The 57,671-nt window shown below is 59.8% G+C and carries 43 protein-coding genes and 1 riboswitch (1 of these 44 running past the window's edge); of the genes, 13 read left to right on the top strand and 30 right to left on the bottom strand.

Translation table 11 applies throughout. The annotated features are described in order from the left end of the window. Positions 1-14: 14 nt before the first annotated feature. From parC to EQV90_RS01505, 8 genes are all read right to left on the bottom strand, one after another. Positions 15-2,279: a DNA topoisomerase IV subunit A gene (gene parC, locus EQV90_RS01540; protein WP_003438977.1), complete on the bottom strand. Its 2,265-nt coding sequence runs from the start codon at positions 2,277-2,279 to the stop codon at positions 15-17. Positions 2,280-2,290: 11 nt separating this feature from the next. Continuing rightward, positions 2,291-2,812 (bottom strand): TIGR02281 family clan AA aspartic protease, encoded by a 522-nt coding sequence (locus EQV90_RS01535; protein WP_160626291.1) that lies wholly within the window; start codon positions 2,810-2,812, stop codon positions 2,291-2,293. Further along, the gene (locus tag EQV90_RS01530; RefSeq protein WP_232286850.1) at positions 2,809-3,774 is read right to left on the bottom strand and encodes an esterase-like activity of phytase family protein; all 966 of its coding nucleotides are present in this window, start codon (positions 3,772-3,774) and stop codon (positions 2,809-2,811) included. The genes EQV90_RS01535 and EQV90_RS01530 overlap by 4 nt, the downstream gene beginning before the upstream one ends. A gap of 14 nt (positions 3,775-3,788) precedes the next feature. Further along, the gene (gene parE / locus EQV90_RS01525) at positions 3,789-5,693 is read right to left on the bottom strand and encodes a DNA topoisomerase IV subunit B (RefSeq protein ID WP_010656257.1); all 1,905 of its coding nucleotides are present in this window, start codon (positions 5,691-5,693) and stop codon (positions 3,789-3,791) included. A gap of 52 nt (positions 5,694-5,745) precedes the next feature. Further along, entirely contained in the window at positions 5,746-6,354 is a 609-nt protein-coding gene (locus EQV90_RS01520) for a YqiA/YcfP family alpha/beta fold hydrolase (RefSeq protein ID WP_160626293.1), read from the bottom strand. Positions 6,355-6,431: 77 nt separating this feature from the next. Beyond that, positions 6,432-7,247 (bottom strand): 3',5'-cyclic-AMP phosphodiesterase, encoded by an 816-nt coding sequence (cpdA, locus tag EQV90_RS01515; protein WP_240877665.1) that lies wholly within the window; start codon positions 7,245-7,247, stop codon positions 6,432-6,434. A gap of 104 nt (positions 7,248-7,351) precedes the next feature. Then, on the bottom strand, positions 7,352-7,804 hold the full coding sequence (locus EQV90_RS01510; RefSeq protein WP_003438969.1) for a DUF1249 domain-containing protein: 453 nt from the start codon (positions 7,802-7,804) through the stop codon (positions 7,352-7,354). After that, positions 7,795-8,412, bottom strand: coding sequence for an NUDIX domain-containing protein (locus tag EQV90_RS01505; RefSeq protein WP_003438967.1), 618 nt, complete (start codon positions 8,410-8,412; stop codon positions 7,795-7,797). Before EQV90_RS01505 ends, EQV90_RS01510 begins: the two co-directional genes overlap by 10 nt. Before the next feature lie 220 nt (positions 8,413-8,632). Here EQV90_RS01505 and EQV90_RS01500 point away from each other — a divergent pair, with 220 nt between their 5' ends. Beyond that, complete coding sequence (locus EQV90_RS01500; RefSeq protein ID WP_003438965.1) at positions 8,633-9,379, top strand: RsiV family protein; 747 nt, start codon at positions 8,633-8,635, stop codon at positions 9,377-9,379. A gap of 69 nt (positions 9,380-9,448) precedes the next feature. On the opposite strand, the gene cytX is transcribed toward EQV90_RS01500, so the two are convergent. Together cytX and thiC are read right to left on the bottom strand one after the other, a co-directional pair. Continuing rightward, a complete protein-coding gene (cytX, locus tag EQV90_RS01495) occupies positions 9,449-10,714 on the bottom strand; it encodes a putative hydroxymethylpyrimidine transporter CytX (protein WP_037001306.1) in 1,266 nt (421 codons plus the stop codon). A 116-nt stretch (positions 10,715-10,830) separates the two neighbouring features. Further along, positions 10,831-12,720: a phosphomethylpyrimidine synthase ThiC gene (gene thiC / locus EQV90_RS01490; protein WP_010656259.1), complete on the bottom strand. Its 1,890-nt coding sequence runs from the start codon at positions 12,718-12,720 to the stop codon at positions 10,831-10,833. A 154-nt stretch (positions 12,721-12,874) separates the two neighbouring features. Continuing rightward, a riboswitch (TPP riboswitch) is annotated at positions 12,875-12,980 on the bottom strand. 180 nt (positions 12,981-13,160) lie between these two features. Between thiC and EQV90_RS01485 the strand changes: the two genes are divergently transcribed. After that, entirely contained in the window at positions 13,161-14,597 is a 1,437-nt protein-coding gene (locus EQV90_RS01485; RefSeq protein ID WP_003438959.1) for a TolC family outer membrane protein, read from the top strand. A gap of 40 nt (positions 14,598-14,637) precedes the next feature. Here the strand turns inward: EQV90_RS01485 and waaA are convergent, their stop codons facing one another. After that, positions 14,638-15,915 (bottom strand): lipid IV(A) 3-deoxy-D-manno-octulosonic acid transferase, encoded by a 1,278-nt coding sequence (gene waaA / locus EQV90_RS01480; protein ID WP_240877664.1) that lies wholly within the window; start codon positions 15,913-15,915, stop codon positions 14,638-14,640. Between the two features lie 164 nt (positions 15,916-16,079). Here waaA and EQV90_RS01475 point away from each other — a divergent pair, with 164 nt between their 5' ends. The 4 genes from EQV90_RS01475 to EQV90_RS01460 all read left to right on the top strand — a co-directional run bounded on the left by EQV90_RS01475 (position 16,080) and on the right by EQV90_RS01460 (position 19,527). Beyond that, positions 16,080-16,412: an SMR family transporter gene (locus EQV90_RS01475; RefSeq protein ID WP_003438955.1), complete on the top strand. Its 333-nt coding sequence runs from the start codon at positions 16,080-16,082 to the stop codon at positions 16,410-16,412. Positions 16,413-16,541: 129 nt separating this feature from the next. Then, positions 16,542-17,717: an FAD-dependent oxidoreductase gene (locus EQV90_RS01470; protein WP_003438952.1), complete on the top strand. Its 1,176-nt coding sequence runs from the start codon at positions 16,542-16,544 to the stop codon at positions 17,715-17,717. Then, complete coding sequence (locus EQV90_RS01465; RefSeq protein WP_003438950.1) at positions 17,714-18,526, top strand: aldo/keto reductase; 813 nt, start codon at positions 17,714-17,716, stop codon at positions 18,524-18,526. Before EQV90_RS01470 ends, EQV90_RS01465 begins: the two co-directional genes overlap by 4 nt. Before the next feature lie 41 nt (positions 18,527-18,567). Continuing rightward, positions 18,568-19,527, top strand: a complete 960-nt coding sequence (locus EQV90_RS01460) for a hypothetical protein (protein WP_003438949.1) — start codon at positions 18,568-18,570, stop codon at positions 19,525-19,527. Between the two features lie 69 nt (positions 19,528-19,596). On the opposite strand, the gene hldE is transcribed toward EQV90_RS01460, so the two are convergent. Both hldE and msbA read right to left on the bottom strand, forming a co-directional pair. Next, a complete protein-coding gene (gene hldE, locus EQV90_RS01455; protein ID WP_003438946.1) occupies positions 19,597-21,018 on the bottom strand; it encodes a bifunctional D-glycero-beta-D-manno-heptose-7-phosphate kinase/D-glycero-beta-D-manno-heptose 1-phosphate adenylyltransferase HldE in 1,422 nt (473 codons plus the stop codon). Between the two features lie 171 nt (positions 21,019-21,189). Then, the gene (gene msbA, locus EQV90_RS01450) at positions 21,190-22,998 is read right to left on the bottom strand and encodes a lipid A export permease/ATP-binding protein MsbA (RefSeq protein WP_240877663.1); all 1,809 of its coding nucleotides are present in this window, start codon (positions 22,996-22,998) and stop codon (positions 21,190-21,192) included. A 157-nt stretch (positions 22,999-23,155) separates the two neighbouring features. Here msbA and EQV90_RS01445 point away from each other — a divergent pair, with 157 nt between their 5' ends. Further along, complete coding sequence (locus EQV90_RS01445; protein WP_178105528.1) at positions 23,156-25,018, top strand: bifunctional O-antigen ligase/aminoglycoside phosphotransferase family protein; 1,863 nt, start codon at positions 23,156-23,158, stop codon at positions 25,016-25,018. Beyond that, complete coding sequence (locus EQV90_RS01440; RefSeq protein ID WP_202211086.1) at positions 25,015-26,220, top strand: acyltransferase; 1,206 nt, start codon at positions 25,015-25,017, stop codon at positions 26,218-26,220. Before EQV90_RS01445 ends, EQV90_RS01440 begins: the two co-directional genes overlap by 4 nt. Positions 26,221-26,291: 71 nt before the next feature. On the opposite strand, the gene EQV90_RS01435 is transcribed toward EQV90_RS01440, so the two are convergent. The 7 genes from EQV90_RS01435 to EQV90_RS01405 all read right to left on the bottom strand — a co-directional run bounded on the left by EQV90_RS01435 (position 26,292) and on the right by EQV90_RS01405 (position 34,546). Further along, on the bottom strand, positions 26,292-27,176 hold the full coding sequence (locus EQV90_RS01435) for a glycosyltransferase (protein WP_003438942.1): 885 nt from the start codon (positions 27,174-27,176) through the stop codon (positions 26,292-26,294). Next, positions 27,173-28,324, bottom strand: coding sequence for a glycosyltransferase (locus tag EQV90_RS01430; protein WP_127195727.1), 1,152 nt, complete (start codon positions 28,322-28,324; stop codon positions 27,173-27,175). The genes EQV90_RS01435 and EQV90_RS01430 overlap by 4 nt, the downstream gene beginning before the upstream one ends. Continuing rightward, positions 28,321-29,205, bottom strand: a complete 885-nt coding sequence (locus EQV90_RS01425; RefSeq protein WP_029612535.1) for a DUF6625 family protein — start codon at positions 29,203-29,205, stop codon at positions 28,321-28,323. Before EQV90_RS01425 ends, EQV90_RS01430 begins: the two co-directional genes overlap by 4 nt. 63 nt (positions 29,206-29,268) lie before the next feature. After that, positions 29,269-30,675: a PIG-L family deacetylase gene (locus EQV90_RS01420; protein ID WP_161719307.1), complete on the bottom strand. Its 1,407-nt coding sequence runs from the start codon at positions 30,673-30,675 to the stop codon at positions 29,269-29,271. A gap of 103 nt (positions 30,676-30,778) precedes the next feature. After that, positions 30,779-31,675 carry an antimicrobial resistance protein Mig-14 gene (locus tag EQV90_RS01415; protein WP_003438932.1) on the bottom strand — a complete coding sequence of 299 codons (897 nt, stop codon included), beginning with the start codon at positions 31,673-31,675 and terminating at the stop codon, positions 30,779-30,781. Continuing rightward, on the bottom strand, positions 31,675-32,805 hold the full coding sequence (locus tag EQV90_RS01410; protein ID WP_003438931.1) for a glycosyltransferase: 1,131 nt from the start codon (positions 32,803-32,805) through the stop codon (positions 31,675-31,677). The genes EQV90_RS01415 and EQV90_RS01410 overlap by 1 nt, the downstream gene beginning before the upstream one ends. After that, positions 32,789-34,546: a carbamoyltransferase gene (locus tag EQV90_RS01405; RefSeq protein ID WP_003438928.1), complete on the bottom strand. Its 1,758-nt coding sequence runs from the start codon at positions 34,544-34,546 to the stop codon at positions 32,789-32,791. The genes EQV90_RS01410 and EQV90_RS01405 overlap by 17 nt, the downstream gene beginning before the upstream one ends. A 282-nt stretch (positions 34,547-34,828) precedes the next feature. Here EQV90_RS01405 and EQV90_RS01400 point away from each other — a divergent pair, with 282 nt between their 5' ends. Beyond that, positions 34,829-36,931, top strand: coding sequence for a TonB-dependent receptor (locus tag EQV90_RS01400; RefSeq protein ID WP_240877662.1), 2,103 nt, complete (start codon positions 34,829-34,831; stop codon positions 36,929-36,931). Positions 36,932-37,300: 369 nt separating this feature from the next. Here the strand turns inward: EQV90_RS01400 and EQV90_RS01395 are convergent, their stop codons facing one another. The 9 genes from EQV90_RS01395 to glnE form a co-directional block, all read right to left on the bottom strand. After that, a complete protein-coding gene (locus tag EQV90_RS01395) occupies positions 37,301-38,740 on the bottom strand; it encodes a lipopolysaccharide kinase InaA family protein (RefSeq protein WP_240877661.1) in 1,440 nt (479 codons plus the stop codon). Further along, a complete protein-coding gene (locus tag EQV90_RS01390; protein WP_003438921.1) occupies positions 38,740-39,492 on the bottom strand; it encodes a lipopolysaccharide kinase InaA family protein in 753 nt (250 codons plus the stop codon). The genes EQV90_RS01395 and EQV90_RS01390 overlap by 1 nt, the downstream gene beginning before the upstream one ends. Continuing rightward, positions 39,489-40,223, bottom strand: coding sequence for a lipopolysaccharide kinase InaA family protein (locus EQV90_RS01385; RefSeq protein WP_003438919.1), 735 nt, complete (start codon positions 40,221-40,223; stop codon positions 39,489-39,491). The genes EQV90_RS01390 and EQV90_RS01385 overlap by 4 nt, the downstream gene beginning before the upstream one ends. Continuing rightward, positions 40,223-41,029: a lipopolysaccharide core heptose(I) kinase RfaP gene (gene rfaP, locus EQV90_RS01380; RefSeq protein ID WP_010656268.1), complete on the bottom strand. Its 807-nt coding sequence runs from the start codon at positions 41,027-41,029 to the stop codon at positions 40,223-40,225. Before rfaP ends, EQV90_RS01385 begins: the two co-directional genes overlap by 1 nt. Then, on the bottom strand, positions 41,026-42,150 hold the full coding sequence (locus tag EQV90_RS01375) for a glycosyltransferase family 4 protein (protein ID WP_003438913.1): 1,125 nt from the start codon (positions 42,148-42,150) through the stop codon (positions 41,026-41,028). The genes rfaP and EQV90_RS01375 overlap by 4 nt, the downstream gene beginning before the upstream one ends. Further along, positions 42,150-43,211, bottom strand: coding sequence for a lipopolysaccharide heptosyltransferase I (gene waaC / locus EQV90_RS01370; protein ID WP_003438909.1), 1,062 nt, complete (start codon positions 43,209-43,211; stop codon positions 42,150-42,152). The genes EQV90_RS01375 and waaC overlap by 1 nt, the downstream gene beginning before the upstream one ends. Beyond that, positions 43,212-44,246 (bottom strand): lipopolysaccharide heptosyltransferase II, encoded by a 1,035-nt coding sequence (gene waaF, locus EQV90_RS01365; RefSeq protein ID WP_003438906.1) that lies wholly within the window; start codon positions 44,244-44,246, stop codon positions 43,212-43,214. A 235-nt stretch (positions 44,247-44,481) separates the two neighbouring features. Next, a complete protein-coding gene (locus EQV90_RS01360; protein ID WP_003438904.1) occupies positions 44,482-45,405 on the bottom strand; it encodes a branched-chain amino acid transaminase in 924 nt (307 codons plus the stop codon). Positions 45,406-45,490: 85 nt separating this feature from the next. Continuing rightward, positions 45,491-48,433 carry a bifunctional [glutamate--ammonia ligase]-adenylyl-L-tyrosine phosphorylase/[glutamate--ammonia-ligase] adenylyltransferase gene (gene glnE, locus EQV90_RS01355; protein WP_160626309.1) on the bottom strand — a complete coding sequence of 981 codons (2,943 nt, stop codon included), beginning with the start codon at positions 48,431-48,433 and terminating at the stop codon, positions 45,491-45,493. 384 nt (positions 48,434-48,817) lie between these two features. Here glnE and aceE point away from each other — a divergent pair, with 384 nt between their 5' ends. The 4 genes from aceE to msrA all read left to right on the top strand — a co-directional run bounded on the left by aceE (position 48,818) and on the right by msrA (position 56,901). Beyond that, entirely contained in the window at positions 48,818-51,463 is a 2,646-nt protein-coding gene (aceE, locus tag EQV90_RS01350) for a pyruvate dehydrogenase (acetyl-transferring), homodimeric type (RefSeq protein ID WP_003438900.1), read from the top strand. Between the two features lie 11 nt (positions 51,464-51,474). Then, positions 51,475-53,109 carry a dihydrolipoyllysine-residue acetyltransferase gene (aceF, locus tag EQV90_RS01345; protein WP_240877660.1) on the top strand — a complete coding sequence of 545 codons (1,635 nt, stop codon included), beginning with the start codon at positions 51,475-51,477 and terminating at the stop codon, positions 53,107-53,109. A gap of 377 nt (positions 53,110-53,486) precedes the next feature. Further along, entirely contained in the window at positions 53,487-56,183 is a 2,697-nt protein-coding gene (locus EQV90_RS01340) for a GGDEF and EAL domain-containing protein (RefSeq protein ID WP_003438895.1), read from the top strand. A 67-nt stretch (positions 56,184-56,250) separates the two neighbouring features. Beyond that, a complete protein-coding gene (gene msrA, locus EQV90_RS01335) occupies positions 56,251-56,901 on the top strand; it encodes a peptide-methionine (S)-S-oxide reductase MsrA (protein ID WP_003438892.1) in 651 nt (216 codons plus the stop codon). Positions 56,902-56,998: 97 nt separating this feature from the next. Here the strand turns inward: msrA and rlmJ are convergent, their stop codons facing one another. Then, positions 56,999-57,671, bottom strand: partial view of a 23S rRNA (adenine(2030)-N(6))-methyltransferase RlmJ gene (gene rlmJ, locus EQV90_RS01330; RefSeq protein WP_240877659.1) — the 3' portion only. Its footprint extends 164 nt past the window's final position; only the last 673 of its 837 coding nucleotides appear in the window; the start codon falls outside the window, past its right edge; it ends in the stop codon at positions 56,999-57,001.

Genomic DNA, 57,671 nt, shown 5'->3' with positions numbered 1-57,671 from the left:
CGCACTAAACGGGCTTAATTGGGCACTTCTACCAGCAAAGCATCCACACGCTGGAAGCCTCGCGGCAATTTGTTCCCGCGCCGACCCCGTTCGCCTTTGTAATGTTCCAGGTCATCGGCCTTGAGTGACAGGGTGCGTTTGCCGGCCTGCAGCACCAATGTGGCGTTGTCCGGCAGCACAGCGATGTCCGTCACGTACTCTTCGCGATTGGCCACGCGATCACCGGGAATGCCGATAATCTTGTTGCCCTTGCCTTTACCCAGTTGCGGCAGGTCGCTGACTTTGAATATCAGCAGCCGGCCTTCGGTGGTAACGGCCGCCAGCCAATTGTGCTCGCGATCCGCCACAGGTCGCGGCAGCATCACTTGCGCGCCTTTGGGCAGGCTGAGCAACGCCTTGCCGGCCTTGTTCTTGGCCTGCAGGTCTTCACCCTTGACCACAAACCCGTAACCGGCATCGGAGGCAATCACGTACAGCGAGTCGTCTTCGGGCAACAACACGCACTCGAAAGTCGCACCCGGTGGCGGCGTGAGGCGGCCGGTCAACGGCTCGCCCTGGCCACGTGCCGACGGCAACGTGTGGGCGGGCACCGAGTAACTGCGCCCGGTGGAGTCAATAAATACCGCGAACTGGTTGGAGCGTCCGGCAGCAGCGGTTTTATAGCCGTCCCCTGCTTTATAGGACAGCCCGGTCGCATCCAGGTCGTGACCTTTACCGCAACGTACCCAGCCTTTTTCGGACAGAACCACCGTGACCGCTTCAGTGGGCACCAGTTCGTTTTCCGACAAGGCTTTGGCTTCAGCGCGGGACACAATCGGCGAGCGACGGTCATCGCCATAGGTTTCGGCGTCAGCCAGCAATTCGCTGCGTACCAGTTTTTTCAGCTTGGCTTCGCTGCCGAGCAAGGTTTGCAGCTTGGCCTGCTCTTTGCGCAACGCATCTTGCTCGGTGCGCAGCTTCATCTCTTCGAGGCGGGCCAATTGGCGCAGGCGCGTGTCGAGGATGTAGTCGGCCTGGGTTTCGCTCAGGGCAAAGCGCGCAATCAGCTCGGCCTTGGGATGTTCCTCGGTACGAATGATATGAATCACTTCGTCGAGGTTCAGATAAGCAGTGAGCAAACCGTCCAACAGGTGCAGACGGCGCTCGACTTTATCAAGGCGGAACTGCAAGCGGCGGCGCACCGTGTGAACCCGGAACTCCAGCCACTCCACCAGCAGGGCCCGCAGATTTTTCAGCTGCGGCTTGCCGTCCAGGCCGATGATGTTGATGTTGACGCGAAAAGTGGACTCAAGATCGGTCACAGCAAACAGATGCTGCATCAATTCGTCGAGATCGACCTTGTTGTTGCGCGGAATGATCACGATGCGGCACGGGTTTTCGTGGTCCGATTCGTCGCGCAAGTCAGTAACCATCGCCAGCTTGGTCGGCTTGGCCTGCATCAGCGCAGCGATCTGCTCCAGCACCTTGGCGCCCGATACCTGGTGCGGCAATGCCGTGACCACGATGTCGCCATCTTCGATGTGGTACACCGCCCGCATGCGCACCGAACCACGACCGGTCTGGTAGATCTTCAGCAGATCGGCACGGGGGGTGATGATTTCGGCTTCGGTCGGGTAGTCCGGGCCCTGAATGTGTTCGCACAGTTGCTCTATCGTGGCCTTGGGCTCGTCGAGCAGCCGCACACAGGCGGTCGCGACTTCACGCAGGTTGTGCGGCGGCACGTCAGTGGCCATGCCCACGGCAATGCCGGTGGTGCCATTGAGCAGGATGTTCGGCAAACGGGCCGGTAACACCGCAGGTTCGTCGAGGGTGCCGTCAAAGTTCGGGACCCAGTCCGCCGTGCCCTGGCCCAGTTCGCTGAGCAGCACTTCGGAGTAACGCGACAGGCGGGCTTCGGTGTAACGCATGGCGGCGAATGACTTGGGATCATCCGGCGCACCCCAGTTACCTTGCCCGTCGACCAGGGTGTAGCGATAGCTGAATGGCTGCGCCATCAGCACCATGGCTTCGTAGCACGCCGAATCACCGTGGGGGTGAAACTTGCCGAGTACGTCACCGACGGTACGCGCCGATTTCTTGTGCTTGGAATCTGCGTCCAGCCCCAACTCGCTCATGGCGTAGATAATGCGCCGCTGTACAGGCTTGAGGCCGTCGCCGATATGCGGCAGGGCCCGGTCCATGATTACGTACATGGAGTAGTTGAGGTAGGCCTGTTCGGTGAAGTCGGCCAGTGACCGGCGTTCTACGCCGTCCAGGCTGAGATCAAGGGAATCGCTCATGCGGACCTCATTCAGTTCGTTGTCTGGCGCAGCAGCATGGTGCCGCCGCGCTGGGTAAATTCAAGTTTTTTCAGCGCACTCATGCCCAATAGCACTTGTTCGCCTTCAAGCCCGGGAGCCGCCACCGCGCGTACGTCGCGCAGCACAATGGCGCCCAGTTGCAGGCGGTCGATGCGGGTCTGATAGCCCTGGGTACGGCCATTGGCGGTATTCAGGGTCACGGCCATGCCCCTGGGCAATGCCAACTGCCTGGCCAGCTCCAGCGGGACCGCGACATCGGTGGCCCCGGTATCCAGTAAAAATTCCACCGGCACGTTGTTGATACGGCCGCTGGCGACGAAGTGGCCCTGGGAATTGGCGAGCAGTTTGACTTCGATGTAGCCCGCGCCCTGCAGCGAGGCGACCTCAGTATTGGGGTTTTCCTGACGCTGTTCCCAGCGCCCGAAAAATTGCGTCGCCAGATACAGCCCCGCGCACCAGGCCACAATCATGAAGACCCGGCCCACACCCTTGCCCGGCGGTTGCTGGCTCATGATGCGGCACTCCAGCCACCTTGCGGTGCCGCGAAGCGCCAGACCACGGGACGCTTCTCGCCATCGGCGCGCACGTGATTGCCGTTGTCCACACCGATCCAGGCGCCTTCGGCATCCACACTCAGGGCCTCGGCATTGCCATAGGCGCTGTTGTAACGCCGGGGAGCGATCAACCCATCATCGGCAAATGACCAGCAGCGCTCAACGTCGCCCGTGCCCGGGGTGCGACGACAAATGCGATAGGCCATGCGTTCGAGGGTGAACAGCTTGCCCTCGAACAGCGCCAGGTCGGCGAAGTCCTTTTGTTGTGCCTTGACCTTGAGTTGAGGTGGGGCCGACTCGAGGCCACCCTCACTCATCAACACGCAACCGCCTTCGCAGTCCCACACGCTCTGTTTTTTGCCGATGGTCAGCAAACCGCGGCGCTCGCGCTCGGCCGCCAGCCAGATCTGGTTGCCCTGCGGGTTGACGGCGATACCTTCAAACAGCGCATTGAAATGCAGCAGCATGCCGCTGGCGCGCGCCTGACGGACCAGTGACGGATCGATTTTCAACCATGCCGGCGCGCCCGTCTGCGGAATTTGCAGCACCGCGGCGTGGGTCTCGCTGACCACGAAGCGGTTGCCCGCCTCGTCGCAACTGATGCCTTCGAAATCCAGTTCACCACCACGCAACGGGCTGACAGCCTTGCTCATCATGCGCACGCCCCACGGCAAGCCGCTTTCAGGGGGCGGGGGGACATCAATATGCAGTGCCTCGGCGTGCCATTCGGGAGAGTGCTGATCCAGGCGGTAAATCTGATCATCATCGCGATCAGACACCGCCCACAGCTCACCCAGACACAGCGCCAGCCCGGACAGGTTGGCGCCGCGCATGCCTTCTACGGGATGCTCGGACTGCAGCACCAGCTCCGGCCAGGTATCGGCCATTACCGGTGCTGCAGTCACACAAAGCAACGCCATCAAGGCACTGCGCATCAGGCCAGCACCTGCGCCAGGTTGCCTTTGGATTCGAGCCAGGACTTGCGGTCACCGGCGCGTTTTTTCGCCAGCAGCATGTCCATCATTTCCGACGTGGCGGCGTAATCTTCAAGCGTCAGCTGCACCAGACGCCGGGTGTTCGGGTCCATGGTGGTTTCACGCAGCTGCGGCGGGTTCATTTCACCCAGACCTTTGAATCGCGTGACCTGCGGTTTGCCACGCTTCTTCTCGGCCACCAGACGGTCGATGATGCCATCACGCTCGGCTTCGTCCAGGGCGTAGAAAATCTCTTTGCCCAGGTCGATCCGGTACAGCGGCGGCATGGCCACATACACGTGACCGGCATCCACCAGCGGGCGGAAGTGCTGCACGAACAATGCACAGAGCAAGGTGGCAATGTGCAGACCGTCCGAGTCGGCGTCGGCGAGGATGCAGATCTTGCCGTAGCGCAGCTGGCTGATGTCGGCCGCGCCCGGATCAACCCCGATGGCTACCGCGATGTTGTGCACTTCCTGGCTGGCCAGCACTTCGCTGCCGTCGACTTCCCAGGTGTTAAGGATCTTGCCGCGCAACGGCAGGATGGCCTGGAACTCTTTGTCCCGGGCCTGCTTGGCTGAACCGCCGGCGGAGTCACCCTCCACCAGAAACAGCTCGGAGCGCATCGGGTCCTGCCCGGCACAGTCCGCAAGCTTGCCCGGCAGGGCCGGCCCCTGGGTGATGCGTTTGCGCTCGACCTTTTTACTGGCCTTGAGCCTGCGCCCGGCGTTGTTGATTGCCAGTTCTGCCAGCTGCATGCCCAACTCGGGGTTGGCATTGAGCCACAGACTGAAGGAGTCCTTGATCACACCCGAGACGAAAGCGGCCGCCTCACGGGACGACAGACGCTCTTTGGTCTGGCCCGAGAATTGCGGTTCCTGCATTTTCATCGACAGCACGAACGCAATGCGTTCCCACACATCTTCGGGGGCCAGCTTGACGCCACGGGGCAGCAGGCTGCGGAATTCACAGAACTCGCGCATGGCATCGAGCAAGCCCTGGCGCAGTCCGTTGACGTGGGTCCCGCCCTGGGCCGTCGGGATCAGGTTGACGTAGCTTTCCTGAACACTGTCGCCGCCTTCGGGCAGCCACAACAGCGCCCAGTCGATGGCTTCTTTATTGCCCGCCAGGCTGCCACAGAACGGCTCGTCAGGCAGGCGCTCGAATTCGCTGACCGCATCCACCAGATAGGAGCGCAGGCCGTCTTCGTAGTGCCACTCGATCTTTTCGCCGGTGCCCTTGTCCTCGAAACTGACCAGCAGCCCCGGGCACAATACGGCCTTGGCCTTGAGCACGTGCTTGAGACGGCTGACCGAAAACTTGGGTGAATCGAAGTATTTAGGGTCCGGCGCAAAGAACACGCTGGTACCGGTATTGCGCTTGCCGACAGTGCCGACAACTTCCAGGTCGGTGGCTTTGTAGCCATCGGCAAAGGTCATCTGGTACTCGTTGCCGTCACGCTTGACCTTGACCCGCACCAGGGTCGACAGCGCGTTGACCACCGAAATCCCCACGCCGTGCAGGCCGCCGGAGAACTGGTAGTTCTTGTTGGAAAACTTGCCGCCGGCATGGAGCTTGGTGAGGATCAGCTCGACCCCTGACACCCCTTCTTCGGGGTGAATGTCCACCGGCATGCCGCGCCCGTCATCACTGACTTCAAGCGAGTGATCGGCGTGCAGAATGACCTGCACCGATTTGGCGTGACCGGCCAGGGCTTCGTCGACACTGTTATCGATGACTTCCTGGGCCAGGTGGTTGGGCCGGCTGGTATCGGTGTACATGCCGGGACGTTTGCGCACCGGGTCGAGGCCCGAGAGGACTTCGATGGCGTCGGCGTTATAAGAGCTAGCGCTGGGAGTGGCCATAGGGTCTCGTCGTTAGTCGTAAATGAAAAATAAGGGCCATTCGACGGGCGCCTTAAAGGGCCGCAAAATCGATGGTTTGATACTGTTGGGCGCCAATCCCGGCAAAATTCAGCAGCGCGGGCAGTTGCTGCGCGAACCCCTGGTAACTGTGATCGCCACCGGCCTCAATCCGCAAGACACACGCCTTGTAGTACTTTTCAGCATTACGGTAGTCCAGGGTTTCATCGCCTGTTTGCAGCCACACCTGATACCGCTGCGGGTCCTGGGGTGCCGCCACTTCAAGCTCGGCCAGGGCCTGCACATGATCCAGGGTCAGCTCCCAGGTTTCGCCACTGTAAAGATTGGTTTGGGTGCCCAGATAACCGTCGAACATCCGATGCGGGCTGACGGCCGGGTTGACCAGTAGTGCCTTGAGGCCATGCTGTTCGGCCAACCAGGTCGCATAGTAGCCGCCGAGTGAGCTGCCGACCAGCAACGGACGGTCCATCTCGCTGATTGCCGCGGTCAACTGCGCCATCGCTTCACGGGGGTGATGATGCAAGGCCGGCACCCGGAGCTGATCGCCAAGGCCCATGCCTTGCATTACCGAGATCAACTGCGTGGCCTTTTTGGACTCAGGGGCACTGTTGAAGCCATGGATATACAAGATGGAACCGGACATGCAATCACTCCCGAGTACAGATAAGGCTGAACACAACATCAATAAAGACGCGCAGTTTAGCCTGACTCAGGGGCAACTCAGTAATTGTTGGCGCTGTAATCGGGTTCAAAGACGAAGTCAGTGACGCGTGACACCCCGGTTTGCAAAGTGCCATCAGGCTGCAGGCGCAACCAGCGATAACCCGGCGCCTCACTGCTGACCTTGAAATCCGCGCTGCCGGGGGCGAACTGGATGCAGGTCGAGGGTGAGGCCAGCAACCTGACGCCGTTGCGCTGCTGATCGAACGCCTGATGCACGTGCCCCCAAAGTACGCCACGGACCTGTGGATAACGATCGACGACCTTCCAGAACTCACCGGCGTTGCACAGCCCGATCGGTTCAATCCATTCACAGCCCACCGGCACCGGATGGTGGTGCAGGCAGATCAGATGATGACGGTCCGGCGCTTCGCTCAAGGATTGCGCCAGCAACTGCAGCTGACTGTCTTGCAGATAACCCTGGCTCTTTTGCTCCACGTTCGAATGCAGCAATGTGATGCGCCAATTGCCCAGATCAACCACCGGGTCCAGCAAACGGCTTTGCACGGCCGCTTCGCGCATATGGGGCAGATTGTCATGATTGCCGGGAATCCAGCACGCTTTGGCGCACAGCGACCCGGTCAATTGCCGAAAACGCTGGTAAGCCGCAATGCTGCCGTCCTGGGCCAGATCACCGGTGCCCAACAGTAAATCGACCTGCGGCTGTTCGCCGCGAACCAGATCGATGACCTGCTGCAGGCTGTCTGCGGTCCTGAGCCCCAGCAGTGAACCCTCGGCATCGGCAAACAAATGGCTGTCGGTCAACTGCACCAGCAGCACCGGGTCTTCGGTGGTCAGCGTGGATACACTCGGCAAGGTGAATCTCCCGGGAGAAAGGGTTGTGTGGCAGGAGCGCGCTTGCTCGCCAGCTGTCGTAGGGCAAAGATCGCGAGCCAGCCCGCTTCTACAAATTAGTACGTCTAACGGACTTCCGCGTATTCATGCCCGCATGCCAGACAATGGCTCAGCCACTCACCCAAAAATATATTGAGCTGGGCTTTCTCGTCGGGCTGGTGCATGGCCACGTTGGGGTACGGGTAAATACTGCGAAAACGCCGCGCATGCTCGGCCGCAATCACCTCAGCCATGCGCGCATCGTGGTACACCTGAACCTGCAGTTCGGGTACCGGCAGCCACGGCAGGCTGTGTTCCTGCCGTACCCGCAACGTGCTGGTGTAGGGGCAGTCCTGAATCACCTCAAGGGTCAGCACCCCGAGCATCTGGTCACCCTGGGTCACGGCGATCCGCCGTGCAACCGGTTGCTCACGCATATCGGGCAGCAACCGCATCAAACGTGCGTAGTTGGCTTCGCAGGCAGCCTGCAAGCCAATCAGGTCGACCCGGTATCGTTCACGACGCGCAATTACAACCATAACCCCCTCACTTCAGCGCGGTTAAGCGCCAGCCATTGCAGGGCAATAATGCTCGCTGCATTGGAAATACGGCCATCGCGTACGGCTTGCAAGGCATCTTCATAGGCCCAGACCGTTACTCGAATATCTTCAGCTTCTTCTTCCAGCCCGTGCAATCCGCCAACCCCTTCGGAGCTGCAACGGCCCAGATACAAATGCACAAACTCGGTACTGCCGCCCGGGGACGGAAAGTAACGGGTGATCGGCCACAAAGACGAGAACTTCAGCCCCGCTTCTTCTTCACCTTCGCGATGGGCGACTTCTTCAGGCACTTCGGCCTTGTCGATGAGCCCGGCGACCAGTTCTATCAGCCAGGGAGTCTCGGCCTTGCCCATGGCCCCGACCCGGAACTGCTCGATCAGCACCACTTCATCGCGCTGCGGATCATAGGGCAGCACACACACGGCATCGTGCCGGACAAATACTTCGCGACTGATCTCAGGGCTCATGCCGCCAGCAAACAATTCATGGCGCAGGTGTACGCGGTCAAGCTGGTAGAAACCCTTAAAACACTCTTCGCGTTTTATGATCTCTGTGGCGCTTGGCGTAGCCTTGGTGATATCAGTCATGGAAAACCTCTGCTGGCGAATTTCTCCGGGGTTGCCCCACGGCATCGGGCATCCTAACGCGCCTGCGGTCAAGGATGCAGCCCCTTTTATGACGCGGGGATAGACGGATCGCCTGCAAACCCTCTCTAATTGACACTGTTGAGCTTAGTGGCGAACCGACTCCCTTGTTGGCAGTCGAACCACCATAATTCCACCTTTCTTTCGTTGATGAAGGACGACCATGTCGCTTTTGAAATTTGCCTCCATGACTTGTATCGCCCTGACCCTGGGTGCCTGCCAGAGCGTATTCCAGCCGTCCGCGCCAAAACCGCTGGCCTTTACTGTGGACGCTTCCGAGCAAGTCAAGGCCGGATGCAGCGGCGATGAGTGCCCACTGGTAAACATCGAGACCGCGCACTTTGCAGACGCCCCGAAACTCGATGCCCTGATCGAAAACCGCTTGTTGAAAATGACTGTGGATTCGCCCGATGCAAAACTGGCGCCTTCGCTCAATGCCTACCGCGAGCAGTTCTTGCGCACCGCGGACAGCCGCAACAGCACCTACTTGCAGGCAAAAGTACGCGAGCAGCATGACGGTCTGGTGATAGTTGAACTGTCCAGTTATCTGGACACCGGCGGCGCCCATGGCATGCCGGGACGCGGCTTTATCAACTACTCCACCAAACAGCAGAAGGAAGTCACCCTGCAGGACATGCTGCTGCCGGGACAGGAGCAAGCCTTTTGGGGCGCCGCCAAAGTGGCGCACAACAACTGGCTGATCAGCAGCCATTTCGGCAACGACCCGGAATACGTGAAGAACTGGCCGTTCCAGACAACGCCGAACGTGGCACTGCTCAAGGACAACGTCGTCCTCAAGTACGACGTGTACAGCATTGCGCCGTACTCCGAAGGGCATGTCGAGTTGAAGATCCCCTACTCGCGCCTGAACGGCATTCTGAAGCCTGAGTGGTTCCCGGCTCGCGGCTAAACCCCGTCCACTGCAGGAGCTAGCTAGCTTGCTCGCAAGCTGCAAGCTTATGGCTTGCAGCTTGCTGCTTCAGACTCTGTTACGTCCCAGCACCCACTGCAGCAGCCCGGCCAGCAACAAGGCCGGTAAGGTCGCCCCCACATCCGCAAACAGATTCGCCAGCAGATGATAGGTCAGCACCCCGCCGCCCCAGGCCAGCAATGTCGACCAGCGGAATAATGAGACCGAAACCCGGGCACTGCGTTTGCGCAAAATGAAGTGATCCACCAGCACCACGCCAAACAGCGGCGCGAACACCGAGCCGATCAGCAGCAAGAAGTTCTGGTACTGCGCCAACGGCGCGAAACAGGCGATCAGGGTGCAGATCACACCAATGGTCAGCGCCAGATGCTCAACTTTGACCTGCGACAAAATCCCGCCGGAGACTGCCGCCGAATGAATGTCGGCAAAGGCGTTTTCGGACTCGTCGAGCAAGATCAGCAACAACGGAATCCCCAGCCCCGCACCCGCCAGCGCCAATAGCAACGCATTGACTTCGCCACTCGGGGCGAACGCCAGCGTGTAGGCCACCCCCAGACTCATCAACCAGAAGTTGCCAATAAAAAAGCCCAGCGCGGTGCCGCCGAACACATTTCTGGCGCGCTTGCCAAAGCGCGAATAGTCGGCGATCAACGGCAGCCACGACAGCGGCATGGCGATGGCAATGTCAAAGCCCAGTGCGAACGGCAGCGACCCGTCACCCTTTTGCGCCCACAGGGCAGGCAGATCAGCTTTGGCGAACAGGTTCCAGGTCAGCCACAGACACGCCGCCAGCAGCAGCCAGATGCCCCACTTACGCAGCACCTTGCGCACAAAGGTCAGCGGTCCGCTAACCGCGAGCAAGGTGGCCAGGGCACCAAATAACAGGGTCCACAGCATCGGGCTGGTCAACAGGCTGCCTTCGCCGAAAGCGCGGGCGCCCAGCAAGCTTGCGGCATCGCGCATCACGATGATTTCAAACGAGCCCCAGCCGATCAGTTGCAACACGTTGAGCATGGCCGGGAGCATGGCACCCCGGGTGCCGAGGCTGAGTTTGAGGGCAGCCATGGAGGACAGTCCGGTATCGCTGCCGATCACACCTACCGAAGCCAGCAGGGCCACGCCCACCAGGGTGCCGAGGAAAATCGCCAGCAATGACCCTGAAAGACCCAGGCCCGGCGCCAGTAACGCGCCGGTCTGCAACACCATCAGGCCAATGCCGAGGGAGAACCACAGGGAGAACAGATCACGGGCGCCGAACACGCGCTTGTCACCGGGTACCGCAATGTCAGGGGAATAGGTGCTGGGTGTGTTCAAGGAATGAATCTCGAAGGGACGTTGGTTTTTTACGCTCGCAATCGCCGGCAAACCGGCTCGCACAATATCGGCGCAATCATTGTGGGAGCCGGCTTGCCGGCGACTCGGGGTTTAGATCAGACTTTTTTGTACAGCTGGCTGCCTTCCTGCTTGAAGCGCTCGGCCTGCTCCGCCAGGCCCTGGGCGACTTCTGCATCCACCGTTTCAATGCGCTGATTGGCGGCGTAGATGCGCACTTCCTGGGTGATTTTCATCGAGCAGAATTTTGGCCCGCACATGGAACAGAAATGCGCGACCTTGGCCGAATCCTTGGGCAGGGTTTCGTCGTGGTAAGAACGGGCCGTGTCCGGGTCCAGACCAAGGTTGAACTGGTCCTCCCAACGGAATTCAAAGCGCGCCTTGCTCAAGGCGTTGTCGCGGATTTGCGCCCCCGGATGACCCTTGGCCAGGTCGGCAGCGTGGGCCGCGATCTTATAAGTGATGATCCCGGTCTTCACGTCATCCTTGTTCGGCAACCCCAGGTGTTCCTTGGGTGTGACGTAACAAAGCATGGCGCAACCGAACCAGCCGATCATGGCTGCGCCGATGCCCGAAGTGATGTGGTCGTAACCCGGCGCAATATCGGTGGTCAGCGGGCCCAGAGTGTAGAACGGCGCCTCGTCACAGCACTCCAGCTGCTTGTCCATGTTCTCCTTGATCAGTTGCATCGGCACGTGGCCCGGCCCTTCGATCATGCACTGCACGTCGTGTTTCCAGGCGATTTTGGTCAGTTCACCGAGGGTTTCCAGCTCACCGAACTGTGCTGCATCGTTGGCGTCGGCGATCGAGCCCGGACGCAGGCCATCGCCCAGCGAGAAGCTGACGTCGTAGGCCTTCATGATTTCGCAGATTTCGTCGAAGTGGGTATAGAGGAAGTTTTCTTTGTGGTGCGCCAGGCACCACTTAGCCATGATCGAACCACCGCGCGAGACAATCCCGGTCACGCGCTTGGCGGTCAACGGCACATAGCGCAACAACACGCCGGCGTGAATGGTGAAGTAGTCGACGCCCTGCTCGGCCTGTTCGATCAGGGTGTCGCGGAACAACTCCCAGGTCAGGTCTTCGGCCGCGCCGTTGACCTTCTCCAGCGCCTGATAAATCGGCACGGTACCGATCGGCACCGGCGAGTTGCGGATGATCCACTCGCGGGTTTCGTGAATATGTTTGCCGGTGGACAGGTCCATGACCGTGTCCGAACCCCAGCGAATGCCCCAGGTCAGCTTGGCTACTTCTTCTTCAATGGAGGAGCCCAGCGCACTGTTGCCGATGTTGCCGTTGATTTTCACCAGGAAATTACGCCCGATAATCATCGGTTCCAGCTCAACGTGGTTAATGTTGGCCGGGATGATGGCGCGCCCGCGGGCGATCTCTTCGCGCACGAATTCGGCAGTGATTTCTTTCGGGATGCTGGCGCCAAAACTGTGGCCCGGGTGCTGCTGATCCAGCAGACCGGCAGCCCGGGCTTCTTGCAACTTCATGTTTTCGCGGATGGCGACGTATTCCATCTCGGCGGTAATGATGCCCCGACGCGCATAGTGCATCTGGCTGACGTTGGCCCCGGCCCTGGCCCGACGCGGATTTTTCACGTGGGCAAAACGCAGCTTGGTCAGTTCTGCATCGTCGAGACGCATCTGCCCGAAATTGGAGCTCAGGCCCGCCAGGCGTTCAGTGTCGCCACGGTCATCGATCCACGCCGAGCGCACGTCGCCCAGGCCTTTGCGCACGTCGATCTGCACAGACGGATCGGTATACGGGCCCGAGGTGTCGTAGATCAATACCGGCGCGTTGATTTCGCCGCCAAAATCAGTGGGCGTGACATCCAGGCTGACTTCACGCATCGGCACCAGAATGTCCGGGCGCGAGCCCTGTACGTAGACTTTTTGTGATCGGGTAAACGGCTTGACCGATTGTTCATCGACCTTGGCCGAATCACTGAGATTGATCGCGTTTTTTGGTTTTGTACTCATCACGGCTCTCCAGACTGCATCCAGGCGGATTGTCGGAGGTAGAACCTGAAAAAAGCACGGATGCACCCAAGGACTGGATGCTGAGTGGCGACCTCGAACGATTGATCATTTATTGAACAATCGATCCCGGACGGCACTCAAGAGGACTCGCCGGGAGACGAGAAATCTTGTTCCCTACGCAGGCGTTAACCTGATCAGGTTCAACGGGATCCGAAATTATTCGATCTCAGCCTCATAGCAAGGCACCCCGACAAGAACCCGGCCAGTCTATTGAAGAGTGACGCAGAACGCCAACCCGATATGAACCTCGTGATGAAAGGCGCTATAACGGCATTGTTGCAAGATGCCACCACCACTACACTCGCTACGTCTTGAAACCACGAGCGTCGGAACACGGCCTCGGGCCTTTATTTTTCGCATTATTGAACTAGGGATCGCTCATGCTGCGCAAACTTTCACTGGCTATCGCCGTGTCCTGGGCGACCAACGCAATGGCGCTGGATACACAAGCCCCGCTATCCAGTCAGAACGGGCTGGTCAGCGTCTACCACGAAGCGGTCGACAACAACGCCGATCTGGCAGCTGCCCGCGCCGATTACGATGCCCGCAAGGAAGTCGTACCCCAGGCCCGTGCCGGCTTGCTGCCCAACCTGTCGGGGGGGGCCGAGTCGAGCAACGTGCGCACTTCCATTGACCAGCCATCGCTGACCACCACCCGCAGTGCCGTGGTGTATCAGGCCACACTGGCGCAGCCGATTTTTCGCGCTGACCGCTGGTTCCAGTTAAAAGCCGCCGAATCGGTCAACGAACAGGCTGCCCTGCAACTGTCGGCCACCGAGCAGAACCTGATCCTGCAAACCGCCGAGTCGTACTTCTCGGTACTGCGCGCCCAGGACACGCTGGCCTCGACCAAGGCTGAAGAAGCCGCGTTCAAGCGCCAGCTGGATCAATCGCGCGAGCGCTTTGACGTGGGCCTGTCGGACAAGACCGACGTGCTGCAATCCCAGGCCAGCTATGACACGGCACGGGCCAACCGGCTCCTGGCACAGCGCCAGGTGGCGGATGCGTTTGAAGCCTTGATCACCCTGACCAACCGCCAGTACAACTCGATTGAAGGCATGCGCCACACCCTGCCGATCCTGCCGCCGACGCCAAATGACGCCAAGGCCTGGGTCGATACCGCAGCCCAGCAAAACCTCAATCTGCTGGCCAGCAACTTCGCGGTGGCAGCTGCCGAAGAAACCCTCAAGCAGCGCAAGGCCGGTCACGCGCCGACCCTGGATGCGGTAGCGCAATACAAAACCGGCGACAACGACGGTTTTGGCCTGAGCAACCCGAATGCGCTGCAGCAGCGCTACAGCGGGGATGTGTCGCAACGCAGCATCGGCTTGCAGCTCAACATCCCGATCTACAGCGGCGGCCTGACCAGCTCGCAAGTGCGCGAATCCTATTCGCGCTTGAACCAGACCGAACAGCAGCGTGAATCGATGCGCCGCCAGGTGGTCGAAAACACCCGCAACCTGCACCGCGCGGTCAATACCGATGTCGAGCAGGTACAAGCGCGCAAACAGTCGATCATCTCCAACCAGAGTGCGCTGGAAGCCACAGAAATCGGTTATCAGGTAGGCACGCGCAACATCGTCGACGTGCTCGATGCCCAGCGCCAGCTCTATACCTCGGTGCGCGATTACAACAATTCGCGCTATGACTACATCCTCGACAACCTGCGGCTCAAGCAGGCTGCGGGCACCTTGAACCCGGGGGATCTCGAAGCACTGTCGCGCTATCTGAAGCCTGACTACAACCCGGACAAGGACTTCCTGCCACCGGACCTGGCCCAGGCCGCCGAAGCCAATATGCGCTCACCGGGCAATTGAACAACCGCCTGCAACCGCAAGGTTGCAGGCCAGCCCCGGATCAAATCTTGAGAAGTCGTCCCAGGCCATCCAGCAGGCGCTGCAGCGCGCCCTGATTGGCCTGCATCACCTTCAATCCGGCTTCGCCCATGCGCTGCGCGTCCTGGGGCAGTTCAAACAGGCGCTGTAACGCAACCGCCAGTCCTTGCGCGTCATCCACCTCTTCCAGTGCCCCGGCCTCGCGCAACAGCACGGCGATTTCGAGGAAGTTGAACAGATGCGGACCGCTCAATACCGGTTTGGCCAGGGCCGCCGGCTCCAGCAGGTTGTGCCCGCCATTGGCGACCAGACTGCCGCCGACGAACGCACTGTCGGCCAGCGCATACAAAAACAGCAACTCGCCCATGGTGTCGCCCAACAGCACCTGCACCCCGGCACCGACCTGCTCGCCACTTGAGCGGCGCACGGTGGCGAAACCCTCGCGCCGGCATAGTTCAAACACCGAGTTGAAGCGCTCCGGGTGACGCGGTACCAGAATCAGCAGGGCATCGGGATGGCTGGACAGCAATTGACGATGGGCCGCGAGCACAATCGCGTCTTCGCCTTCATGGGTGCTGGCAGCAATCCATACCGGGCGGCTTTGTGCTTGCCAGTGTTCACGCAGTTCGCCGGCATTGATCAGCAATTGCGGATCGATGCTCAGGTCAAACTTGATTGAACCTGTCACTTCCACACATTCAGGGCGGGCGCCCAATGCACGGAAACGCTCGGCTTCGGTCGCAGTCTGGACCGCGATCAGGCTCATTTCCTCGAGCATTGGCCGGGTCAGTTTGGCAAACCGTGCATAGCCCTTGGCCGAACGGGCTGAGAGCCGGGCATTGGCCAGCGCCACCGGAATGCCGCGCCGGGCGCACTGGTGTATGTGGTTGGGCCACAGTTCGGTTTCCATGATCACCGCCAGTACCGGCTGTACCCGATCCAGAAAGCGCGCCGCCGCCCAGGGCAAATCGTAAGGCAGGTAGCAATGCTGGATCCGCGGTTCGTCGGCGAACAAGGCTTTGATCCGCTCAGACCCGGTGGGGGTCATGCACGTCACGGTAATGGGCAACTGTGGATAACGCTTGAGCAACGCCCGGATCATCGGTGCGGCAGCGATACTCTCGCCCACAGACACGGCGTGCACCCAAATCCCGCCCGGCTGCAGCAGCGGAAAGTTCAGCGCGAAGCGCTCGCCCACACGCTTGGCATAGGCCGGCGCCTTGCGCGCCCGCAGCCACAAGCGAATCGCCACCAGAGGCAGCCCCAGATGAAACAGCAAGGTGTAGAGAGTTCTATTCATGGGCACAGAGTTTACTTGAAAAAGTATTACCCATGATGGCACCCGCCGACCCGGTCATGTCGAGATGTCTGGCGGATCTGTCGTAATCAAAACGAAATACACTTTTACACTCTCTAGAATGGCTTACTGTTAAATTGCCCCGCATTACTCCTCAGGACTCCACCATGAACGCCTACTACTACCTGGCCATCGCCATCTGCGCCGAAGTGATCGCCACCGTTTCCATGAAGGCGATCAAAGGTTTCAGCACGCCGTTGCCACTGATTCTGGTGATTGCCGGTTACGCCACCGCATTCTGGATGCTGACCCTGGTGGTGCGTACTATCCCGGTGGGTGTGGCCTATGCCGTATGGGCAGGCCTGGGAATCGTGCTGGTGAGCATCGCCGCGCTGTTTATCTATGGCCAGAAACTCGACGTGCCGGCCATGCTCGGCATGGGTCTGATCGTGCTCGGGGTGGTGGTGATCCAGCTGTTTTCGAAAACAGCGGGGCACTAATCCGCCCGTTACCCTGTAGTCGCTCGACAAGTCAGACCCAAGCCCCATAAATCCTCAACGCCCACTAAAAGTCAGAGTGCGGATCAGCCTGTATACTCCCGGCCTTGTCTTTGAACGCTGAGGTCGACCATGCCATCCGTTATTTCCACCGACGTACTGATTGTCGGCGCTGGTGTTGCTGGCCTCTGGCTCAATGCGCGCCTGCGCCGCCAGGGCTTTTCTACGGTACTGGTCGAGAGCCGGACCCTGGGCGGCGCACAGACCGTAAAGTCCCAGGGCATCATCCACGGCGGTGCCAAGTACGCGTTACATGGCGCGCTGACCGGCGCCTCTGAAGCCATTGCCGATATGCCCCGCCGCTGGCGCGAAGCCCTTGCCGGTAACGGCGAGCTGGATTTGACCGGAGTACGCTTGCTCTCCGAAGCCCACTACCTGTGGTCACCCGGCACCCTGGCCGGCAATCTCACCAGCTTCTTTGCCAGCAAAGCCGTGCGCGGCCGTGTTGATCAAGTCAAAGGCGATCAACTGCCGCCGGCCCTGCAAGACCCGCGATTCAAGGGCAAGGTTTACCGGTTGGCCGAACTGGTGGTCGATGTCCCCAGCCTGATTGAACGCCTGGCCGAACTGGCCGGCGACGGTTTGCTGTCTGGCCAGAATATTGAGCCTGTGTTTGCCAACGAAGAACTGATCGGACTACGGATCGACGGGCGCGAGATCCATGCCCAACGCATCGTTTTCAGTGCCGGAGCCGGCAATGCCGAACTGCTGGCCAGTGCCGGGATCAGCGTACCCGCGCAACAATTGCGGCCGCTGCACATGGTGCTGGTCAAGGGCCCGAGCCTCAAACCGCTGTACGCCCACTGCCTGGGCGGCGGTCCCAAGCCACGGATTACCGTGACCACCCATCCGGCAGCCAATGGCGAGTGGGTCTGGTACCTGGGCGGTGACATTGCCGAGGCCGACGGGGTGGCCCGCACACCGGACGAGCAAATCGCCGTGGCGCAAAAAGAACTGGGCAATTTGCTGCCGTGGGTCGATCTGAGCCAGGCGCAATGGGCCACGCTGCGGGTCAACCGGGCAGAGCCTGCACAGTCCGGACTGGTACGTCCGGACAACGCCTTCCTCGCCGACCAGGGTCGCTTGCTGGTTGGCTGGCCGACCAAGCTGGCACTGGCACCCGACTTCTCGGACCGGGTCATCACCGCACTGCACAACGACGGTATCCAGCCAGGCAATGCCCCTGTACTTCCCGAATTTGTGCGCCCGCCATTGGCTCAAACCCCATGGGAGCAACTGTTGCCATGAGCCAGCCAACCCTGCACCCGTTCCACCGCCCGCTGGGCAGTACCGGCCTGATGGTTTCACCGCTGGGGCTCGGCACTGTCAAACTGGGACGTGACCAAGGGGTGAAATACCCCAGCGGTTTCAAGATCCCGGATGATGGCGAAGCGAAAATGCTGCTCAAGCTGAGTCAGGACCTGGGTATCAACCTGATCGACACCGCCCCCGCCTATGGCCGCAGTGAAGAGCGTCTGGGCCCGTTGTTGCGGGGTCAGCGTCAAGACTGGGTGATTGTCAGCAAGGTCGGCGAAGAGTTCGATAACGGCGTATCACATCACGACTTCAGTGCCGCACATACCCGGCGCTCGGTTGAACGCAGCCTGCAACGTCTGGAAACGGATTTTATCGATCTGGTCCTCGTGCATTCGGATGGCAATGACCTTGCTATCCTCAACGAAGCCCAGGTCTACGAGACCCTGGCCGAGTTGAAGCGCGAAGGTAAGATCCGCGGTTTCGGCCTGTCGGGAAAAACCGTCGAGGGCGGGCTCAAAGCCCTGGAAACCGGCGACTGCGCGATGGTCACCTACAACCTCAACGAACAGGCCGAACGCCCGGTCATCGATTACGCGGCAGCCCACGGCAAAGCGATTCTGGTTAAAAAAGCCCTGGCCAGCGGTCATGTTTGCCTCAGTCCCGGGGTTGATCCGGTACGCGCCAGCTTCGAACTGGTATTTGGCCATCCCGGGGTTGCCAGTGCTATTGTCGGCACCATCAATCCGCTGCACTTGGCCCATAACGTGGCAACCGTTGCCCAGGTTCTGCGTAACCTCTAAAGCCGCCGACGCGGCCGACCCCGACGCAAGAAGGAGCCGACATGCCGCGTTCGCTGATTCGCAAAAACCCCAGCGACTTTAAGACCCTGCCGTTGTTTGTCGAAGCCACGCCCGAAGGCTTGAGCTACCAGACCATCGGCAGACCCCTGAACTTTGCGCAAACCTTGCAAAAACGCCGCCCGGTGAACGTCGCCGACAATCAGCGATTTTCCCTGGAACTGGCCAACCTCGGGGTCTCCGTCCGCCTGACGCTGAACTGGCAAGGCCGCGATTACTGGGTGCTGGTGCGCCAGCGGCGCCAGGATCGTGGCGACGTAGTGCTCAAACTGATCTCGGGCTACGTGCCTGCCCACGAGGTCAGCCTGCCCCTGCACACAGCCATCCAGGAGATTGCCGAAGAGTGCTTGCTGGAAACCCCGGAAGGCTGGCTCAGCGGGCGCTTCAACGAAACATGGTTGCCCGCGCCTTACGCCAGCGCCCTGCATTACCGAGAGGCCCTGCCCTTTCGTCTCACTCCCTTGTCCGGCGCGGCTCGGCCGGTTCGCTGTGGCAGCCAGCCATTGATCGAGCGTCCCAGGGCCTACGTGCACTTGCCGACGGCATCGCTGCAGCTGATTTACGACCTGCGCCTGGAAGTGCCCAAGGAAGCCAAGTCACTGAGCCTGTTCCACGTCGACGAACGGCTGGAGGGCGACCAGTTAGTGGCGCGACTCGACCGCAAACGTGCAGACCTGTACCTGATGCCGCTGACTGACGGCCAGCCCTGTGCCGAGCTCTACACCCTGCACAAGGATCGTCTGCACAGCGCCAGCACCCGCGGCCTGTATCTGGCCGAGAGTTTTGCCCGTCAAGAAGGCTGGGTGGTGAGTGATGAGCGCATTCGCTGGAAGGACTGGCTCGTGCAGCAAGGTTTGAGCGTGCCGGGCAAAGAGTCGAGACTAAAAAGCCTGACCGGCAAGGCACGGCAGATATTCAGAAAGGTGGTGAAGAGCAAGGCATGACACTGCAGGAGCAAGCTTTTTCAAGATCAAAAGATCGCGAACAAGCTCACTCCAACAGAGACGGGATCATTACTGACCGCGGATTTTATCGACAATCGCCGTGGTCGAACTGTTTTCAACCAGCCCCAGCACTTTCACGGTGCCGCCATAAGACGTCACGATATCGGCACCCACGACCTGGTCGATCCCGTAGTCACCGCCTTTTACCAGCACGTCCGGCTTGACCTGAGCCAGCAGGTTTTCAGGGGTCGCTTCAGGAAAGCTGATCACCCAGTCCACCGCGCCCAGACCGGCCAGTACCGCCATGCGCCGGTCAACGCTGTTGATCGGACGCCCCGGGCCTTTCAGGCGGCTCACCGAAGCATCGTCGTTGACTGCAACGATCAGACGATCGCCCTGCGCCCGCGCCTGCTCCAGATAAGTCACGTGGCCGGCATGCAAAATGTCGAAGCAGCCGTTGGTGAACACTATTTTCTCGTTGTGGGCCCGGGCATCGTCGATGGCCAGCAGCAGCTGATCGAGTTTCAGCACACCGCGCTCGGAACCCTCTTCGCGCTGGATCGCGCGCCGCAACTCCGGAGCACTGATGGCAGCCGTCCCCAGCTTGCCAACCACAATCCCGGCAGCCAGATTGGCCAGCGCCACAGCGTGGGGCAGTTCTTCACCCGCGGCAATGGCCGCCGCCAGGGTAGAGATAACCGTGTCACCGGCTCCCGTCACGTCGAACACTTCGCGGGCGCGGGCCGGCAGGTGCATGGCCGCAAAGCCCGGACGCAACAGGGTCATGCCGTGTTCGCCGCGGGTTACCAGCAAGGCGCCGAGGTCCAGGTCAGCCATCAATTTGGCGCCTTTGGCAACCAGATCGGCCTCATCGGCGCAACCGCCAACGATGGTTTCAAACTCGCTGAGGTTGGGCGTGATCAGGCTCGCACCCCGGTAGATCGAGAAGTCCTTGCCCTTGGGATCGGCCAGCACCGGGATGCCCCGGGCACGCGCGGCCTGGATCAATACCTGGTGGTTTTTCAATGCGCCTTTGCCGTAGTCGGACAGCACCAGCACCTTGATGCCTTCAAGGAGATTTTCCACCTCGGCCCCCAACGCCTGCGCGTCGGTGGCGAACGGTTCTTCGAAGTCGATACGCAGCAGTTGCTGGTGGCGGCTCATGACCCGCAGCTTGACGATGGTCGGCTGGTGCGCGATGCGCTGGAACAGTGCGCGTACGCCTGCGCCCTTGAGGCTATTGGCCAGGCTGTCGGCAGCTTCGTCATCGCCGGTCACACCGACCAGAGATGCCGGCGCGCCCAGAGCGGCAATGTTCAAGGCAACGTTGGCAGCACCGCCCGGACGGTCTTCGATTTGCTCAACCTTGACCACCGGCACTGGCGCCTCAGGGGAAATCCGCGAGGTTCCGCCATGCCAATAACGGTCGAGCATGACATCGCCTACCACCAAGACAGGGGCTTGATCGAATCGCGGCATGGACAACTTCATGGAGAACCCACATACAAAATGAACAGAGGCGCGATATTAACACAGGGTGAACCCAGGTCAGTTCACGGTATTAATGCAGCGAATGAGAATCAGGCGAGGGCTACAAACCCTGATCGCCCTTAGGCATATTTATGGGCGCCGGCTGGCCGGCGCCCATAAATCAGGATGACCCTAGGCGATATCGCCGGAGGTCTGCGGGGCATCGAGCCCCATCGAGTGCAGTCGGGCGTAGTAACCGTTTTGCGCCAGCAACTGTGTATGGGTACCACGTTCGACGATTTCGCCCTGATCCATGACCAGGATCATGTCGGCTTTTTCAATCGTTGACAGACGATGGGCAATCACCAGCGTGGTGCGGCCCTTCATGACGTGATCCAGTGCCGCCTGAATATGGCGCTCGGACTCGGTATCGAGGGCCGAGGTCGCTTCATCGAGAATCAGCACCGGGGCGTTTTTGAGCAGTGCCCGGGCAATTGCCAGACGCTGACGCTGACCGCCGGAAAGCAGCACGCCGTTTTCACCGACCTGGGTGTCCAGGCCTTGCGGCAGCTGCTCGATGAAGTCCATCGCGTAAGCATCGCGCGCGGCCTTTTCGATATCGGCCCGGGGTGCACCGGCCAGGTCGCCATAGGCAATATTGTTGGCAACGGTGTCGCTGAACAGGGTGACGTGCTGGGTTACCTGGGCGATATGGCGGCGCAGGTTAAGCAAGCGATATTGTTCAATCTCTACCCCGTCGAGCAGAATTTCGCCCGAAGAGTGGTGATAGAAGCGCGGAATCAGGTTCGCCAGTGTCGACTTACCGCTACCGGAACGCCCGACCAGAGCCACCATCTGCCCGGGTTCGGCGATGAACGATACATTCTTGAGCACTTGGCGGTCAGTGTCCGGGTAAGTGAAGTTGAGGTTACGCACCTCTACACGCCCCGTAATCTGGTCACGCTCAACGGTTCCGGTGTCCACTTCCGGTTTTTCATCCAGCTGCTCGAAAATGCTTTCAGCCCCGGCCACGCCTTTCTGGATGGTGGAGCTGACTTCCGACAACTGACGAATCGGCTTGGGCAACAAGCCGGCCAGGGTGATGTAGGCAATCATGTCGCCCGCGGAGGAATCGCCACGCAGGTAGAGCACCAGGAACATCAGGATGCCCATGGCGATATAAATGACCAGTTGCAGCATCGGCGTGTAAATCGCGCCGGTGCGGGTCATGCGCAGTTGCTTGTCCGTGTTGCTCTGGCTGGCTTGCAGAAAGCGCTTCTGCTCGTAGGTCTCGCCGCCGAAGCTGCGTACGACGCGATAACCCTGGATGGTCTCGGACGCTACGTGGGTTACATCACCCATTGCCACCTGGATTTTCTTGCTCTGTTTACGGAATTTTTTACTGGCGGTACTCACCATCACCGCAATCAGCGGCAAAATTGCGATCATCACCAGGGTCAGGCGCCAGTTCATCCACAGCAACGAGGCGAACAGGAACACCACCGTCATGCCTTCGCGGATAACCACCTTGATTGCATCAGTGGCGGCCCCGGTCACCATCGTCACGTTGAAGGTAATGCGCGAGATCAGATGGCCGGAGTTGTGCTTGTCGAAATAGCGGTTGGGCAGTACCAGCAGGTTGTTGAACAGCTGGACCCGCAAGTCATGCACCAGGCCGAGGGACACCTTGGCCAGAAAGTAGTTACCCAGAAACGAGCCCAGGCCTTGCCATGCTGCAATCAACACAATCAGTATCGGCACGGCCTGCAGCAGACGTAAATCACGCAGGTAAGGGACGCTGGGAAACAACACCGCATCCGGGTTCGACAGGCCGTCAACGAAATACTTGAGGATGTAACCAAGCATGGGTTGAGTCGAAGCGAAAATAAGGAACCCGACAATACTCAGCAGGAAAAGGCCGATGTAGGGTCGGACATAGCCTAAAAGACGCAGATAGATTCTTACGCTCGATTGGCTTTCGCTGGGGCTGGATTCAGTCATATCACGCGGCGGTTAGTAAAAAAGGATGCTGACTTTATCACAGCTTCTCTGGTGTACTGCGTGCCGGTTGGGGTGATGCCCCAAGGGGTAGCAAAAACGACATTAAATGGCCACTACGCTAGTATGGCTGTCCAAAATCTGGAATGAATTTTACCGCATGCAATTCAGCTACTTAAGTTATTCAAAACAACGGTTATTTGACTTTATTTGCCTATGGCTCCTGCCCATCGGCTTGTTATTGCTGTTATCCGACCTTTATTTTTTGCCTGGACGCAGCCTTCATCACAAACTTTATTACGCTTTTTTCAGTATCCCTACCCTGATCGCGATCGTTTTACGCCCCCGGGAACTGAAAGAAATCCTGCGCGAGCCCATCATTCTCGGTTTCATTGTGTTTTCAGCATGGGCACTGGTCAGCCTGATCTGGAGTGACACCAGCGACAGCTTCCTCGACGAGCTCAGGCCCCCCTTGCATCTGCTGATGCTGTTTCTGGGCTGCTCACTGCTGATCAAATACCGCAGTGAAAGCCTGCAGCCGGTGTTCTTCGGCGCCGCGCTGATTGCCTTGATCGCCACTGTTTATAACCTGTACATGTTTGCCCAGGCTTACGTCCCGCAAGCCCGGATGGTCGGCGCTGGTGCATTCGACAATCCACTGCTCAGCTCCCATGCCTTCGGGTTCTTTTGTATTTACTGGCTCTCGCTGGCCATGACCTGCAAACGCCCGCATGTCCTGTTAATCGCAATACCTGCCTTTGCCATCATGTTCGTGTCCCTGCTCGCTACGGGCTCAAGAACGCCTCTGGCAGCCATAGTCCTGGGCATGATCTGGCTGAGCTTCATTTGCTGGAACCGTCGCTCGCTGGCGCTGATCAGCATGCTGGCCGCGGGCGGCATTGTGGTTATGACACTGTTCTCCGAAATGATGCTAAGCCGCGGCAGCTCGTTTCGCTTTGATCTGTGGCAATTGACCCTGGAGCAAATCAAGTTGAAGCCCTGGACCGGCCATGGCTTTGACGCCTCCCTGGCCCTGCAACTGCCAGACATCGGCTACGCCTTTAGCGAGCCGCACAACTTCGCTCTGGGGGTGATTTACTACGTGGGCATTCTGGGCTTCGTGCCCTGGCTGCTCATCCAGGCATGGGCGCTGTACAGCAGCTGGCGTCATCGCGTGCAACCGCTGTTCATCCTGGCTTCCGCCTGGCTGGTGTACGGCATTGGTGCCGGCCTGACCGAGGGCGGCGGCATTCTTTCAAGACCTAAAGAGCACTGGTATCTGCTGTGGATCCCTCTGGCCCTGATCGCTGCCCTGAGTATCAATCGGCGCCTGAAAACCCTGCGTGACCGGCCTGTCCACCGGCTACCTGACGCAGCTTTCAACACCTTGAAAGCCCATGCACAGGTCATTGAGGAAGACGGTCTGGGGCCTAAAGTTCTGCGCCTGGACAACGGCAACTTCCTCAAGCTGTTCCGCGAGCGTCGCTGCTACACCTCTGGCAGCTTCAATCCGTACTCGGAACGCTTTGCCGTAAACAGCGAGCGTTTGCAGGCTATGGGCATTCCGGCGCCAACAATTCTCGACCTGTACCAACTCAACGACGGCAGCACAGCCGTGCTGTATCAGCCTTTGCCAGGCCAAACACTGCGCCAGGTCATGCAGTCCATGGGCTCACCCGCCGTGCGGCAAGCGCTGGTCGAACGTTTTGGCAAATTCCTGGCCCTGTTGCATGACAAGGGGGTGTACTTCCGGTCCTTGCACCTGGGCAATGTGTTGCTGATGGACGATGGCGAGTTCGCGCTGATCGATATCGCAGACATGCGTATTTTCCCCTCCCCCCTGAGAAATGCCTTGCGCCAAAGAAATCTGCGCCACATGCAACGTTACCCTGAAGACCGCCGCTGGCTGTTCGAAGAGCAACTCCCTGAGCTGCTGCAAGGCTACGCCACACTGGCATCCCCGAGCGCTGTGGAAGGTTTGCGCGTACAGGTTGCCGCGCTTTCCCGGGCGGTCAAAACTTGAGCCTGGCGAACGACAGCGTTCTCTGGGCGCTGATGGCGTATGCCCTGGCGATAGCCACCTCCGGGCTACTGCTGCGGTATTTCCCGGCACTCCAGCGCCTCCTCAGCCATCCAGGCCAAAGCCGCTATGCCAGCGTCGATGGCTTGCGCGGTTATCTGGCGTTCGGGGTGTTCGTTCACCACATGGCGATCATCTGGGTATTTCTGCATACCGGGGTGTTCGATGTGCCCAAGAGCAAGTTCTACGCCCAGATCGGACTGGCAAGTGTGGCCTTGTTCTTTATGATCACCGGCTTTCTGTTCTGGGGGCGCCTCATGGAAAAGAGGCGCGACTTCGACTGGCTGGCCTTCGCCGTGTCGCGGGTGTTTCGTCTCTACCCGCTGTACTTGCCATTGCTGGTGCTGGTGATTTTCAGCGTGTTTTATATCCAGGACTGGACGTTCAAGGACGCCCCGCTGCAAGTGGCCGGCCAGATCATGAGCTGGCTGATCTTCGACCGGCCCGACATCAACCAGTACCCGCAGACCGGCATTCTGATTTCGAACGTGACCTGGACCCTGAACTACGAAGTGTTCTTCTATATGTCACTGCCGCTGTTCGGGATGGTGTTTCTGTACCGCCGTAACTGGAGGCAGACCGTTTTATGCCTGCTGGGTATCTACGCCCTGTATCAGCTGGTCGGCTGGGAACACTCGCTGAAGAAGCACTTCCTCATGAGTTTCCTGGGAGGTGTGGCAGCAGCCTATTGGGTACGTCAGCCCAGGCTGGCGGCCTGGAGCAAGACGCCTCTTGCGGGGGGCATTGCGCTGATTGTGCTGCTGCTGGTGATTACCCAGTTTCAGAAAAGCTTCGCCTTCCTGCCTCTGGTGCTGCTGACACTGGTGTTCTCGATTATCGCCTCGGGCCACACGCTGTTCGGCGCACTGACCCTGCGCAGCATTCGCTGGATGGGCGAAATCAGCTACAGCACCTATCTGCTGCACGGTTTCCTGATTTGGCTGATGATCCAGCGTACGCCACTGATATTGCCGTTCGATACCACAGAACCACTGACCTTCGTGATGCTGGGGGCGCTGTGTTGTTGCCTGCTGATCATCGTCAGCAGCCTGACCTTCCTGTACATCGAGAAGCCCGGCATGAATGCCGGCAAAAAGGTCGTGGACTGGTTACGCCAGCGCGCGCAGGTCAGGGCCAAGGCCTGACCTGCTGAGCGAGCTTGTTCGCAAGATCCGGTCGTTGAGCTCGCGAGCCAGCTCATTCCTGCAGGCAGGTCCTAGTCTTTTTCCAGCGGCGAAAAATACAGCCGCCCCAGGCCCCGCCAGGTCTTGCCCGTCCATTGCCGGAACGGGATTTGAGCCAGCAGTTCCCGGGCCAGGGCCCGGTTGCGATTGGCGGTTTTCAGGAACATGGAATTGAGAAACTTGTACCGCACCTGGTCATACAGCGGGTGATCGCTGAATAACGCGTAGGTTTTCAGAATGCTGTCGATCATGAACCGGTGGTTTTTGTACGAGTTGGTGGCGTGCTTGCGATAGCGCGCCATCACCACGTTCAAGCCATCAATGAAGTACCCGGCATGGGTGACCTTCAGCTCGATATACAGGTCTTCCAGGCGGATCTGCGGATCGAACCCCCCCACTTTGTCCAGCGCCTCACGACGAATCATCAGGGTCGGGGCCGGCGGATAAGGCTTGCGCTCAAGAAACATGTCTTCGAAATCGAGACGGCGAAACGGTACGTCACGGCGCTGGCGCTTCTCCGGGAACAGATTGCCCTCGGCATCAATCAGCTCGATGTTACCCGCGCAAATACCGACCTCGGGCTTGCCGTCCATGTAGGCGACCTGAACTGCAATGCGGTCCGGCATCATGATGTCATCCGAACCGAACGGCACAATCAGGCTGCCTTTGGCGCGGGCAATCGCGCCGTTGAGGGTGTTGGTCAGGCCCTGATTCTGCTGTACCCGAAAGTCGAAACCATGGGCTTGCTGCAGGCGCTGAATGCGCTCCACGCTGTCATCCGGCGAACCATCATCGATAACCAGCAACTCGATATTGGGATAGGTCTGATCCAGAACGCTCTGGATGCTTTGCTCGATATACGGAGCATGGTTGTAGGAAGCGATGATCACCGTTACCAGTGGCTGCGAGTCTGTCATGGGTGATCCTTACGTGCCTGGCTCAAGCCAGAGTCAATCAAGTCCAGATACTCCTGACGGAACACCTCAATGTCATGGTGCTCCTGCAGGTAACGATACGCCTGCTCGCCCTTGGCCTGCAGTGCTGCATCCGGCAATGCCAGATACTCATCCAGCGCAGCGGTCAGTGTCACCACGTCACTGGGTTTGACTGCCAGACCGCCTGCCCCCTCAATCAACGGCAGCATGGCCGGGACATTGGTAGCGATGACCGGCAAATGCCCGCTCATGCCTTCCAGCAGCGCCAGCCCCAGGCCTTCAGCGAGCGAAGGCATGGTCCAGATATCGAAGGCGCGAACGTACTGCAGTGCGTTCTCCTGAAAGCCCAGCAGGTGTGCCCGCCCCTCAAGCCCCAACTGCCCGATCTGCTCGCGCAAACGCGCCTCTTCGCGGCCAGCACCAATAATTGCCAGTTGCGCCTGGGGGTATTTGTCTTTCAGGGCGGCGAAAGCCTGCAGCAAAAAACGATGGCCCTTGATCGGCACCAGGCGACCCAGCGCGCCAATCATCCGCGCATCCTGATCCAGGCCGAGCTTTTCGCGCGCCTGCTGGCGTGGCAGCTGCAAAGCCTCGGCCTGCTCGATGTCGATGGCATTGGTAATGGCGTAGGTATTCTGCTCAGTGAAACCGCATTGGCAGTCGAGCAAGTACTGTTTGACCGCAGGCGATACGCCGACAAAACGCCAGGCTTTATCGATCAGGCGTTTGGCCTGACTGCGCCGGTAAAAGCGGTCGTACTCGCCAAAACCGTGGGAAATCCCCACACACAGCGGGATTTTCAGCCAGCGGTTGAGTTGCAGCATCATGTTCACCGGCTTGAAGCGGTTGCAAATCACTACATCGAACTGTTCTTTACGACAGAACTTGTATAACGCCCACATGGCACGGATACGCATGCCCTTGAGCGACTTGTCGCTGAACTCGAAATACACCGAATGATCGGCCTTGCTCACTGGTTCGCCCGGCCCCGGACGACCACGCAAAAATGCCGCCGTGATTTCATAGCGCTCGCTGGGCAGCGCGCGCACGATCTGCTCGGCAAGGTCGGCAAAGTCATGGGATTTGACGTTGTAATCGGGCTGCAACTGCAAAACCTTTGAACGCTTCATAACTCTCCCCGGTGGAATCCGGTGGCATCAATAACCCAGGAGGGCTCTGCAGCCAGACACTGGATTGAAGCTGGATCGGGCGTTGGCAACTTTGCCCACTCATTACGCTTCCAGCACACGAAGTGAAAGTACGGAAAGGTATGATCGCCGTCACGATCATTCTTCAATATGCCATTCTTCCAGAACCACTTGGCCGGGAAGTTTTCAGTGCCGTCATGCCACTTTATGCAGCCACCCGGCGTGCTGAAGGCCTCGGTAAAGTCACTGGTACGACGAAGCGGATTGAACTTGCCCACCAGTTCAAATAGTGGTTTGGGGAAATTCTTGCGCCACAGGAAGATACGACTGAAAGCCCCTTCGTCCAGCGCATGATGCTGATCGTCGGTAAACCGCTGCTGCCAGCCCTCTATTTTCTTGAACAGTTCGAGCTTGCAGCGTGTATTGCGCATCAAGCACAGATGCCCCGCCACTCGTCGCTCGTGGGTCGAAAACAGATCAAACCTGGCCAGACGCTCCGCCGTGAAATAACTGCGCAAATCGCCGTAGATCAGATCGATATCGCCAAAAGCCCAGAAGTCATAGCCTTCCAGGCAGTCTTCATGGATATAGCCCAGAGCGGGCTTGATATCGCACAATTTGTAGGCGTTTTTGGGCGCGAAATTGATCTCCAGGCGCTGCGAGACCTTGCGGCAATAATCAGCAAAACTGATGGTCTGGACTGTCACGTTGGCAGGCAGGTTTTCAGGTACCCCACAGTCACTGAAAAACTGCCAGTCAATATCAGGGTTGTGCCGACAACTTTGCAAAAAAAACGGCATCCAGAACGGCCATTGGCCGAAGTACGGGATGATAAATAAAATACGTGGCGTTGGTTTTATCACTGGGAACTCAATGTAAAGGTCGAGATTAGAGCCAATGCTATGGCCCTGCTTACTGTGCTTTTATTATTGGAGCAGCCAGAAAAGCTCATGACGCCTGACTGCTTTGCGGAAAAACTCATTCTCACCATAAGGTGATGGCTTTCTGCCTGCAAGGAGCTGTTGTATAGAGCGGCGCACCCGCCGCTTGAGCGCGGCACGGGGTTGCAGGTCGTGCATCATGCCCAGTGCCATGGCCTTGTCGTGCTGCTGCGCAAGGGTCAGCGACAAACTGCAAGGCTGCAACACCAGGGCCGGGTTGAATACAGGTGGCAATGCAATGCCATCACCGCTATCGCCCATTGGCCAGCGATCGTTATCGTGCAAATGGTTGGCATACCCCAGAATCGTCGTCGGTTGCCACTCCAGCCCTTGCAGCGCCTCAAGAACAGCGGCGTGGGCACAGATGTGGTCCGGGTGCGGGTCGATTGCAGGATGCGGCAGCACCATGACTTCGGGGCGCGCCCGCAGGATCAAGGCGCGCAAGTCCGCCAGCAGGTTGTTCCAGGTCGGGGCGCCATCCAGATCACCGGGCAGCGCAAACGGATTGAGCTGACGAAACAGGCGGATATCGCTCAGGTCAGCTTCGCGAGAGGCAACGGGCTGATCGGGGGCCGCCTGCATCGCAGGGAGCTGCAGGCAAAAATACCCCAGCTGCGCGCAATGGGCTTCGGGTACGCCCGCCCAACGCGGTACCACCAGGCTGTCCCAGGCCCGCAGACGGCCCTTGAGTCGCGCCGCTTCGGCGCGTCCAAGGCCCATCTGCTGATAATGCCCGGCTTCAATTTCGCCAGCGGTCAGGGTCACGATCCAGGCCTCTGCGGCCTGACTGTACAACCCGAAAGCGGCCAGCTCGGCATCGTCGGCATGGGGAGCGATCACCATGACCCGCTGATCCCGGTAGTCGGGCTGGCGGAACACCCACAGTTCGGGCTCGCCCGCCACTCGGCAAAAACGTCCTTGCAGGCGCAACGTGCCGCTGGCCAGCGATGACGCAAAGCCGCTCAGATTCAGATAGCGCAGGCCGTTGACCCCGCGCTCGAAGGTCTGTTTATCCGTCGTCTGGGCGGCGAACAGTTGCACGAACGGATCGACAAAACGTCCGAGTATCCCGGCCTTGATCCTGACCGCCAGAATCAGGGTTTCGTCGCCGGTCAGGCTCGGAGGCTGATCGACTACCAGCCTTTCGCCCTCAAGACGTACCGCCACACGCTCGGTGTCCGGCGCAAAGCTGTACTGATAATCATCTTTTGGTGAATAGAACAGGTGGTCGGCAAACCAGGCTTCATGGGCCACCCAGCCCAGAACCGCCAACACCGGCGGCAGCCACCAGGCCAGCAGCACACCGCTGGCAATCAACAGCAGCAGGCCAATCAGCAGACCCACGCGTTTGTTGCGCCGATGGCGCTTGAGGAGTTGTTGTTTGCGGCTCATGGCTTTTGCTCTAAGGCTTTTATTTCCTGTAGGAGCGAGCTTGCTCGCGATCTTTTCACGCAATAACGGAAAGCTCGCGAGCAAGCTCGCGCCTACAAGACCTTTACACTTTGAAGACCGGCACCGGGTTGCACCACCGCTCTTTGTACTCGCGGTCGGCGCGACCGAACGAAAAACGCAAAGGTTTGTTCAGGCTACGGGCCTGCTCCCAGGCCGACTGGGTGTTGAGGAAGCTCAACACACTGCCAGGACTGAAGGCCCGGGTTTCGGGATCGACACCGCCATTGACATACTCAACGCTGATCCACTGCGGCGATTCAACGCGATACACCAACTGAATAGCAATCGGCAAATTGTTAAGGAAAATCACCGAGCCGATCAACAGCTCGCGCAACAGCTCGATCACCTCTGCCATGCGCTCGGCACCGGTGGCGACAAAACCCCAGCGGCGCAAAAACAGATCGCAGTAAATCGAGGCCAGTTCAACACTGGAAAACTCCGCCACCGGACGTACCACACCGCCCGCCTCTTCCAGCAAGCGCAGTTCGCGGCGCTGGTTATAGCGGAACTTCTTCGAGAGTTCTTCAGGGGTACGGGCCATGGCCAACTGCTCGGGCTGCAGCACCAGGTTGCTGAAACGACCTTCGTTGAGCTGCGACAGATAACGTGCGCGATGGCGCAACGGCGCATTGGCGTCGGCGGCCGCGGGCAGGATCAACTCGGCATTGCCCAGATCAAACAGACCTTTTTTGCCGTGCCGCTTGAGCACGTCCTTGGACAGGGCCACATCACGGCCCCAGGCAGGAATCGCCGCTTTGAGCTCGCCATTTTGCTCCCACGCCAGATAGCGCACCGGGATCCCGGCCAGTGCGGCCAGGCGCTCGACCACCAGCGGATGGGTCGCGACACTGCCGCCAAAACGCTGCCAGGCCTCAGCATAAGCGGGAGCATCGACAACGCTCCAGCCACGCTCGCGCCAGCCTTGAAATCGATTGAGCATCAGGACTCCGCAGTCAGGTCGGTAACTTGCGGCAAATGCCAGAAAGTGTCGCGCACGGCCTGATCACTAAAGCGCTCCTGCAAGCGCGCCAGCATCAGCTCGGCACAGGCCAGACGCTGTTCGTCATCCAGCACGGCCAGATGTTGCAGGCCCTGGGCCAAATGCTCGGCATCACCCAGCGGGAACAGGATCCCGACGCCTTCGACCACTTCCCTGGCGCCGCCACAGGCCGTGGCCAGCAGCGGAACTCCAGCAGCCATGGCTTCCAGCAGCACCATGCCGAACGGTTCATGATCGGAACTGAGGGCAAACACATCAAACCCGCGGAAATAGCGACGGGCATCAGGCACCTGACCCAAAAACTTCACGTGCTCGGCAATTCCCAGCTCTGTCGCCAGCTCTTTGAGGTCCTGCTCCAGGCGGCCCTTGCCCAGAATTGCCAGCTGACTGTCGGCAGGCAAGCCCGGCAACGCCCTGGCAAAACCCCGGATCAACGTGGCCTGGTCTTTGTCCGGATGCAGGCGCCCGACGTTACCGACAATAAAGCCATCAACCGACAACCCCAGCGCTTCACGCGCCTGGGTGCCCGGCAACTGCCCGGCTTGTACGCCAGCAACATCGATGCGGTTGTACAGCGTGCTGATGCGCCCGGTCGGCCACTTGGGCAGGCACTGGCGCATGTCATCACGCACCGCATCCGAAACACCCAGCAGGCTCAGGCGTTTACGGAACAGGTTGGCGAAAAGTTTACGACTGCGACGCTGATAATCGCCAAAGGCGTGATGCACGCCAATCACCGGCAAACCGGTGGCCAGCAAGGCCACATAAATCGGCTTGAAGCGATGGGCGATGCAAAAGCTGAAATTGCGCGACGCTGCGATTTTACGCAGCTCGCGGATGGCTCCCAGCTTCAGGCCACGAATGGCCTTTGAGCTGAATTCCATAAACAGCACTTCATCAGACGCACAACCTGCAGCCACCTCGGGATCGGCCGCCCCGGTCAAAAAGACCGTGGTAACGCGATAGCCAGTGCCGGCAAACAGGCTGGCGTACTGACGCGCGCAGTCCAGAAACGGCCCGTCATAGCCATGGCAGAACTGCAGTACATGGCGCTCAGTCGAGCGATTCATACGTTTGCGCACCTTCTTTAACAACCAGAATGTCTTCCATGATCAGGTACTGCAGGTCAGAGCCGAAGAACATGTTCAGCGCATCGGTCGGCGAGCAAACCATCGGTTCGCCACGACGGTTGAGCGAGGTGTTCAGCGACACACCGTTACCGGTCAGGACTTCGAGTGCTTTCATCATGTCGTAGTAGCGCGGGTTGTATTCGCGCTTGAGCACCTGGGCGCGGGAGGTGCCATCTTCATGGACAACCTCAGGCACACGGGACTTCCACTCATCCGACACTTCAAAGGTGAAGGTCATGAATGGCGCAGGGTGATCGACCTTGATCATCTGCGGGCCCACGGTATCGAGCATCGACGGGCAGAAAGGCCTCCAGCGCTCGCGGAACTTGATTTGTTCGTTGATGCGGTCAGCCACGCCTTCGCTGCTCGGGCAACCGATGATCGAACGACCGCCCAGGGCACGCGGGCCAAACTCCATGCGGCCCTGGAACCAGGCCACCGGGTTGCCGTCGACCATGATCTTGGCGATGCGCTCAGGGGTGTTGTCGATTTTGCGATACGCCGGCTTGCCCGGGTGACGGGCACAGGCCGCAATCACGTCTTCGTTGCTGTACGCAGGGCCGAGATAGACGTGTTCCATCTTCTCCACCGGCACGCCGCGAGCGTGGGACACATAGGCTGCTGCGCCCACTGCCGTACCGGCATCGCCGGACGCAGGTTGCACAAACAGCTCTTTGACTTCAGGGCGGGCAATGATCTTCTGGTTCAGCTTCACGTTCAACGCGCAGCCGCCCGCAAAGGCCATCTTGCCGGTCTCCTTAAGGATGTCGCCCAGGTAGTAATCGATCATTTGCAGCGACAGTTTTTCAAACAGCGCCTGCATGCTGGCCGCGTAGTGGATGTAAGGTTCGTCGGCGATATCGCCTTCACGCTTGGGCCCCAGCCACTCGATCAGTTTTGGCGAGAAGTAGAAACCCTTGCCGTTTTCTTTGTAGCGACGCAGACCGATGACGTTGGCGTATTCGGTGTTGATCACCAGTTCGCCGTTTTCAAACGAGGCCAGACGCGAGAAATCGTATTTGCTGGCGTCGCCATACGGCGCCATGCCCATTACCTTGAACTCGCCGTCGAGCATCTCGAAACCGAGGAACTCGGTAATCGCGCCGTACAGGCCGCCCAGGGAGTCCGGATCGAAGAATTCCTTGATCTTGGTGATCTTGCCGTTTTCGCCATAACCGAAGAAAGTCGTGGCGTACTCACCCTTGCCGTCGATGCCGAGGATCGCGGTTTTCTCTTTGAAACCCGAGCAGTGATAAGCGCTGGAGGCGTGGGCCAGGTGGTGCTCAACCGGTTCGATCTTGATTTTTTTCGGATCGAAGCCCAGTTGCTCAAGACAGAACACAATCTTGTTGCGATAGCGCTTGTAGCGACGGTTGCCCATCAGGATCGCGTCAAGGGCGCGGTCCGGGGCGTACCAGTAACGCTTGGCATAATGCCAGCGCGCCTTGCCGAACAAGCTGATCGGTGCGAAAGGGATCGCAACCACGTCAACGTCACCAGGCTTGATACCGGCCTGTTCTAGACAGAATTTCGCCGATTCGTAGGGCATGCGGTTCTTGGCATGCTTATCACGTACAAATCGCTCTTCTTCCGCCGCTGCGACCAGCTTGCCGTCGATATACAGGGCTGCGGAGGGGTCATGGCTCAGGGCGCCGGACAGGCCAAGAATCGTCAATGCCACAGGTTGTGCCTCTTTGGAATGCAGGCAGGCGGCAGGCGCCTGAAAAATGGTGTGCTGCGCCCAAGGCGCAGAAACAACTAAAGGGCGGGATTATAGCGTAAAGCGCGAGGGAATGACCCAGCGCGATTTGCCGCGCTCCCCGGCCCTGGAACAGGCCTCCCGAGTCGCCACCCATGCCCTGGCCAAGCAATCCGGCGCGGCACCCGCTAAACTGCGCGCCCTCTGCTAGCCTGATACCCGTCGCCCAGACAGGTCGCTTCACACGGAATCCCTGAACCGCCCATGAAATTTTTTGCACCTGCACGCCTTGCCATGCTGCTGCCCGGCCTGAGCCTGGCCTCCACCGGTTTCGCCGCCCAAACCCTGGAACTGGACCCGAGCGTCATCACCGGCTCGCGCAGCGCCAGCCCGAGTTTTGATCTGCCGTACTCGGTAGACAGCATCAGCCAACAGCAAATCAGCGACGGCCAACTGGGGATTAATGCCTCGGAGGTTTTATCCCGGGTGCCGGGGCTGGTGGTGCAAAACCGTCAGAACTACGCCCAGGACCTGCAAATTTCCTCCCGTGGCTTTGGCGCGCGCTCGGCATTCGGCGTGCGTGGCATCAAGTTGATTGCAGACGGTATCCCGGCCAGCACTCCCGACGGTCAGGGGCAAGCAGCCACCTTCAACCTCGATACCGCCGAGCGCATTGAAGTGTTGCGTGGCCCGGCGGCCACCTTGTACGGCAGCAACGCCGGCGGGGTTATTCAAATGTTCTCCCGTGATGGCGAAGGCCCGCCGCGCATTGGTGCCGAAACCCTGATCGGCAGCGACGGCATGAGCAAAAACCACCTCACTGCCGAAGGCGCCACCGATGATGTCGGCTTTGTACTCGATGCCTCGCGCATGGACACCGACGGCTACCGCGACCACAGCGCTGCACGTCGTGACCAGACCTTTGCCAAGCTCAACCTGCACCCCGATGAAGACAGCAAGCTGGCGCTGATTTACAGCAGCCTTGAGCAAAACGGTACCCAGGACCCGCTGGGACAAAGCTGGGATGCCTACAAGGCCGACCCGCGCTCGGTGACCCCCGCAGCCCTGACCTACAACACCCGCAAGAGCATCGACCACCAGCAACTGGGGATGAACTACGAGCGTTATATCGGCGACGCCACCCTGCAGGTCAATGCCTACACCGGCACCCGCAGCGTTATTCAGTACCTGGCGATTCCCAAATATGTAGGAAAGCCACCAGTTCTCAACCCCTCCAACAACCAGGGCGGCGGTGTGGTTCAGTTCGACCGCAAGTTCTACGGTGGCAGCCTGCGCTGGCTGCAACCTGTGGCTGGCGTGCCGGGCGAACTGACCCTGATTGGTGGTCTGGACTTTGACCAGAGCCAGGACAGTCGCCACGGTTACAACAACTACATAGGCGACCAACTGGGGGTCAAAGGCGCGCTGGTACGCGACGAGGTCGATACCGCCCGCAGTCTCGATCCGTATGTACAGGCCAACTGGGCCATCGACGACTGGACCCTGCAGGCCGGCTTGCGCTACAGCACCATGCAAATGGACGTCGATGATCAATTTTTGAGCAATGGCGACGACAGCGGCACCAAGCGCTATGAAAAAGCCACGCCGTCGGTCAGCGTGATGTATGCCTTCACCCCTGAGCTGCATGGTTATGTCAGCGCAGGCAAAGGCTTTGAAACCCCGACCCAGGCCGAGCTGGCCTATTCACCCAGCGGCACTGGCTTTAACTTCGGCCTCAAGCCTTCCGAAAGCACGCAGTACGAAATGGGCCTCAAGGCGCAGATCGACAACACCCGGATCAACGCGGCCGTGTTCCAGATCACCACCGAAGATGAGCTGGTGGTTTTGGGCAATAGCGGCGGGCGCACGACCTACCAGAACGCCGGCCGCACCCTGCGCCGCGGGTTTGAACTGGGGATCGAAAGCCAGCTCAGCGAGCACTGGACCACTACCCTGGCCTACACCCGCCTGCAAGCGACCTACGACAGCGACTTCGCCAGCACCAAAGGCACTGTCGACAAAGGCAACTACCTGCCTGGCGTACCGCAGACCACCTTGTTTGCCGAAGTGAACTGGAAGCCGGCCGACTGGGTCAGCACCGCCATCGAAGGCATGTACCGCAGCAAGGTCTACGTTGAAGACACCAACACCGCAAAAGCTGCGCCGGCTTATAGCGTATTCAACTGGCGGGCCAAGTTTGAACAGAAGGTCGAGCACTGGACCTTCCACCAGACCTTGCGCCTGGACAACCTGCTGGACCGTCAGTACGTGGGTTCGGTGATTGTGGCCGACGGCAATAGCCGCTTCTACGAAGCCGCGCCGGGCCGTTCGTGGTATGCCGGCGCCGGGGCCGAATACCGCTTTTAAACGACCCCCCACCCCTGTAGGAGCGAGCTTGCTCGCGAGCTCTTCCAACGCCGCAATGAAAAGCTCGCGAGCAAGCTCGCTCCTACAGAGGGTTGGGGGATCAGGGCTACCGGGGGCCGCCGGGGCCAGATACAAACAGCGAATCCCCCCCGTAGGAGCGAGCTTGTCTCGCGAGCTCTTCCAGCGCCGCAACGAAACGCTCGCGAGCAAGCTCGCTCCTACAGAGGGTTGGGGGATCAGGGCTACCGGGGGCCGCCGGGGCCAGATACAAACAGCGAATCCCCCCGTAGGAGCGAGCTTGTCTCGCGAGCTCTTCCAACGCCGCAACGAAACGCTCGCGAGCAAGCTCGCTCCTACAGAGGGTTGGGGTCAGGGCTGTCTGGGCAGGCGGCCGTCGATCACTTGATACAAGGCACTGTCCACCGGCCAGTTACGCATGAAGCGTGCACGGTCGCGGACATAGGCCGGGGCGAAACTACTCAGGGAGCGGTGCTGACACATTGAATCCAGATCAATCAGTGCCCAGCGCCCTTCGTCCCAGAACACGTTGTGACCCTTGAGGTCTCCGTGGCTGATGCGCTCGCGGATCAAATCGGCAAACAGGCCATCCAGCGCCTGCAACTCGACTTCTGGCGCATTACCCTGCTCAACATAGGGCGCAAAGCGCTCGATGATATCCGCACCCGGCAAGTACTCGGTCACCAGATACGCTTTACCGCGCAGCCAGCAAAAACGTGTTTCCAGCAGCGCCAGCGGCCTGGGCGTAGCAATGCCGAGAAACCCCAGGCGGTTGCCCTCGCGCCACGAATGCCAGGCCCGGCTCGGACGCCAGAAGCGCTTGAGCCAGTGGGCAAAGCCCTTGATGTTGTAGCGCTTGACCACCAGCGTGCGGCCCGCCACTTCGACCTTGCCAACACTCGCCGCGCCACCGGTCTTGTACAGGTGCCCCCGATCGAGCAAGGCATCGGCTTGAGCCAGTACCGGCAGCATCGCCGCCTCCTGGTCGCGGCGAATGGCGCGCAGGGCAAAAGCCCCGCGCTGCACGCTAAACAAGGTGCAGTCGCGCCCGACCTTGGTCAAAAAGTCGTTCAGCCGCCAGGCACGGACTTTCTCCACCTGCTTGAGCAGCGCTTCCAGCGGCAGTGCGTGTTCACCATTGCTGAGCAGGTAATGCACCAGCAATTCTTCGATAAAAGGCTCCAGGCTTTTCGGCAACTGGGCGAAGAACACGCCGAGATTCTCCAGTACTTTTTGTCGCGACAGCGGCTTGCCCGCCTCTTCGACGCAAATCCCCGCACCGTCGATCAAATACAGTTTGCCGTTGTGACGCAGCAGGTTGTCCAGGTGCAGGTCTTGCTGCCAGACCCCCTTGAGGTGCATCTGCCCGATCGCCCCCAGGGCCTCTGCCAGAACAGCTTGCTGCTCATCGGCCAGTACCGGCAGAGCCTGCACGGCTTTCCAGGCCATATCGAGGCTTTGGGCGTCTTCCAGAAATTCGAACAACAACCAGCCGCCCTCGCCTTCCTGCAAACCGTCGGCCAGCAGCAAAGGGGTGGTCAGGCCTTGATCGGCCAGCAGACGCACGCCATTGAGTTCACGCTGAAAATTGCGCGCGGCTTTAGGGCCGACCATCAACTTGGCCAGTACCGCACGCCCGCGCCAGACACCGGCGCCGACATAGCGCTGGCCCGGCAATACACGCAGCAAGGTCAATAGTTGCAACCGCGCCGGCCCGGCGGCGTCCGCCAGTTCAATGCTGAGCGGCAAACCCGGCGCACGCCCGGCTTTTTGCAATTCGGACAGGCGCATCAACGTTCCCCTTTGCGGCTACGGCGCAGGTTAAGGCGCTGATACCACGCATCCACCAGGCCGCTGTCAGCCGGTTGTTCCAGATAGGCGGCGAGCAAGGCGCGCACCCCGGCTTCAGTCCAGGCATCTGCCCGGCGCAGCAACGGCTCAATGTCCTTGACCCGATCACGCTGCCCCAGCAGCAACGGGCGGGTTTTCTCCAGATCGATCAGTTGCGCGCGATAGGCCGCACCGTCAGGCTGCAGGAATATGTGTTTGGGATAAAAGCAGCCGTGAACCTGGCGCACCGCGTGCAGCCGGCGGGCCAGTTGACCACATGCCTGCAAGATCGCCTGCTGTTGCCCGGCTGTCAGCTGCGGCCACTGTTCGAGCAAAGAATCCAGGTCATTCCAGCCATCCAGAGCGCGGGTCATCAGGATCGCCCGACGTTCGCCCGGCACTTTGCGCTCGCCGAAGAACACGGCCTCCAGCGCCGGAATACCCAGCGTTTTGTAGCGCTCGATATTGCGAAACTCGCGGGCAAAACTCGGCTCGCCCAGGGGGCTATGCAGGGTGCGGGTCAGGTAATTACTCTGGCGCTTGAGGTAAAAGCCCTGGCCTTCCAGATCCATACGAAACACGCTGCTCCAGCCACCACCACTGGTGTTGGGTTCGTCCACCGCGTCCAGTTGCACGGCCCACAATGCATCAAAGTCGGCCAGCCCGTTACGCTCAAGCAAGGCGCGGTCAGTGCCTGCAATAAAATCAGTCATTCCCGGCCCTCAAAGAAACGCACGATATGACGAACCCGCTCTTTGTCCGCCGCATTGAGTGTATTACGCCCCGTGTACTGGAAATAAAAACGCAGGCGCTGGGTGGCAGTCAGGTGGTATTTGGCCACTTTGTCGAGGCAGGCCAGGTCTTTGGTGATGCGGTACTTGAGCCAGAAACCGCGCCAGAAGTCGCCATTGGGGCAGTCGATCAAATACAGTTTTGCCTGATCGTCGATCAGCAAGTTGCGCCACTTGAGGTCGTTATGGGTGAAGCGGTGGTCGTGCATGATCCGCGTATAGCGAGCCAGTTGACGACTCACGCCGTCGACCCAGAGCCGATCCTTGAGCAACGGATCGTGGTTGTCGGCCAGTTCTGACAAGTCGCGGGTATTGGGCAATTCGCGAGTAATCAGGGCGCCACGGGCATAGGCCGCACCGCTGCGCTCAAGGCCCCAGGCCACGACCTCTGCCGTGGGAATGCCCCACTTGGCGAAACGCTTGAGGTTTTGCCATTCGGATTTGACCCGCGGCCGCCCCAGATAACGGCGCAAGCCTTTACCGGCTCCGGTGTAGCGCTTGACGTAATAATTGACCCCGGCGCGCTCGACGCGAATCACTTCGGACAGCGGATCACGGGTCAGGTGCTCTCCCTGCAAGGCGAAGACCGCGTCCAGAGTGCCAAAATCCGCTGCCAGAGCGCTGTAAGCCGGTTCCAGATTCCAACCCGCCATTACAGTGCATCCCCATAACGCAGTTTGCGTTCATAGAGTTTGCTTGCCTTGCCTTCCAGCCACGCCAGCAGGCGGGCTTCTTCGCGCAGGATCTGGCGTAGCGGCAACTGGAAATAACCGCGCAGGAAGCGCAGTTTGTCGCGTTGGGTCAGGCCGATGTCCAGCGCCGAGAAGTACAGCGCCGCCAGGTCTTTATTGCGCCAGCGCTTGCTGATCACAGTGCGGGTCTGGGCACGGTGCAGGTCGATGATGGACAGGCGGAAATTGTCCGCCGTGACCGGCTTGTCGGTGTGCAGCAGGAAGTGGCAGATGTAGCAGTCGCGATGGTTGACCCCGGCGCGGTGCATCATGCCGGTCATGCGTGCCACTTCGGCGATCAGCGCGTGCTTGAGTTTGGGCTGCGGCGGCTGTTTGACCCAGTTGAGGCTGAAGTCTTCGAGGCTGACGGTGGGCGCCAGCTCTTCAGTGATGATGAACGAGTGCTGCGCGGCCGGGTTGCTGCCCTTTTCGCCATAGGCGACGGCCGTCATGGTCGGTACGCCGACTTCATGCAGGCGCTTGATCGCACGCCATTCCTGGCCCGCCCCGAGTACTGGCAGCTTGGCGGTCAGCAGGTTTTTGAAGACTTCACCCCAGCCAATGCCACGGTGAATTTTCACAAAGAAACCACGCCCGTCGACTTCAGTACGCAAGGTACGTCGACCTTCCAGCTCGCGGTATACCTCGCCTTCCAGACGCTCGACTTCGGTGAACGCATCGCGTCCGGCCCACAAGCTTTTGAACGGTTCGGCAAGAATCAGTTTCATCGGTGTTGCTCCGCCAGAATCACATCCGCAGCGTGCTGCGGCATGCTATAGAGGTCGGCCGTCTGCGCGTAGGCCAGGCCGTTTCGGCTCCAGGCCGCACGCGCAGCATCGTCGGACAACATGTGTGTCAGGTATTCATTGAGCTGGTTCTGCTCGAACGGCTCGTCCAGCACCCGCCCGCAATCGGCGTCGCTGATGTAGTGGGCATAGCCGCACACTGCGCTGACCAGCACCGGCAGCCCGGCCACCAGTGCTTCCAGCAGTACCGTGCCGGTGTTTTCGTTATAGGCCGGGTGGATCAGCAAATCGGCGCCCAGCAGGAAACGCGGGATATCACTGCGCCCTTTAAGGAACTGCACATGGTCGCCCAGCCCCAGGGTGGCGCTTTGCAGCTGGAAGACCTTGGGGTCGTCCTGGCCGATCACGAACAGTCTGGTGCGCTTTTTAAGCTCAGGGGGCAAAGCGGCCAGAGCTTTCAAGCTGCGGTCCACACCCTTGGTCTTGAACCCGGAGCCAATCTGCACCAGCAACAGGTCGTCATCGGCCAGCTGGAATTCGCGGCGGAACTCGGCGCGGATCTCGGCCGCGTTGGCCGGTGCCCGGCGGTCCAGCGCGATACCCGGTGGCAGCAAATGGAAGCGCTGCAACGGGGTCTGGTAATGCTTGATAAACAGCGGTTGCTGGACCTCGGAAATCATCAGGATTTCGGTCGCGGCATCCTTGTCGAATACCGCACGCTCATATTCGGCAAAGTGCTTGTAGCGCTTGAAATGGCGATACATCGCGTGCCGCAGGTTCTGCGCCTTGTCTTCAAAACAGCCGTCCGCCGCGTAGTACACGTCCAGACCCGGCATTTTGTTGAAGCCAATCACCCGATCGACCGGGCGCTTGGCCAGATCAGCCTGCATCCAGGCGAGCATTTTTTCATTGCGGGTGTGGTTGAAGAACGCCTTGACCGGCGCCACCAGCACTTCGAAGCCCGGCGGAATATCGCCTTCCCAAATCATGGTATAGACCCGGATCTGGTGCCCGCGCTTCTGGCACTCCAGGGCAATGCGCATGAAATCGCGTTGCAGGCCGCCAAACGGGAAGTATTTGTACAACACAAAAGCCAGTTGCATCAGCGCAGTTCCTCAGCCAGTAACAACGTGCTTAATCGACTTGCGACACGCTCGGGGTTCAGGCGAGTGAAGCACAAAGGCCACTCGCTCTTCAGATCAAACCGCTGCTGGTCCTGTGCAGTCGGCTGGTAAGTACATTTTTTCTGCAGGCACGGGGCACACGGAAAATCGCTGGCCAGGTGAATCTGCACCTTGCCATAGGCACCCGTGAGGCCGGGATTGGTCGGGCCGAACAGGGAGATGGTGGGCACATCCAGTGCCGCTGCCAGATGCCCAAGGCCGGTATCGACCGCCACACAGGCACTGGCGCTGGCCAGCACCCTGGCAACACCCGCCAGGTTCAGCCTGGGCAGTACCACGGCGTTGCCCAAGCCACTGGCAATGCGCTCTGCCCTGGCCTTTTCCGCCGGGTTGCCCCAGGGCAAGCGGACTTCAATGCCCTTGTGTCCCATGCGTAGCGCCAGATCGCGCCAGTACACTTCAGGCCAGTGTTTGGTGTCCCAGGTGGTGCCATGCAAAAACAGTACGTATGGCTTGTTGCGCGGTAATTCAATCAGCCGCTCAACATCGAGCCCGTAATCGCCCAGCCCCTTGGGCAGGTCGTAGCCCAAGGCAACGGCAAACAACTGGCGCAGGCGCTCAACTGCATGCTGCCCCCTGGCTACGGCCAGGCGGCGTTGATAAAAGCGGCTGGCCAGCGGTTCGCGGGCAGAGTTCTGGTCCAGGCCGGCCACCGGAGCTTTGACATAGCGCGTCAGCCAGGCACTTTTGAGCAGGCCCTGGGCATCGAGCACCAGGTCGTATTTCTCGGCGCGCAGACTTTGCTTGAAGCGCCGCCATTCACCGCTCTTGATGGTTTGCCAGATATTCTTGCGCCAGCGGCGAATGGCCACCGGAATGACTTTTCCCACTGCCGGGTGCCAGGTCGGAATCTCGGCAAAACCTTCTTCCACTACCCAGTCGAAGGTGATCCCCGGAATGGCCCGCGCCGCATCGGTCAATGCCGGCAGGGCATGAATGATATCCCCCAGGGATGAGGTTTTTACCAACAGGACGCGCACCTATTTGACCTCGACCACAGAGCCGTGCAAACGCTGCAAGGCTTCAACCACCGGCTGCGGCATCAACTCACGCAGACAGTTGTAGTGGCCGAAACGGCAGGTACGATCAAAGCAGGGGCTGCAATCGAGACCCAGGCGCACGATCTCGACCTTGTCGGCCAGGGGCGGGGTGAAGCCCGGCGACGTGGAGCCATACACCGCCACCAACGGGCGATTAAGCGCCGCCGCCACGTGCATCAGCCCGGAATCGTTGGACACCACCGCATCGGCGCACGACAGCAGGTCAATGGCTTCCGCCAGGGAAGTCTCGCCGCTGAGGTTGACCGATTCTTCGCGCAGCCCCGGAATCAGCCGCGCGCGGATGTCTTCGCCCACCCCGTGATCGTTTTTGGAACCGAACAGCCAGACTTGCCAGCCTTCGCGAATTTTTTGCTCGGCCACCGCCGCGTAGTGCTCCGACGGCCAGCGCTTGGACTCGCCAAACTCGGCACCCGGGCACAGCGCCAGCACCGGACGGTCCAGCGCCAGACCGAATTTGCCCAGTGCCGCAGCGCGACTCACCGGGTCGATTTGCAACGCAGGACGCGGGTACGGCCGGGGCAGGTCTGCCCCGGGCTCATAGGCCAGGGCCATAAAGCGCTCGATCATCAACGGATAGCGGTCTTTATCGAGCTTGCGCACATCGTTGAGCAGGCCGTAGCGGAACTCGCCGCGCCAGCCGGTGCGTTTGGGGATACCGGCGAAAAACGGCACCAGTGCCGATTTCAGCGAGTTGGGCAGCAGGATTGCCTGATCGTATTGACCCTTGAGGGACTTGCCGATCTTGCGTCGCGTGGCCAGTTCGAGTGCGCCGTGGCCGAGCGGAAAGCTCAAGGCCTGACGAACTTCAGGCATGCGCTCAAGGATGGGCCGGCTCCACTCGGGGGCCAGCACATCGATTGCGCAATCCGGATGACGCTGTTTCAGGCACTGGAACAGTGTCTGTGCCATCACCATGTCACCGACCCAGCTGGGCCCAACGATCAAAATATTCATAAGTTTCCATAAACGAGCAAGGGAGGCATTCGCCTGATACCTGTCTGTTAAAAGCCCTGTTACCTCAACCGCAGGAGCGGGCTTGTCTCGCGATGATCTCGATAGCGCCGCGTTTATCCAGTAAACACGCGTTAGCGTTAACGACCATCGCGAGCAAGCTCGCTCCTACAGAAACAGCGTTCATTTAACTGACGGGAATCAGGCATTCGCCTCCCCGCTGTAGTGCCATATCGCTTTATTTGACCAGTGTACGCCACTCTGGGTGAGCAGTAGTCTTGCCGGTTACCAGATCAAAGTAGGCTTTTTGCAGTTTTTCGGTAATCGGACCGCGACGGCCAATACCGATCAGTCGCCCGTCAACTTCGCGAATCGGCGTCACTTCAGCGGCAGTGCCGGTAAAGAAGGCTTCGTCGGCGATGTAAACCTCGTCCCGGGTAATGCGTTTTTCTACAAATTTGTACCCAAGCTCGGTGGCCAGGGTCAGGATCGTGCTGCGGGTGATGCCGTTCAGGCAAGCCGTCACGTCCGGGGTGTAAATCACGCCGTCCTTGATCAGGAATACGTTTTCGCCCGAGCCTTCAGCCACGAAGCCTTCAGGGTCCAGCAGCAACGCTTCGTCAGCACCGCCGGAAATCGCTTCCTGCAGGGCCAGCATCGAGTTGATGTAGTGACCGTTGGCCTTGGCCCGGGTCATGGAGATGTTCACGTGGTGACGGGTGAAGGAACTGGTACGCACCTTGATCCCGACTTCCAGGGCTTCGGCGCCCATATAGGCACCCCAGCTCCACGGGGCGATGATCACATGGACTTTAAGGCCGGTGGCACGCAGGCCCATGGCTTCAGATCCGTAGAACACCATCGGCCGGATGTAGGCGCTGTCGAGGTTGTTTTCACGCACCGCCAGGCGGGTCGCTTCGTTGATTTCGTCTTTGCTGAACGGGATCTTCATGCCCATGATGTGGGCCGAATCGAACAGGCGGTCAGTGTGCGCCTGCAGGCGGAAAATCGCCGGGCCTTGCGGGGTTTCATACGCGCGCACACCTTCAAACACGCCCATGCCGTAGTGCAGGGTATGGGTCAGCACGTGGGTTGTCGCATCGCGCCACGGCACCAGCTTGCCGTCATACCAGATCACACCATCACGATCAGCCATCGACATCATTACGCTCCTCAAAGAATCCAGCACCTGCGCATGACACGTCAGGCAAATTGGACGGGCCTTATGAACCCGCCGGATACGTTTTCTAGCTCAATCCTAGCTCAGACCAAATGCGCCGTACGTGTTGACGTTCGACCACAAATTGATCCCCCGTGACCACCCCGGCCTCCTTCTGCAAGGCTTGCCGGTGGGCTACGGCGCGAAAGGCCTTGTAAGCCTCGCGCAACAGGGCAGCATCAGCGGCGGGTATCAGCCCGTCCTGCTCCAGCCCTTCCAGAATGCGGATGTTATCGGTGTAGCGCAGTACCGCAGGGTGTTCCCTGGACCAGGCCAGAGCCGCGTATTGCACCATAAATTCAATATCGACGATACCACCGGCGTCCTGCTTGAGGTCGAACGGCACCGTGGCCTGGAAGGCATTTTCCGCGGTGCCTGCAGCAGTGATCCGGGTACCGAGGTTGCCACGCATTTTGGCCCGCATCTCGCTGACTTCCTGGCGCAGGGTCGGCAAATCGCGCTCCCGGCACAGAATGCTCGCACGCACTTGCTCGAATGCTGCGCCCACTTGCTTGCAACCGACCAGGACCCGGGCCCGCACCAGCGCCTGGTGTTCCCAGGTCCAGGCTTCGCTTTGCTGGTAGCGCTCGAAAGCGCCGAGCGAACTGACCAATAGCCCTGAAGCGCCTGACGGGCGCAAGCGCATGTCAACTTCATACAGCTGCCCGGAGTTGGTCTGGGCCGTCAGCAAGTGGATGATGCGCTGGCCCAGACGGGTGAAAAACTGCGCGCTGTCGATGGGCTTGGGACCATCGGTGTCAGCGTTGGGGTCGCCATCGTGAATAAACACCAGATCCAGATCCGAGCCGTGCCCCAGCTCGATCCCGCCCACTTTGCCATAGCCCACGATAATGAAACCGGGATCGCACAGACTGCCGTCGGCCCGCTGCGGCGTGCCGTACTTGGCCACTGTCTGGCGCCAGGCCAGCGCCAGCACTTGTTGCAGAATGGCTTCGGCCAGCCAGGTGAGGTAGTCGCTGACCTTCATTAAAGGCAGGCTGCCGGCAATTTCCGAGGCCGCAACCCGCAGGCGGTGGGCCAGTTTGAAGTTACGCAAGGCCTCCATTTGCTGCTCAAGGTCGTCCTCGGGGATCCGCGTCAGGCGTTCGCGCAGTTCAGCGGCCAGCTCCGGGGCCAGGGGCGGCTTGAACAGACGACTTTCATTGAGCAACTCATCGAGCAACAGCGGGAAGCGGGTGATCTGTTCGGCAATCCATGGACTGGCCGCACACAGGGTCAGCAGGCGCCGCAGGGCGTCAGGGTTTTCGGTCAGCAACACTAGATACGCGGAACGCCGGGCCACCGCCTCCACCAGCGGCAACACCCGTTCCAGCACCAGATCGGGGTTGGCATGTTCGACCGCCTGAGCCAGCAAACGCGGAATAAAGGCATCCAGCCGCTCGCGTCCCAAACGCTGCATGGCACGCAGTTGCGGGCTGGAGCGCAGGCTGGCCAGTTGCTTCAAGGCATTGGGAGCATCGACAAACCCGGCTTCCTGCAGTTGCGCGCAGGCCGCGGCGTCATCCTGGACTTCTTCCCACAACGGCAACCACTCACCGCCGACGATCAGCTCACCTTCGTCGATGTCCTCTTCTTCGTCCGGATCGGCAATCACCTGACGGAAATGCCAGTCGATACGGCCGCGCCACATCATCAACTGTTCATGGAACGCGGCCCAGCTGTCGAACCCCATCATGAATGCGATGCGCGCCTGATCCTGCTCGGTGTCCGGCAGCATTTGGGTCTGGCGATCGGCAATGGCCTGAATGGCGTGTTCGGTGTAACGCAGAAATTCGTAACCTTCACGCAACTCGCTGACCACCTGCGCGGGCAGGTAGCCCTGGCCTTCGAGAATGCCCAGCACTGTCAGCAGCGGACGCTGCTGCAGGCTGAGGTCGCGGCCGCCGTGGATCAGCTGGAAGGCCTGGGCGATAAACTCGACTTCACGAATCCCGCCGGCACCCAGCTTGATGTTGTCGGCCATGCCCTTGCGCCGCACTTCCTGCTGGATCAGCTGTTTCATGGTGCGCAGGGCTTCTATCGCCGAAAAATCGAGGTAGCGCCGGTACACGAACGGGCGCAGCAAACTGAGCAACTGTGCCCCCATCGCCTGATCACCGGCCACGACCCGGGCCTTGATCATGGCGTAGCGCTCCCAGTCCCGCCCCTGGTCCTGGTAGTACTGCTCCAGAGCGTTGAAACTCAGCACCAGGGCCCCCGAGGAACCATAAGGGCGCAGGCGCATGTCGACACGGAATACAAAACCGTCAACGGTCATCGGGTCCAGGGCCTTGATCAGGCGCTGGCCCAGACGGATAAAGAACTCCTGATTGTCCAGCGCACGCTTTGCCCCGACGGTTTCGCCGCCCTCGGGGTAGGCGAAAATCAGGTCGATGTCCGATGACAGGTTGAGCTCCACGGCGCCCAGCTTGCCCATCCCCAGAATCACCATTGGCTGCGGTTCGCCACTGCGATGCCCGGTAGGCGTACCGAATTGCTGGCAATGGCGCTGATACAACCAGCGATAGGCCTGATCGATGCTGGCATCGGCCATGTCCGACAGGTCGCGGCAGGTTTCAACCAGATCGGCCTGGCGGTTGAGGTCACGCCAGATAATCCGGATTTGCTGACGGGTGCGCTGACGCCGCAGCACGCGCCCCAATTCGTCATCGGTGGCGGCCGTCTCGACAGCTTCTGCGATTTGCCCGCACAACTCACCAGGTTTGAAACTGCGGTCCAGCTCCCCACTGCGCACCAGATCAAGCAACATCACAGGATCACGCAATGACTGTTCAATAAAGAAGTCGCTCGCCGCACTCACCCGCTCAAAGGCAGCCCAGCGCTCTGGCGACCAGTCATCAAGCCCGTGCTCGCCGGCAAGTTGCGCAACAGCAGCGCGCCATGACTGCTCGCTACGGCTGACAAGTGGCAATAAAAGGCTCGGAATTGCGGCAAGCGAGGGAAGGCTCATGGTCTATCCTTGATCGGCGAAGGTGTTGCCGAGTACGGTGACAGGAAGAAACAGCGGTTAAATCCGACTGTCGAACAAAGGTTACAAATAGCTGAAATTTCTATTTAATTGGCAGCCAACCTGCAATCTGAAGATCAAATTGCAAATCAAGCACCAACAATATCGATTTTTCACACAACGCAACAGGCAAGCACCCTATGCTTTCCTGTAGTTTTACTACTGAGCAACATACTCGAAAGGCTGAAATGGCCGACGATTTGTAGTAAAACTACACAACGCCGGAATCAACCCTCCGGTCATCCAAGAATTTATGTCGTCTGCCCACAAGGCCAGTCGCAAACTCAGGCAACCGATTCTGGAAGCCTTTCCGCCCTGGAGCAAGCCATGCAAGACCTCGATCCCGTCGAAACCCAGGAATGGCTGGACGCCCTGGAATCGGTTCTCGACAAAGAAGGCGAAGAACGCGCTCACTATCTGATGACCCGTATGGGTGAGCTCGCTACACGCACCGGTTCGCAACTGCCGTACGCCATCACCACGCCATACCGCAACACGATTCCCGTTACCCACGAAGCACGCATGCCTGGCGACCTGTTCATGGAACGCCGCATTCGCTCGCTGGTACGCTGGAACGCGATGGCGATGGTCATGCGCACGAACTTGAAAGATTCTGACCTGGGCGGTCACATCTCCAGTTTCGCTTCCAGCGCAACGCTGTATGACATCGGTTTCAACTACTTCTTCCAGGCTCCGACCGAAGAACATGGCGGCGACCTGATCTACTTCCAGGGTCACACCTCGCCAGGCGTTTACGCCCGTGCGTTCATGGAAGGCCGCATCACCGAAGATCAAATGAACAACTTCCGCCAGGAAGTCGACGGTCAGGGCCTGTCGTCCTACCCGCACCCTTGGCTGATGCCCGACTTCTGGCAGTTCCCGACTGTATCCATGGGCCTTGGCCCGATCCAGGCGATCTACCAGGCACGCTTCATGAAGTACCTGGAAGCCCGTGGCTACATTCCTGCCGGCAAGCAAAAAGTCTGGTGCTTCCTGGGTGACGGCGAGTGTGACGAGCCGGAATCCCTGGGCGCCATCTCCCTGGCAGGCCGCGAAAACCTCGACAACCTGATCTTCGTCATCAACTGCAACCTGCAGCGCCTTGATGGCCCGGTTCGCGGCAACGGCAAGATCATCCAGGAACTCGAAGGCGTGTTCCGCGGCGCTCACTGGAACGTGACCAAAGTCATCTGGGGCCGTTTCTGGGACCCGCTGCTGGCCAAGGACGTCGACGGTATCCTGCAACGTCGCATGGACGAAGTCATCGACGGCGAGTACCAGAACTACAAAGCCAAAGACGGCGCGTTCGTGCGCGAGCACTTCTTCAACACGCCAGAACTCAAGGCGATGGTTGCCGATCTGTCCGACGACGAGATCTGGAAGCTCAACCGTGGCGGTCACGACCCGTACAAGGTCTATGCGGCGTACCACGAAGCGGTCAACCACAAAAACCAGCCAACCGTCATCCTGGCCAAGACCATCAAGGGTTATGGCACCGGTGCCGGCGAAGCGAAGAACACTGCGCACAACACCAAGAAAGTTGATGTTGAAAGCCTGAAGCTGTTCCGCGACCGTTTCGACATTCCGGTCAAAGACGACGAAATCGAAAGCCTGCCATTCTTCAAACCCGAAGAAGGCAGCGCCGAAGCCCGCTACCTGAGCGAACGTCGCACTGCACTGGGCGGCTTCGTCCCTCAGCGCCGCGCCAAGAGCCTGAGCATCCCTACCCCGCCACTGGACACGCTCAAGGCCATCCTTGACGGTTCCGGCGACCGTGAAATTTCCACCACCATGGCGTTCGTGCGCATCCTGGCACAGCTGGTGAAGGACAAGGACATCGGTCAGCGCATCGTTCCGATCATCCCGGACGAAGCCCGTACCTTCGGTATGGAAGGCATGTTCCGCCAGCTGGGCATCTACTCGTCCGTCGGCCAGCTCTACGAGCCGGTTGATAAAGACCAGGTGATGTTCTACCGCGAAGACAAGAAAGGTCAGATTCTCGAAGAAGGCATCAACGAAGCAGGCGCCATGAGCTCCTTCATCGCCGCCGGTACTTCGTACTCCAACCACAACCAGCCAATGCTGCCGTTCTACATCTTCTACTCGATGTTCGGTTTCCAGCGTATTGGCGACCTGGCCTGGGCCGCCGGCGACAGCCGCACCCGTGGCTTCCTGATCGGCGGCACCGCCGGGCGTACCACGCTCAACGGTGAAGGCCTACAGCACGAAGACGGTCACAGCCACATCCTGGCCAGCACTATCCCGAACTGCCGCACCTTTGATCCGACCTACGGCTACGAGCTGGCGGTGATCATTCAGGACGGCATGAAGAAGATGACCGAAGAGCAACAGGACGTCTTCTACTACATCACCGTGATGAACGAGTCGTACCAGCAGCCAGCCATGCCGGCCGGTGTTGAGGAAGGCATCGTCAAGGGCATGTACCTGCTTGAAGAAGACACCAAGGAAGCAGCTCACCACGTTCAGCTGATGGGCTCCGGCACCATCCTGCGCGAAGTGCGTGAAGCGGCGAAAATCCTGCGTGAAGACTTCAACATCGGTGCTGACGTGTGGAGCGTTACCAGCTTCAACGAACTGCGTCGCGACGGCCTGGCCGTTGAGCGCAGCAACCGTCTGCACCCGGGCCAGAAGCCTCAGCTGAGCTATGTCGAAGAGTGCCTGACTGGCCGTAAAGGTCCGGTCATTGCCTCCACCGACTACATGAAGCTGTTCGCCGAGCAGATTCGTCAGTGGGTACCGGTCAAGGAATTCAAAGTGCTGGGCACTGATGGTTTCGGCCGCAGCGACAGCCGCAAAAAACTGCGTCACTTCTTTGAAGTAGACCGTCACTTCGTGGTGTTGGCAGCCCTTGAAGCATTGGCTGACCGTGGCGATATCGAACCGAAAGTGGTGGCTGAAGCCATCGTCAAGTTCGGCATCAACCCGGAAAAACGCAACCCACTGGACTGCTGAGGAGAATTTTTGTGAGCGAACTCATTCGAGTACCTGACATCGGCAGCGGTGACGGCGAAGTCATCGAACTGTTTGTAAAGGTCGGCGACCGTATCGAAGCCGATCAGAGCATCCTGACCCTGGAGTCGGACAAGGCGAGCATGGAAATCCCTGCTCCCAAGGCCGGCGTCGTCAAGAGCCTGAAGGTCAAGCTGGGCGACCGCCTGAAAGAAGGCGACGAACTGCTGGAGCTGGAAGTTGAAGGTGGTGCTGCAGCCCCTGAAGCACCAGCCCCTGCAGCGGCACCTGCCGCTGCAGAAAAACCGGCTGCCGCCCCTGCTGCCGAGGCCCCTGCGGCCCCGGCTGCAGCACCTGCACAATCCACCGTCCAGGACATTCACGTCCCGGACATCGGCTCGTCGGGCAAAGCCAAGATCATCGAGATCCTGGTCAAGGCCGGCGATACCGTTGAGGCTGATCAATCGCTGATCACCCTCGAATCCGACAAAGCCAGCATGGAAATTCCATCGCCGGCCGCCGGTGTGGTTGAAAGCATTTCGGTCAAGCTGGATGACGAAGTCGGCACTGGCGACTTCATTCTCAAGCTCAAGGTCGCGGGCGCTGCTGCGCCAGCGGCACCGGCCCAGGCTGCAGCTCCTGCTGCGGCCAAAGCTGAAGCGCCTGCTGCTGCACCGGCTGCCAAAGCTGCGGCACCAGCCCTAGCCCCGGCCGCTGCACCAGCAGCAAGCGGTGCCAAAGTTCACGCTGGCCCCGCCGTGCGTCAACTGGCCCGCGAGTTCGGCGTCGAGCTGAGCGCGGTCAGCCCAAGCGGCCCCCATGGTCGTGTGATCAAAGAAGACGTGCAGGCTTACGTCAAAACCATGATGCAGAAGGCCAAGGAAGCTCCGGCAGCCGGTGCAACCGGCGGCGCGGGCATTCCTCCGATCCCGGTAGTGGACTTCAGCCGCTTCGGCGAAGTTGAAGAAGTGGCCATGACCCGCCTGATGCAAATCGGCGCGTCGAGCCTGCACCGCAGCTGGCTGAACATCCCGCACGTGACCCAGTTCGACCAGGCTGACATCACCGAGCTGGAAGCCTTCCGCGTCGCGCAAAAAGCCGTCGCAGAAAAAGCCGGCGTCAAGCTGACCGTACTGCCTCTGCTGCTCAAGTCCTGCGCCCACCTGCTCAAGGAAATGCCGGACTTCAACAGCTCGCTGGCGCCAAGCGGCAAGGCGATCATCCGCAAGAAGTACGTCAACATCGGCTTTGCCGTAGACACCCCGGATGGCCTGCTGGTCCCTGTGATCAAAAACGTCGATCAGAAAAGCCTGTTGCAGCTTGCTGCCGAGGCCGCCGCACTGGCTGCCAAGGCCCGCGACAAGAAGCTCACCGCTGACGACATGCAGGGCGCCTGCTTCACCATTTCCAGCCTCGGGCACATTGGCGGCACCGGCTTCACGCCGATCGTCAACGCACCGGAAGTGGCGATCCTCGGCGTTTCCAAGGCAACCATCCAGCCAGTCTGGGACGGCAAAGCCTTCCAGCCGAAACTGATGCTGCCTCTGTCGCTGTCCTACGATCACCGTGTGATCAACGGCGCAGCGGCTGCACGCTTCACCAAGCGCCTGAGCGACTTGCTGGGCGACATCCGCACCATCCTGTTGTAAGCCACGCCCCGGCCTTCCCCAGGGAAGGCCGGAGTAGCGCACAGTTTTCCGAGCGCCACGCTCGTACCTCAACCCCGCCCGTTTGGCGGGGCTTTTTTTGCCCGCATTTTTTGCTGGCCAGCCGCTTCCCCCATAACCCTGCGGGAGCCGGCTTGCCAGGGATGATTACAGCCTGCCGGCCCCTGAAGCCGGCGAGTCATAAAAGCGTAACAGCCGACGGACAACCTGCAGCTATCGGCAAGCCTGCCGATAGCGACCTGAGCCTGCATGCTCACTTGTCAGCGTCGTGAGCTTGATGCAACCTTGCCGCAGACCACAGACCGCAGGAACAGGGCGCCAGCCCGTGTGCAATCAGCATTTGTAAAGCGAGTGTCTTAATGAAAAGCCAACCCGATGCTGCCCTGCGTATGGCAGCCGAGGTCGTGACCCAGTTACCCGTGCCCTCCCGGCTCGGCATGCTGCGTTTCGAACGGCTTAATGAAGCCAGCTGGGCACTGCTCTACCTGGACCCCCACTGCGAACGCCAGTTTGGCCTGCCAGCGGCAGAGCTGTGCGCGCTCACCGGCTCGCCCTATGCCAGCCTGATGGAGCCCAAGGCCCGCTACCAGCTGCATGACGCGATTGAACTGCAACTCAGGACCAGCCCCCACTACGTGGTGCATTACACCCTGCACACCCCCCAGGGCGCGCTGAACCTGATGGAGCTGGGCGAAGCTTACAAACAGCACAATCGGCACTTGCTGCGCGGCTACCTGCTGGTGGTCGAAAGCGCGGTAAACAGCGCACTGCCTGCTGCGCCGCCAGCCGGGCCCGAAACCCAGCACAGCCGCCTGCACATTGCCCTGGAGCTCAACCAGCGGGCCCAGCAAGAGCAACTCCAGCATCTGGAGCGGGTGCGGGCGCAACAGGATCTGATCCTGCTGCTGGCCCGCCACCGGTATAGCCAGCACAACTCGCTGCAAGAGGCAGCGGAACTGATTACCCGTAGCGCCTGCGAGATTTATCAAGTGGACGGCGCCAGCCTGTGGAACCTTGAAGGCAACCAGCTGCTGCCTATCTCTGCGTATCAGCGCGAAAGCCAGGCCTTTGTCGAGCAGGGAATTTTCGACGCCAGTGCGTTTCCGGACTATCTCGAAGCCCTGCACACCAGCCGCTCCATCGATGCCCAGAATGCCAACCATGACCCGCGCACCCGCGAGCTGATGGCGAGCCCGGGTCGACGCGATGCCAACGCCATGCTCGATGCCAGTATCCGCATCGACGGCCAGGTGGTCGGCGTGCTGTGCCTGGAGCAAACCGGCAAAACCCGGGTCTGGCAGGCGGATGAAATTGCCTTTGCCGGCGAACTGGCTGACCAGTTCGCCCAAGTCATCAACAACCACAACCGGCGTACCGCCACCAACGCCCTGCACCTGTTCCAGCGGGCGGTCGAACAAAGCGCCAACGCTTTCCTGCTGGTCAACTGCATGGGAGTGGTCGAATACGTCAACCCCAGCTTTACCGCCATCACCCAGTACAGTTCCGACGAAGTGCAGGGGCACAAGCTGTCGGAACTGCCCGCACTGGAGAACCTCAGCGATCTGCTGTTTGATGCGCACTCAAGCCTGAGCAAAGGCAATAGCTGGCAAGGCGAATTCAAAAGCCGGCGCAAAAACCTGGAGCCCTACTGGGGCCAGATGTCGATCTCCAAGGTCTATGGCGACAACCGTGAACTGACCCATTACATCGGCATTTACGAAGACATCACCGACTCCAAACTGGCACAGCAGCGCATCGAGCGTCTGGCCTACACCGACAACCTGACCAATCTGGGCAACCGCCCGGCGTTCATTCGCAACCTCGATGAGCGCTTCGCCCGCAACAGCACCACCCAGGTATGCCTGCTGCTGGTAGACATCGACAACTTCAAGCGCATCAATGACAGCCTCGGCCACCAGACTGGCGACAAACTGCTGATCAGCCTGGCCAGACGGTTGCGCAACAGCCTCAACCCCAGCGACAACCTGGCGCGCTTCGCCAGTAACGAATTCGCCGTACTGCTCGATGACACGGGCCTGGAGACCGGGCAGAAAATCGCCAGCCAGTTGCTGATGACCCTCGACAAGCCGATGTTCGTCGACAACCAGCTAATCAGCGTTACGGGCTCGGTCGGCGTCGCCTGCTCGCCCTTGCACGGGCGCGACCCGCAAACCCTGATGCGCAACGCCGGGCTGGCACTGCACAAGGCCAAAGCCAACGGCAAGCACCAGGTGCAAGTGTTCACCGAAGCCCTGAACGCCGAAGCCAGCTACAAACTCTTCGTCGAAAACAATCTGCGCCGGGCCCTGACGCAAAATGAACTCGACGTGTTCTACCAGCCCAAACTCTGCCTGCGCAGCGGCCGGCTGCTGGGCATGGAAGCCCTGCTGCGCTGGAACCACCCGGAAAAAGGCATGATCCGCCCTGACCAGTTCATCAGCGTGGCCGAGGAAACCGGGTTGATCATTCCGATTGGCAAATGGGTCGCGCGCCAGGCCTGCCGCATGAGCAAACAGCTGGCCGGCGAAGGCCTGGGCAACCTGCAGGTGGCAATCAATTTGTCGCCCAAGCAGTTTTCCGACCCGGATCTGGTGGCCTCGATTGCCAGCATCCTCAAGGAAGAACGGCTGCCCGCCTCGCTGCTGGAACTCGAACTGACCGAAGGCCTGCTGCTGGAAGCCACCGATGACACGCGCCTGCAACTCGATCAGCTCAAAAAGCTCGGCCTGACGCTGGCCATGGACGATTTTGGCACCGGTTATTCATCGCTCAGCTACCTGAAAAAATTCCCGATCGACATCCTCAAGATCGACCGCAGCTTTATCAATGACATCCCGGACAACCAGAACGACATGGAGATCACCTCTGCCGTGATCGCCATGGCCCACAACCTCAAACTCAAAGTGGTTGCCGAAGGCATCGAAACCGCTGCACAGTTGGCGTTCCTGCGCCGCCATCGTTGCGATGTGGGCCAGGGTTACCTGTTCGACCGCCCGATCCCCGGCAGCGAACTGGTGACCCGACTCAAACGCTATCCGCGTGGCCCCCTGGCCTGACAACGACGTAACACTGGGGCAAACTGCAGATCTTAATTCCTACAATCTGACTGAGAGGACTTGCAACATGGTCTTGCGCTCGGAAATCCTGGTGAATAAAAACGTGCTACCTACTCAAGAACAGGCCCTACCGGGCCGCGAAACGCCAATGGTGTTGCCGGACTACCACTTCGTACACAAAGACACCCCGCTGCTGGGCCCCTTTATCGGCAATGTCGGCTTTGCCATTTTCGGCCTGGGTTGTTTCTGGGGCGCAGAACGCAAGTTCTGGCAGCGTGAAGGCGTAGTCAGCACCGTCGTGGGCTACGCCGGCGGCTTCACCCCGAACCCGACCTACGAAGAAGTCTGCTCGGGCCTGACCGGCCATACCGAAGTGGTTCTGGTGGTCTACGACCAGGACAAAGTCAGCTACGCAGAACTGTTGAAAATGTTCTGGGAACTGCACAACCCGACCCAGGGCATGCGCCAGGGCAACGACATCGGTACCCAGTACCGGTCGGTTATCTACTGCACCACACCGGAACAGCTGGATGAGGCACTGGCCAGCAAAGCCGCATTCCAGGCCGAGCTGACCAAAGCTGGCCTGGGCACCATCACCACCGAAATCGACCAGGCCCCTACGGTCTACTTCGCCGAGGCCTATCACCAGCAATACCTGGCGAAAAACCCGGAAGGCTACTGCGGTATCGGTGGCACCGGCGTGACCTGCCCGATTTGAGGTGACACAAACAACATCGCGAGCAAGCTCGCTCCTACAGGTTTAGTTGATACCTGTAGGAGCGAGCTTGCTCGCGATTGGTTTTGCCTGATGCCAATTACTCTGCGATCAACCATTCCATCTGAAAGCCGCCCTGGGTCTGCCCCAGATGCTTGGCCAGCCACGGCATCAACTCACGCAGCTCTTCTTCCAGCCCCCACGGCGGATTGGCAATGGCCAGGCCGGAGCCATTGAGGCTGCCAGGGGTGTCCAGAGGGTGCACGAACAACTCGACCTGAAGCAATTTCGGCGCACCTGAACCTGCCAGGTCCTGATAGAAGCGACGCAACTGGCGCTTGTCCTTGATCGGGTACCAGATCGCCACCACGGTTTGACGCATACGGCTGATCGCATCTTTCAGCGATTCGGCGCAGCGCTTCATCTCATCGATCTTTTCAAACGGCGGGTCAATCAGCATCAGTCCGCGCTTCTCGGCCACTGGCAGCAGTGCCCGCGGCACATGCCAGCCCTCACCCAGATGCACCGCCACCCGCCGATCGCCTTTCATGTTGTCTTTGAGCAACACACCGTCTTCCGGGTGCTTCTCGTTCAGCAACACGCGATCCTGGGAACGGGTCAAACACCGCGCCAGCTCAGGCGAACCCGGGTAGTAGCGCAACTCGCCATCCGGGTTCATTTTGTTCAGCACCTGCATGTAATCGGCAGTCACCGCCGGCAAATTCTTCTTGCCCCACAACCGCGCAATCCCTTCCAGGTACTCACCCGTGCGA

Origin of the sequence: Pseudomonas sp. TMW22089, assembly GCF_022496645.1 — a bacterium.
Lineage (GTDB): Bacteria > Pseudomonadota > Gammaproteobacteria > Pseudomonadales > Pseudomonadaceae > Aquipseudomonas > Aquipseudomonas paraversuta.
The sequence above is the reverse complement of the archived record's forward strand: the minus strand, read 5'-3'. Positions and strand labels throughout refer to the sequence as shown.

Coding starts and splice junctions, on each gene's coding strand:
- parC (WP_003438977.1), bottom strand. CDS start 2,279: ATGAGCGATTCCCTTGATCTCAGCCTGGACGGCGTAGAACGCCGGTCA.
- EQV90_RS01535 (WP_160626291.1), bottom strand. CDS start 2,812: ATGAGCCAGCAACCGCCGGGCAAGGGTGTGGGCCGGGTCTTCATGATT.
- EQV90_RS01530 (WP_232286850.1), bottom strand. CDS start 3,774: ATGGCGTTGCTTTGTGTGACTGCAGCACCGGTAATGGCCGATACCTGG.
- parE (WP_010656257.1), bottom strand. CDS start 5,693: ATGGCCACTCCCAGCGCTAGCTCTTATAACGCCGACGCCATCGAAGTC.
- EQV90_RS01520 (WP_160626293.1), bottom strand. CDS start 6,354: ATGTCCGGTTCCATCTTGTATATCCATGGCTTCAACAGTGCCCCTGAG.
- EQV90_RS01510 (WP_003438969.1), bottom strand. CDS start 7,804: ATGGTTGTAATTGCGCGTCGTGAACGATACCGGGTCGACCTGATTGGC.
- EQV90_RS01505 (WP_003438967.1), bottom strand. CDS start 8,412: ATGACTGATATCACCAAGGCTACGCCAAGCGCCACAGAGATCATAAAA.
- EQV90_RS01500 (WP_003438965.1), top strand. CDS start 8,633: ATGTCGCTTTTGAAATTTGCCTCCATGACTTGTATCGCCCTGACCCTG.
- thiC (WP_010656259.1), bottom strand. CDS start 12,720: ATGAGTACAAAACCAAAAAACGCGATCAATCTCAGTGATTCGGCCAAG.
- EQV90_RS01485 (WP_003438959.1), top strand. CDS start 13,161: ATGCTGCGCAAACTTTCACTGGCTATCGCCGTGTCCTGGGCGACCAAC.
- waaA (WP_240877664.1), bottom strand. CDS start 15,915: ATGAATAGAACTCTCTACACCTTGCTGTTTCATCTGGGGCTGCCTCTG.
- EQV90_RS01475 (WP_003438955.1), top strand. CDS start 16,080: ATGAACGCCTACTACTACCTGGCCATCGCCATCTGCGCCGAAGTGATC.
- EQV90_RS01470 (WP_003438952.1), top strand. CDS start 16,542: ATGCCATCCGTTATTTCCACCGACGTACTGATTGTCGGCGCTGGTGTT.
- EQV90_RS01465 (WP_003438950.1), top strand. CDS start 17,714: ATGAGCCAGCCAACCCTGCACCCGTTCCACCGCCCGCTGGGCAGTACC.
- EQV90_RS01460 (WP_003438949.1), top strand. CDS start 18,568: ATGCCGCGTTCGCTGATTCGCAAAAACCCCAGCGACTTTAAGACCCTG.
- hldE (WP_003438946.1), bottom strand. CDS start 21,018: ATGAAGTTGTCCATGCCGCGATTCGATCAAGCCCCTGTCTTGGTGGTA.
- msbA (WP_240877663.1), bottom strand. CDS start 22,998: ATGACTGAATCCAGCCCCAGCGAAAGCCAATCGAGCGTAAGAATCTAT.
- EQV90_RS01445 (WP_178105528.1), top strand. CDS start 23,156: ATGCAATTCAGCTACTTAAGTTATTCAAAACAACGGTTATTTGACTTT.
- EQV90_RS01435 (WP_003438942.1), bottom strand. CDS start 27,176: ATGACAGACTCGCAGCCACTGGTAACGGTGATCATCGCTTCCTACAAC.
- EQV90_RS01430 (WP_127195727.1), bottom strand. CDS start 28,324: ATGAAGCGTTCAAAGGTTTTGCAGTTGCAGCCCGATTACAACGTCAAA.
- EQV90_RS01420 (WP_161719307.1), bottom strand. CDS start 30,675: ATGAGCCGCAAACAACAACTCCTCAAGCGCCATCGGCGCAACAAACGC.
- EQV90_RS01415 (WP_003438932.1), bottom strand. CDS start 31,675: ATGCTCAATCGATTTCAAGGCTGGCGCGAGCGTGGCTGGAGCGTTGTC.
- EQV90_RS01410 (WP_003438931.1), bottom strand. CDS start 32,805: ATGAATCGCTCGACTGAGCGCCATGTACTGCAGTTCTGCCATGGCTAT.
- EQV90_RS01400 (WP_240877662.1), top strand. CDS start 34,829: ATGAAATTTTTTGCACCTGCACGCCTTGCCATGCTGCTGCCCGGCCTG.
- EQV90_RS01395 (WP_240877661.1), bottom strand. CDS start 38,740: ATGCGCCTGTCCGAATTGCAAAAAGCCGGGCGTGCGCCGGGTTTGCCG.
- EQV90_RS01390 (WP_003438921.1), bottom strand. CDS start 39,492: ATGACTGATTTTATTGCAGGCACTGACCGCGCCTTGCTTGAGCGTAAC.
- EQV90_RS01385 (WP_003438919.1), bottom strand. CDS start 40,223: ATGGCGGGTTGGAATCTGGAACCGGCTTACAGCGCTCTGGCAGCGGAT.
- rfaP (WP_010656268.1), bottom strand. CDS start 41,029: ATGAAACTGATTCTTGCCGAACCGTTCAAAAGCTTGTGGGCCGGACGC.
- EQV90_RS01375 (WP_003438913.1), bottom strand. CDS start 42,150: ATGCAACTGGCTTTTGTGTTGTACAAATACTTCCCGTTTGGCGGCCTG.
- waaF (WP_003438906.1), bottom strand. CDS start 44,246: ATGAATATTTTGATCGTTGGGCCCAGCTGGGTCGGTGACATGGTGATG.
- EQV90_RS01360 (WP_003438904.1), bottom strand. CDS start 45,405: ATGTCGATGGCTGATCGTGATGGTGTGATCTGGTATGACGGCAAGCTG.
- glnE (WP_160626309.1), bottom strand. CDS start 48,433: ATGAGCCTTCCCTCGCTTGCCGCAATTCCGAGCCTTTTATTGCCACTT.
- aceE (WP_003438900.1), top strand. CDS start 48,818: ATGCAAGACCTCGATCCCGTCGAAACCCAGGAATGGCTGGACGCCCTG.
- EQV90_RS01340 (WP_003438895.1), top strand. CDS start 53,487: ATGAAAAGCCAACCCGATGCTGCCCTGCGTATGGCAGCCGAGGTCGTG.
- msrA (WP_003438892.1), top strand. CDS start 56,251: ATGGTCTTGCGCTCGGAAATCCTGGTGAATAAAAACGTGCTACCTACT.